General features: G+C 62.6%; 54 protein-coding genes (2 of these 54 cut by a window edge). 17 read left to right on the forward strand and 37 right to left on the reverse strand.

Features of this window, described 5'->3' with window-relative positions; genetic code table 11:
• Both BLR92_RS06395 and BLR92_RS06400 read right to left on the reverse strand, forming a co-directional pair.
• A protein-coding gene (locus BLR92_RS06395; protein ID WP_089726655.1) for a TRAP transporter permease crosses the window boundary here: on the reverse strand, positions 1–732 show its start. Its footprint begins 1,866 nt before the window's first position; only the first 732 of its 2,598 coding nucleotides appear in the window; its start codon is at positions 730–732; its stop codon lies off the left edge, out of view.
• A gap of 124 nt (positions 733–856) precedes the next feature.
• On the reverse strand, positions 857–1,828 hold the full coding sequence (locus BLR92_RS06400; protein WP_089726657.1) for a TAXI family TRAP transporter solute-binding subunit: 972 nt from the start codon (positions 1,826–1,828) through the stop codon (positions 857–859).
• A 491-nt stretch (positions 1,829–2,319) separates the two neighbouring features.
• Between BLR92_RS06400 and BLR92_RS06405 the strand changes: the two genes are divergently transcribed.
• Complete coding sequence (locus BLR92_RS06405; RefSeq protein ID WP_089726659.1) at positions 2,320–3,282, forward strand: DMT family transporter; 963 nt, start codon at positions 2,320–2,322, stop codon at positions 3,280–3,282.
• Between the two features lie 128 nt (positions 3,283–3,410).
• Here the strand turns inward: BLR92_RS06405 and etfB are convergent, their stop codons facing one another.
• From etfB to BLR92_RS06435, 6 genes are all read right to left on the reverse strand, one after another.
• A complete protein-coding gene (gene etfB, locus BLR92_RS06410) occupies positions 3,411–4,217 on the reverse strand; it encodes an electron transfer flavoprotein subunit beta (protein WP_089726660.1) in 807 nt (268 codons plus the stop codon).
• A complete protein-coding gene (etfA, locus tag BLR92_RS06415) occupies positions 4,207–5,490 on the reverse strand; it encodes an electron transfer flavoprotein subunit alpha (protein ID WP_089726662.1) in 1,284 nt (427 codons plus the stop codon). Before etfA ends, etfB begins: the two co-directional genes overlap by 11 nt.
• Entirely contained in the window at positions 5,487–7,451 is a 1,965-nt protein-coding gene (locus BLR92_RS06420) for a (Fe-S)-binding protein (RefSeq protein WP_089726664.1), read from the reverse strand. The genes etfA and BLR92_RS06420 overlap by 4 nt, the downstream gene beginning before the upstream one ends.
• 247 nt (positions 7,452–7,698) lie before the next feature.
• A complete protein-coding gene (gene dgcA, locus BLR92_RS06425) occupies positions 7,699–9,771 on the reverse strand; it encodes a dimethylglycine demethylation protein DgcA (RefSeq protein ID WP_089726666.1) in 2,073 nt (690 codons plus the stop codon).
• Between the two features lie 11 nt (positions 9,772–9,782).
• Complete coding sequence (locus tag BLR92_RS06430; RefSeq protein WP_089726967.1) at positions 9,783–10,316, reverse strand: 4-vinyl reductase; 534 nt, start codon at positions 10,314–10,316, stop codon at positions 9,783–9,785.
• A gap of 47 nt (positions 10,317–10,363) precedes the next feature.
• On the reverse strand, positions 10,364–11,341 hold the full coding sequence (locus tag BLR92_RS06435) for a dipeptidase (protein ID WP_089726668.1): 978 nt from the start codon (positions 11,339–11,341) through the stop codon (positions 10,364–10,366).
• A gap of 208 nt (positions 11,342–11,549) precedes the next feature.
• Here BLR92_RS06435 and BLR92_RS06440 point away from each other — a divergent pair, with 208 nt between their 5' ends.
• The 3 genes from BLR92_RS06440 to BLR92_RS06450 are packed head-to-tail and all read left to right on the forward strand — an operon-like array spanning position 11,550 to position 13,149.
• On the forward strand, positions 11,550–12,077 hold the full coding sequence (locus BLR92_RS06440; RefSeq protein WP_089726670.1) for a helix-turn-helix domain-containing protein: 528 nt from the start codon (positions 11,550–11,552) through the stop codon (positions 12,075–12,077).
• Positions 12,074–12,805 carry an AzlC family ABC transporter permease gene (locus BLR92_RS06445; RefSeq protein ID WP_089726672.1) on the forward strand — a complete coding sequence of 244 codons (732 nt, stop codon included), beginning with the start codon at positions 12,074–12,076 and terminating at the stop codon, positions 12,803–12,805. The genes BLR92_RS06440 and BLR92_RS06445 overlap by 4 nt, the downstream gene beginning before the upstream one ends.
• The gene (locus BLR92_RS06450) at positions 12,802–13,149 is read left to right on the forward strand and encodes an AzlD domain-containing protein (protein ID WP_089726674.1); all 348 of its coding nucleotides are present in this window, start codon (positions 12,802–12,804) and stop codon (positions 13,147–13,149) included. Before BLR92_RS06445 ends, BLR92_RS06450 begins: the two co-directional genes overlap by 4 nt.
• A 62-nt stretch (positions 13,150–13,211) precedes the next feature.
• Here BLR92_RS06450 and araD1 read toward each other — a convergent pair whose 3' ends face one another.
• From araD1 to BLR92_RS06475, 5 genes are all read right to left on the reverse strand, one after another.
• Positions 13,212–14,126, reverse strand: coding sequence for an AraD1 family protein (araD1, locus tag BLR92_RS06455; RefSeq protein WP_340148214.1), 915 nt, complete (start codon positions 14,124–14,126; stop codon positions 13,212–13,214).
• Between the two features lie 115 nt (positions 14,127–14,241).
• Positions 14,242–15,987 (reverse strand): IlvD/Edd family dehydratase, encoded by a 1,746-nt coding sequence (locus BLR92_RS06460; RefSeq protein ID WP_089726676.1) that lies wholly within the window; start codon positions 15,985–15,987, stop codon positions 14,242–14,244.
• A 12-nt stretch (positions 15,988–15,999) separates the two neighbouring features.
• Positions 16,000–17,016, reverse strand: coding sequence for an L-arabinose ABC transporter permease AraH (gene araH / locus BLR92_RS06465; RefSeq protein WP_089726678.1), 1,017 nt, complete (start codon positions 17,014–17,016; stop codon positions 16,000–16,002).
• Between the two features lie 23 nt (positions 17,017–17,039).
• Positions 17,040–18,533 (reverse strand): L-arabinose ABC transporter ATP-binding protein AraG, encoded by a 1,494-nt coding sequence (araG, locus tag BLR92_RS06470; protein WP_089726680.1) that lies wholly within the window; start codon positions 18,531–18,533, stop codon positions 17,040–17,042.
• A 78-nt stretch (positions 18,534–18,611) separates the two neighbouring features.
• Positions 18,612–19,604, reverse strand: a complete 993-nt coding sequence (locus tag BLR92_RS06475) for an arabinose ABC transporter substrate-binding protein (RefSeq protein ID WP_089726682.1) — start codon at positions 19,602–19,604, stop codon at positions 18,612–18,614.
• Between BLR92_RS06475 and BLR92_RS19675 the strand changes: the two genes are divergently transcribed.
• Positions 19,598–19,771, forward strand: coding sequence for a hypothetical protein (locus tag BLR92_RS19675; RefSeq protein ID WP_175488740.1), 174 nt, complete (start codon positions 19,598–19,600; stop codon positions 19,769–19,771). The two genes, BLR92_RS06475 and BLR92_RS19675, sit on opposite strands and share 7 nt — an antisense overlap.
• A gap of 97 nt (positions 19,772–19,868) precedes the next feature.
• Here the strand turns inward: BLR92_RS19675 and BLR92_RS06480 are convergent, their stop codons facing one another.
• Complete coding sequence (locus BLR92_RS06480; RefSeq protein ID WP_089726684.1) at positions 19,869–21,059, reverse strand: aldose epimerase family protein; 1,191 nt, start codon at positions 21,057–21,059, stop codon at positions 19,869–19,871.
• A 160-nt stretch (positions 21,060–21,219) separates the two neighbouring features.
• Between BLR92_RS06480 and BLR92_RS06485 the strand changes: the two genes are divergently transcribed.
• Positions 21,220–22,167, forward strand: a complete 948-nt coding sequence (locus tag BLR92_RS06485; RefSeq protein WP_089726686.1) for a LysR substrate-binding domain-containing protein — start codon at positions 21,220–21,222, stop codon at positions 22,165–22,167.
• A gap of 1 nt (position 22,168) precedes the next feature.
• On the opposite strand, the gene BLR92_RS06490 is transcribed toward BLR92_RS06485, so the two are convergent.
• The 5 genes from BLR92_RS06490 to BLR92_RS06510 form a co-directional block, all read right to left on the reverse strand.
• Positions 22,169–23,098 carry a Gfo/Idh/MocA family protein gene (locus tag BLR92_RS06490; RefSeq protein ID WP_089726688.1) on the reverse strand — a complete coding sequence of 310 codons (930 nt, stop codon included), beginning with the start codon at positions 23,096–23,098 and terminating at the stop codon, positions 22,169–22,171.
• A 110-nt stretch (positions 23,099–23,208) separates the two neighbouring features.
• Positions 23,209–23,913 (reverse strand): monofunctional biosynthetic peptidoglycan transglycosylase, encoded by a 705-nt coding sequence (gene mtgA, locus BLR92_RS06495; RefSeq protein ID WP_089726690.1) that lies wholly within the window; start codon positions 23,911–23,913, stop codon positions 23,209–23,211.
• 102 nt (positions 23,914–24,015) lie between these two features.
• Positions 24,016–25,167, reverse strand: a complete 1,152-nt coding sequence (gene gbdR, locus BLR92_RS06500; RefSeq protein ID WP_089726691.1) for a choline metabolism transcriptional regulator GbdR — start codon at positions 25,165–25,167, stop codon at positions 24,016–24,018.
• Between the two features lie 306 nt (positions 25,168–25,473).
• The gene (fghA, locus tag BLR92_RS06505; protein ID WP_089726693.1) at positions 25,474–26,328 is read right to left on the reverse strand and encodes an S-formylglutathione hydrolase; all 855 of its coding nucleotides are present in this window, start codon (positions 26,326–26,328) and stop codon (positions 25,474–25,476) included.
• 54 nt (positions 26,329–26,382) lie between these two features.
• Positions 26,383–27,492 carry an S-(hydroxymethyl)glutathione dehydrogenase/class III alcohol dehydrogenase gene (locus tag BLR92_RS06510; RefSeq protein WP_089726694.1) on the reverse strand — a complete coding sequence of 370 codons (1,110 nt, stop codon included), beginning with the start codon at positions 27,490–27,492 and terminating at the stop codon, positions 26,383–26,385.
• Between the two features lie 139 nt (positions 27,493–27,631).
• On the opposite strand from BLR92_RS06510, the gene BLR92_RS06515 reads away from it, so the two are divergent.
• Positions 27,632–28,531 (forward strand): LysR family transcriptional regulator, encoded by a 900-nt coding sequence (locus tag BLR92_RS06515; RefSeq protein ID WP_089726696.1) that lies wholly within the window; start codon positions 27,632–27,634, stop codon positions 28,529–28,531.
• Here the strand turns inward: BLR92_RS06515 and BLR92_RS06520 are convergent.
• Together BLR92_RS06520 and BLR92_RS06525 are read right to left on the reverse strand one after the other, a co-directional pair.
• Positions 28,528–29,265 (reverse strand): Crp/Fnr family transcriptional regulator, encoded by a 738-nt coding sequence (locus BLR92_RS06520; RefSeq protein WP_089726969.1) that lies wholly within the window; start codon positions 29,263–29,265, stop codon positions 28,528–28,530. The two genes, BLR92_RS06515 and BLR92_RS06520, sit on opposite strands and share 4 nt — an antisense overlap.
• A 184-nt stretch (positions 29,266–29,449) precedes the next feature.
• The gene (locus BLR92_RS06525) at positions 29,450–30,829 is read right to left on the reverse strand and encodes an L-serine ammonia-lyase (protein ID WP_089726698.1); all 1,380 of its coding nucleotides are present in this window, start codon (positions 30,827–30,829) and stop codon (positions 29,450–29,452) included.
• 159 nt (positions 30,830–30,988) lie between these two features.
• Here BLR92_RS06525 and BLR92_RS06530 point away from each other — a divergent pair, with 159 nt between their 5' ends.
• Together BLR92_RS06530 and BLR92_RS06535 are read left to right on the forward strand one after the other, a co-directional pair.
• Complete coding sequence (locus BLR92_RS06530; RefSeq protein WP_089726699.1) at positions 30,989–31,915, forward strand: LysR substrate-binding domain-containing protein; 927 nt, start codon at positions 30,989–30,991, stop codon at positions 31,913–31,915.
• 97 nt (positions 31,916–32,012) lie between these two features.
• Positions 32,013–32,219 carry a hypothetical protein gene (locus BLR92_RS06535; RefSeq protein ID WP_175488741.1) on the forward strand — a complete coding sequence of 69 codons (207 nt, stop codon included), beginning with the start codon at positions 32,013–32,015 and terminating at the stop codon, positions 32,217–32,219.
• Between the two features lie 41 nt (positions 32,220–32,260).
• Here the strand turns inward: BLR92_RS06535 and BLR92_RS06540 are convergent, their stop codons facing one another.
• The gene (locus BLR92_RS06540; protein WP_089726971.1) at positions 32,261–33,343 is read right to left on the reverse strand and encodes a class I SAM-dependent methyltransferase; all 1,083 of its coding nucleotides are present in this window, start codon (positions 33,341–33,343) and stop codon (positions 32,261–32,263) included.
• Between the two features lie 161 nt (positions 33,344–33,504).
• Between BLR92_RS06540 and BLR92_RS06545 the strand changes: the two genes are divergently transcribed.
• Positions 33,505–34,521 (forward strand): GlxA family transcriptional regulator, encoded by a 1,017-nt coding sequence (locus BLR92_RS06545; protein WP_089726701.1) that lies wholly within the window; start codon positions 33,505–33,507, stop codon positions 34,519–34,521.
• 151 nt (positions 34,522–34,672) lie between these two features.
• Here BLR92_RS06545 and rpoD read toward each other — a convergent pair whose 3' ends face one another.
• From rpoD to rpsU, 3 genes are all read right to left on the reverse strand, one after another.
• On the reverse strand, positions 34,673–36,520 hold the full coding sequence (gene rpoD, locus BLR92_RS06550; RefSeq protein WP_089726703.1) for an RNA polymerase sigma factor RpoD: 1,848 nt from the start codon (positions 36,518–36,520) through the stop codon (positions 34,673–34,675).
• A 235-nt stretch (positions 36,521–36,755) separates the two neighbouring features.
• Complete coding sequence (gene dnaG, locus BLR92_RS06555; protein ID WP_089726705.1) at positions 36,756–38,591, reverse strand: DNA primase; 1,836 nt, start codon at positions 38,589–38,591, stop codon at positions 36,756–36,758.
• A 266-nt stretch (positions 38,592–38,857) separates the two neighbouring features.
• Positions 38,858–39,073, reverse strand: a complete 216-nt coding sequence (gene rpsU, locus BLR92_RS06560) for a 30S ribosomal protein S21 (protein ID WP_089726707.1) — start codon at positions 39,071–39,073, stop codon at positions 38,858–38,860.
• Between the two features lie 279 nt (positions 39,074–39,352).
• On the opposite strand from rpsU, the gene tsaD reads away from it, so the two are divergent.
• On the forward strand, positions 39,353–40,387 hold the full coding sequence (gene tsaD, locus BLR92_RS06565; RefSeq protein WP_089726709.1) for a tRNA (adenosine(37)-N6)-threonylcarbamoyltransferase complex transferase subunit TsaD: 1,035 nt from the start codon (positions 39,353–39,355) through the stop codon (positions 40,385–40,387).
• Here tsaD and plsY read toward each other — a convergent pair.
• Complete coding sequence (plsY, locus tag BLR92_RS06570; protein WP_089726711.1) at positions 40,368–41,021, reverse strand: glycerol-3-phosphate 1-O-acyltransferase PlsY; 654 nt, start codon at positions 41,019–41,021, stop codon at positions 40,368–40,370. The two genes, tsaD and plsY, sit on opposite strands and share 20 nt — an antisense overlap.
• Positions 41,022–41,116: 95 nt before the next feature.
• On the opposite strand from plsY, the gene folB reads away from it, so the two are divergent.
• Together folB and folK are read left to right on the forward strand one after the other, a co-directional pair.
• Positions 41,117–41,470 carry a dihydroneopterin aldolase gene (gene folB / locus BLR92_RS06575; RefSeq protein ID WP_089726712.1) on the forward strand — a complete coding sequence of 118 codons (354 nt, stop codon included), beginning with the start codon at positions 41,117–41,119 and terminating at the stop codon, positions 41,468–41,470.
• Positions 41,470–42,003 (forward strand): 2-amino-4-hydroxy-6-hydroxymethyldihydropteridine diphosphokinase, encoded by a 534-nt coding sequence (gene folK, locus BLR92_RS06580; RefSeq protein WP_089726714.1) that lies wholly within the window; start codon positions 41,470–41,472, stop codon positions 42,001–42,003. Before folB ends, folK begins: the two co-directional genes overlap by 1 nt.
• Before the next feature lie 25 nt (positions 42,004–42,028).
• Here the strand turns inward: folK and BLR92_RS06585 are convergent, their stop codons facing one another.
• The 8 genes from BLR92_RS06585 to BLR92_RS06620 form a co-directional block, all read right to left on the reverse strand.
• The gene (locus BLR92_RS06585; protein ID WP_089726716.1) at positions 42,029–43,165 is read right to left on the reverse strand and encodes a tRNA nucleotidyltransferase/poly(A) polymerase-related protein; all 1,137 of its coding nucleotides are present in this window, start codon (positions 43,163–43,165) and stop codon (positions 42,029–42,031) included.
• 7 nt (positions 43,166–43,172) lie between these two features.
• Positions 43,173–43,502 (reverse strand): thiosulfate sulfurtransferase GlpE, encoded by a 330-nt coding sequence (gene glpE / locus BLR92_RS06590; protein ID WP_089726718.1) that lies wholly within the window; start codon positions 43,500–43,502, stop codon positions 43,173–43,175.
• A 165-nt stretch (positions 43,503–43,667) separates the two neighbouring features.
• Entirely contained in the window at positions 43,668–44,507 is an 840-nt protein-coding gene (locus BLR92_RS06595; RefSeq protein ID WP_089726720.1) for a symmetrical bis(5'-nucleosyl)-tetraphosphatase, read from the reverse strand.
• 28 nt (positions 44,508–44,535) lie between these two features.
• A complete protein-coding gene (apaG, locus tag BLR92_RS06600; protein ID WP_089726722.1) occupies positions 44,536–44,919 on the reverse strand; it encodes a Co2+/Mg2+ efflux protein ApaG in 384 nt (127 codons plus the stop codon).
• Positions 44,916–45,719, reverse strand: a complete 804-nt coding sequence (gene rsmA, locus BLR92_RS06605; RefSeq protein ID WP_089726724.1) for a 16S rRNA (adenine(1518)-N(6)/adenine(1519)-N(6))-dimethyltransferase RsmA — start codon at positions 45,717–45,719, stop codon at positions 44,916–44,918. Before rsmA ends, apaG begins: the two co-directional genes overlap by 4 nt.
• A gap of 37 nt (positions 45,720–45,756) precedes the next feature.
• Positions 45,757–46,776 carry a 4-hydroxythreonine-4-phosphate dehydrogenase PdxA gene (gene pdxA / locus BLR92_RS06610; RefSeq protein ID WP_089726726.1) on the reverse strand — a complete coding sequence of 340 codons (1,020 nt, stop codon included), beginning with the start codon at positions 46,774–46,776 and terminating at the stop codon, positions 45,757–45,759.
• A 2-nt stretch (positions 46,777–46,778) separates the two neighbouring features.
• Positions 46,779–48,086, reverse strand: coding sequence for a peptidylprolyl isomerase (locus tag BLR92_RS06615; protein WP_089726729.1), 1,308 nt, complete (start codon positions 48,084–48,086; stop codon positions 46,779–46,781).
• Between the two features lie 18 nt (positions 48,087–48,104).
• Complete coding sequence (locus BLR92_RS06620) at positions 48,105–50,525, reverse strand: LPS-assembly protein LptD (RefSeq protein ID WP_089726731.1); 2,421 nt, start codon at positions 50,523–50,525, stop codon at positions 48,105–48,107.
• Positions 50,526–50,690: 165 nt separating this feature from the next.
• Between BLR92_RS06620 and BLR92_RS06625 the strand changes: the two genes are divergently transcribed.
• The 4 genes from BLR92_RS06625 (at position 50,691) to speD (ending at position 53,908) form a co-directional block, all read left to right on the forward strand.
• Positions 50,691–51,740 carry an aminoglycoside phosphotransferase family protein gene (locus BLR92_RS06625; protein ID WP_089726733.1) on the forward strand — a complete coding sequence of 350 codons (1,050 nt, stop codon included), beginning with the start codon at positions 50,691–50,693 and terminating at the stop codon, positions 51,738–51,740.
• On the forward strand, positions 51,737–52,408 hold the full coding sequence (murU, locus tag BLR92_RS06630; protein WP_089726735.1) for an N-acetylmuramate alpha-1-phosphate uridylyltransferase MurU: 672 nt from the start codon (positions 51,737–51,739) through the stop codon (positions 52,406–52,408). Before BLR92_RS06625 ends, murU begins: the two co-directional genes overlap by 4 nt.
• A gap of 78 nt (positions 52,409–52,486) precedes the next feature.
• Positions 52,487–52,906 (forward strand): OsmC family protein, encoded by a 420-nt coding sequence (locus tag BLR92_RS06635; RefSeq protein WP_089726737.1) that lies wholly within the window; start codon positions 52,487–52,489, stop codon positions 52,904–52,906.
• Positions 52,907–53,113: 207 nt separating this feature from the next.
• Entirely contained in the window at positions 53,114–53,908 is a 795-nt protein-coding gene (gene speD, locus BLR92_RS06640; protein WP_089726739.1) for an adenosylmethionine decarboxylase, read from the forward strand.
• A 238-nt stretch (positions 53,909–54,146) separates the two neighbouring features.
• Here speD and coq7 read toward each other — a convergent pair whose 3' ends face one another.
• The 3 genes from coq7 to BLR92_RS06655 all read right to left on the reverse strand — a co-directional run.
• A complete protein-coding gene (gene coq7 / locus BLR92_RS06645) occupies positions 54,147–54,788 on the reverse strand; it encodes a 2-polyprenyl-3-methyl-6-methoxy-1,4-benzoquinone monooxygenase (protein ID WP_089726742.1) in 642 nt (213 codons plus the stop codon).
• 170 nt (positions 54,789–54,958) lie between these two features.
• Positions 54,959–55,300, reverse strand: coding sequence for a histidine triad nucleotide-binding protein (locus BLR92_RS06650; RefSeq protein WP_089726744.1), 342 nt, complete (start codon positions 55,298–55,300; stop codon positions 54,959–54,961).
• A 27-nt stretch (positions 55,301–55,327) separates the two neighbouring features.
• Positions 55,328–56,161 carry the 3' portion of a phosphoribulokinase gene (locus BLR92_RS06655; RefSeq protein ID WP_089726746.1) on the reverse strand. The gene runs 39 nt beyond the window's last position, so the window shows 834 of its 873 coding nt (coding positions 40–873); its start codon lies off the right edge, out of view — the gene reads right to left on this strand; its stop codon occupies positions 55,328–55,330.

Consider the following 56,161-nt stretch of genomic DNA (forward strand, 5'->3'; position numbering starts at 1 on the left):
GGCGGGCCCACCCCTGAAGCGTCCCAGCAGGGAGAAAGCCAACTTGATGAAGTAATTGCCGGCGCCGGCCTTGTCGAGCAGGGCCCCAAACAACACGAACAGAAAGACGAAACTGGTCGAAACCCCTAGTGCGATGCCGAACACGCCCTGGGTCGAAACCCACTGGTGGTTGACCATGCCTTCCAGGCTCACCCCACCGTGCGAAAGCAGGCCCGGCATATAAGGCCCAGCCAACGAATAGACGATGAACACGAGAGCCACGATCATCAATGGCGGCCCGAGTGAGCGCCGCGTCGCCTCGAGCAGCAACACCAGGCCGATTATGCCGATGATTACGTCCTGCAGGATCGGATTGCCGGGGCGTTGGGCCAACTGTTCATAGAAGAGGTAAAGATAAAGACCGGCAAAAGCGGCCACTGCGCCCAGCACCCAATCGGCCAGGGGCATACGCTCACGGGGCGAACTCTTGAATGCCGGATAAGCCATGAACGCCAGAAACAACGCGAAGGCCAGGTGGATCGAACGCGCCTCGGTGGCATTGAAAACACCGAAGCCGACCATGAAAGGTAGCGGCGAGGCTATCCATAGTTGAAACAGCGACCATGCCGCCGCAGTGCCCATCAATAACTTGTTGGGAAGTCCGGTCAGCTTGCGCGCGCCCGTATCACTGGCGGCAACCAACTCTTCCAATTCACTGGACCCAGCGGAAGAAGATTTATTGTCTTCAGCCATTGTCTTGTCCTGCCTATGAAATAACGACGAAAGGAGAGCGCAATGCCCTCCTGAACCCAACGATGCGCGGCGCCCCTAGGCAGCCGCGCATCGTTGCACTGCTGGATGAATCAACGCTTGTGCGTTATTCGATCCAGCCACGCTCCTTGTAGTAACGCGCAGCGCCTTCATGCAGGGGCGCGGTCAGGCCCTTGCTGATCATCTCGGCGGGTTCGAGTTCGGCGAATGCCGGATGCAGGCGCTTGAAGCGATCGAAGTTCTCGAATACCGACTTGACGGTCTGGTAGACCACTTCGGCCTCGGTATCAGCGTCGGTGACGAAGGTCGCCGCCACACCGAACGTCTCGACGTCTTCCTCGTTGCCAGCGTACAGACCGCCCGGAATCACCGACTTGGTGTAGTACGGGTATTTCTCGACGAGCTTATCGACTTCGGGCCCGGTCAGCGGGATCAGGTTGGCATCGACGGTGGTCGTCGCTTCCTGAATCGAGCCGTTGGGATGGCCGACCACGTAGACCATGGCATCGATGTTGTTATCGGCCAGTGCCGAGGCCTGTTCGGCGGCAGTCAGCTCGGAAGCCAGCGCATAGACGTCATTGGTCCAGCCCTTGGCTTCCATCAGCACTTCCATGGTGGCGCGCTGACCGGAGCCCGGATTACCGATATTGACCCGCTTGCCCTTGAGATCGTCGAGCCCTTCGATGCCGGAATCGGCACGTGCCAGCAACGTCAGCGGCTCGCCATGCATGGTGAAAACCGAGCGCATCTCGCTGAACGGCTGTTCGAAGTTGCCCTCGCCGTTATAGGCACGATAGCCCACATCGGATTGCACCACGCCCATGTCCAACTCGCCGGACTTGATGCCGTTGATGTTGGCGACCGAGCCACCGGTCGACGGCGCATTACATTTGATATTCGAGTCTTCGAGGCGGTTGACCATGCGGCAAACCGACTGGCCCACCACGTAATAAACCCCCGTCTGCCCCCCGGTTCCGATGGTAATGAATTTTTCCTGCGCCATGGCCGGAGTGGAAAGCAGCGTGGCGCCAAGCAGCGCACCTGACACCATGGTTGCGTAAAGGGAGTGATGTTTCATGCAAGACACCTCTTTAACGTTATTGTCACCAATTATCGCCAACCCGACAGGGCAGCTTTTACTCGGCTTTCACCTTGCCTTGGCAAAGATACTCACAGTCACACAGGGCTGCAAAAGACATTGACAAATTTGCATCAAGGAAATGTAACAGCCTGAAAAACTGGCCGGATGGCGACGCTCGATAACCTGACAAAGGGAGACGAATTCTACAGATTCCATGTTTTTTTAAAACAGAAATTTCTTGTTTTCAGTGAATCCTGAAGGTTGATTTACCACAAAAACCAGTATGTTTTTCAGAAAACAAACACTCTTTGTGCAAATTGGCGACACGACCTCGACCACAAGAAAGTCCTTGTTGGCTCGGTGCAACACTGCCGATCGATAGAATTGGCATCATTATCCGGTCATCGAGGTTTTCTTTCGCCTGCTAATCTGTTGTGTTTGAATCGATGTCCACGCCAGCCGGCTGAAACACATAAGGAAACGCCTTCATGCCTTCTCCTCTGCCTCGGGAGAAATCCCTCCACGACAATAACCGCGCGCTCTGGCTGGCATCCATGCCGGCGGTCTTCGTGCTGTTGTGGAGCACGGGCTTTATCGGTGCCAAGTTCGGCTTGCCCTATGCCGAGCCCTTCACGTTCCTGTTCATCCGCTTCGTGCTGACGCTACTGGTGTTGCTGCCACTGATGTGGCTGCTAAAGGCCAATTGGCCGGGCTCAAGAGCGCTATGCGGGCATGTCGCGATAACCGGCCTGCTGGTGCATGCCACTTATCTGGGAGGAGTGTTCTACTCGATAGAACTTGGCCTGCCGGCCGGACTGGCCTCGCTGCTGGTGGGCCTACAGCCGCTATTGACTGCCGCGCTGGCCTTGCCGCTGCTCGGTGAGCGTCTCTCTTTCTGGCAATGGCTGGGGTTGGCACTGGGATTGGTCGGCATCACCCTGGTGTTGAGCGGCCAGCTCGCGCCCGGCGATGGCAACCTGTTCCAGGGTTTCGGGCTTGGCGCGCTGGCCTGCGTGTTCGCCGCGCTGCTGGGTATCTCGGCCGGCACGCTGTATCAGAAGCGCTACTGCGCCGGCATGCCCTTACTCGGCGGCAGCGTGGTGCAATACCTAGCCGCCAGCGTCGCGCTGGGGATCGGTGCGCTGGCGCTGGAAACCCGCGATGTTGCCTGGACGCTCGCCTTCGCCGCCACCCTAGCCTGGCTGGTGCTGGGGCTGTCGATCGCGGCGATTCTGCTGCTGATGGCGCTGATCCGGCGCGGCGCGGCCTCGAAGGTCGCCAGCCTGTTCTACCTGGTGCCGCCGCTGACCGCGCTGGAGGCCTGGTGGCTATTCGACGAGACGCTCGGCCCCGTCGCCCTGATGGGCATGGCGGTCACGATCGCCGGCGTGGTGCTGGTGGTGCGCGGAGGTGTTGCCAGGCCCTCGGGCGACGAAGGAATCGCTGAATAAATTGCCGAACGGCCTGAAGGGCAAGGCGCACGGAACACAGAAGGCGAGACATAACACGAGGTTAGGCGAGCCTTCGCGTACCGCGCAACGCAGCCATTCGTCCGTGCAGGCATTTATGCAGTGGTTTCCTAACGCAGCACGCCCTCTTCCCTTAACAGCTTGAAGATAGCCTCGGCGCCCTGTTCGGGCGTTGCGTCGTTAAGCACCTGCCCGCCGCCGCCCTCGGCCTTGGCGGCGGCGGCCTTGAAGCGATCGCGCGCCGATGTCGCCTTGACGATCTTCAAGCGCTTCGGCCGCTTGCGCGCCGGCTGCACGCGCCACTCGGCCAGGGCTTCGTCGTCGATACCTGGCCGCTCCTGGCACGTAAGCTCGCCGCGACGCGCGGGCCCAAAGGCGCTCTGGCGCGCGGCCGGGGCGCTGCTCTCAACCGTGGCGATGGCCGGCAGACGCACGCGCAAGCGGCGGCGCTGACCACGCGGTAGTGCCTGTAGCACCGTGGCCACGCCATGCTCGATGCTTTCCACCGCCGCCAAACCCGTGACGATGGGCCAGCCGAGCGACTCGGCGAGCAGATACGGCAGCAGGCCGGAACCCTCGCCGGTCTCGGCGCGCGCGCCGCTCAGTACCAATTGCGGCGCGGCGTCGCGTAGCGCCTCGGCCAGCGCCGGCGCCACATCGGCACCCGATGACTGCTCGATCAGCTCGATCGCCTCGAAGCCCATGCCGAGATACCCGCATAGCGCAGCGTCGCTGTCAGCGTCATGGCATCCGGCATGAATCAGGCTCGCTTGGATGTCATTCAGCGACAGCGCCATTTCCACCGCGCGGGCATCCTGATCGGCGCGCCGCGCACGCGCAGTCAGCGGATGGTGGCCTACCGAGACCAGCACGGCGACATTGGGCCGAGTCGCGCTTTGTGGGGCATTATGCGGCATCGCGATTCTCCCGTTGCTGTTCCCGATAACGTTCGACCTGCGCCACCAGCGCAGCGAGGATTGCCCCGGCATCGCCGATCACAGCGAGATCGGCACGCTTGATCATGTCGCAGCCGCCATCGAGATTGATCGCCACGACCTTGTCGCAGCCTTGAATGCCTTGCAGGTGCTGAATGGCACCGGAAATACCCACCGCCACATAGACCCGCGCCGTGACCCAGGTGCCGGTCGCGCCGACCTGCCGGTCGCGCGCCATGAAGCCATCGTCCACCGCCACCCGCGAGGCACCTTCGGTCGCGCCGAGTACCTGAGCGGCGTGATGGTAGGCGTCCCAATCCTTGACGCCATTACCGGCGGAGAGGATGAACTCGGCCTCGGCCAACGCCACGCCGGCGGGATCTACCGCCACCGCGCCCAGGTCCTCGATACGCCCCAGCACCTCGGGCAACCCTTGTGCCAACGTAACGGGTTGCGCAGCATGGCGCGTCTCGCTGACCGGCTCGGCGCACTCCGCCAACGCCAGCGCCACACGCGGCAGGGTGCGTGAAATGTCGCTGCTGCCCGCTGCGCCACGCGCCATGCAGCGCCAGCCATGCTCGCTCGCGGCGTCCGCCTCGATCTGCCAGACCTGGGTCGCCGGGCGCTCACCCAGACGCACCGCCAGGCGCCGGCCCAGCTCGGCGCCGCCGAGGGTGGAATCCGGCAATAGCCAGTGGCGCGGCGTCAGTTCGCGTTCGACGCTCTGCAAGGCGGCGATGCGCGCCTCGGGCATATAACCGGCGAAGCCCTCGCCCGCCAGGTGCAGCAGGCGGTCGGCGCCGGCCTCGTCGAAATGTGTTTCCTTGTGCTCGCCGAAGATCACGGCCAGCACCGCGCCGGGCCGTTCGGGCTCGGCATCGGCCAGTTGCCGCGCCAGGCCCAGCAGGTCGCGGTCGTGCGACGACAGCCGACCGCTAGGCATGTCGGGCACCACGGCGACCAGGAAGGCCGGTGCTTCGATCTCGACGCGGCGTCGCGTGTCCTCGGGCTGCGCCTGGCGACTACTGGACTGGGCCGCAGCCTGCTGCGCGCCACTACGGTCGATGCGCTTGATGCCGTTGGGACCGATGAAGCCGACGGCATGCGGGTCGCGACGCATTAGCCCGTTGGGGCCCAGCCACTCGCTGGGCGAGGCCCCACCGCCCAGTTCCGCCAGCACTTCGAGATGCTGGGGATGCAGCCGGTTGCGAGCGATCCACTCCTTGCGCGGGTCGCGACGGACGAGTTCGCTCATAGCGCCACCTCCTCGGCATTGCGGCGAGTCTTACCGGCCCCACCCGGCGCTGCGTCCTCGACCAGCGCATCGGCGACCAGCTCGGCGATGTCCTTGATCTCGGCGCGATCTTCCGCCACCACCCCTTCGAGCATCGCGGTGCACTGCGGGCAGCCCACCGCGACCAGCTCGGCGCCGGTCTCGCGCACATCGTTCATGCGCATGTCGGGGATACGCTGCTTGCCGGGAATATCGGTGATCGGCGCGCCGCCACCGCCACCGCAACAGCGCGAGCGGTAGCCCGAGCGAGCCATTTCCTTCACCTCGATACCCAACGCCTTGAGCACCTCGCGCGGCGCCTCGTACTCGCCGTTGTAGCGGCCGAGATAACAGGGGTCGTGATAGGTCACGCTGGTACCCTTCCACGCCTTGAAGCTAAGCCGCCCGGCCTCGATCAAGCGATTGAGGTAGGTGCTGTGGTGGAACACCTCGTAGTTACCACCCAGCTCACCGTATTCGTTCTTGAGGATATGAAAGCTGTGCGGATCGCAGGTGACGATGCGTTCGAAGCGATACTGCGCCAGGGTGGCGATATTACGTTTGGCGAGCGACTGGAAGGTTGCCTCGTCGCCCAGCCGGCGCGCCACATCGCCGCTGTCGCGCTCCTCATTGCCGAGCACGGCGAAGTCGACGTCGGCCGCGCGCAGCACCTTGACCAGCGCACGCAGCGTTCTCTGATTGCGCATGTCGAAGACGCCGTCGCCCAGCCACAACAGCACCTCGGCCTCGCGCTTGTCGGCCATCAGCGGCAGGTTCAAATCCGCCGCCCAATGCATGCGCGAGCCGGGATCGAAGCCGCCGGGGTTGTCGGTGGCGATCAGGTTATCGAGCACCTCGGCGCCCTTGTTGGGCGTGTTGCCGTGTTCGAGGGTTAGGAAGCGGCGCATGTCGACGATGGCGTCGACGTGCTCGATCATCATCGGGCACTCCTCGACGCAGGCGCGGCAGGTGGTGCATGACCACAGCGTCTCGGCATCGACCAGCGCCGTACCCTGCCGGGCGACGATGGGGCCGTGCGGCTCGCCGGCGTGCTCGCCGACCGGTATCCCAGGGTAAGGGCTGCCAGCGTATTTGGCATCGCTGCCGCCGGCCATGCCGACGACCATGTCCTGAATCAGCTTCTTGGGGTTGAGCCGCTGGCCGGCGGCGAAGGCCGGGCACGCCGCCTCGCAGCGCCCGCACTGCACGCAGGCATCGAAGCCGAGCAGTTGGTTCCAGGTGAAATCCTTGGGTGTTTCGACACCCAATGGCGCATCGGGATTATCCAGATTCAATGCTTTCAAGCCGGTGGAGCGGCCCTCGTTGAAACGCTCGGGACGGCGATGGAAGGCCAGGTGCAAGGCGCCGGCGAAGGCGTGCTTCATCGGCCCGCCCCAGGTCATGCCGAAGAACAGCTCGCCCAGGCCCCAGGCCACCACGCCGGCCAGCACCAACGCCAGAATCCAGCTACCCAGGTCTTCAGGCAACACGCCCGCCGTGGGCAGGGTGACCAGGAATACGCCCAGCGAGAAGGCAATCAGGCTCTTGGGCAGGCGCATCCACGGCCCCTTCGACAGGCGCGCCGGCGGGTTGCGGCGCCGCCTGGCGACGAACAGGCTGCCGACGAACATGCAGACCGTCGCAGCGAGCAGCACCCAGGCCAGGATCGCACTTTCCAGGCCGAAGCCATGCACGATGATGGCCAGCGCCGCCGCCAGTACGAAGCCGCCGGCGGTGGCCACATGAGTGTTGGACATCGCCTTGTCGCGCGCCACCACATGGTGCAGGTCGACCAGGTAACGCCGCGGCATCGCCGCCAGCCCCTTGAGGAGCGGTACGGGCGAGGGCCGCCCCTGGCGCCACAGGCGAACGCGCTTCACGGCGCCGATCGCCGCCAACGCCAGCGCGGAAAAGAGAAGTATCGGCAGGAGGGTGTCGAGCATGGTGGCTCTCCTCACAAGGATAAAATGCTACTTGCTAATCGATCGTCCGGGGTGGTGGTTCGCTAAGCGCTTTCATGTCCGCGCCAAGGGGCTACGCAGCAACGCGGTTCTGCCGTCAGGACGACGGCAGAGGCGTGACGGCCAGGGATGGCCGTTTCACGCCGTAACCGCAGGTGCAAGTCCGACCCTTGGGATTTCGCGGATGTGTGGCGCTGGACGAACCTCACCCCGAACTTATTCCGCCAATTCAAAAGTCTTTGCAAAGGCGTATCGCGTCATAGATCGCCGCATGCGTATTGCGTGGTGCAGTGCAGTCGCCCAGGCGGAACAGCAGGAAGCCGTCTCCATCCTCCGCCAGAGCGGGCTGCGGCTGGATCGCATACAGCGCCTCGAGGTCGATCTGGCCCTTGTTGCGCGACTGACCCTTGAGCGTGTAGTACAGCGCTTCATCCGGACGCACGCCGTTCTCGACCACGACCTGGTCGACCACGCGCTCCTCCTGGGCGCCGGTGTACTCGTTCTCGAGCACCGCCACCAGCGCGTCACCCTCGCGGTAGACCTTGTGCAGTGCCAGATCGGAGGTCATGATCACCTCCTTCTCGTAGAGGCTGCGGTAATAGGTCGGGAAGGTGGTGCCGCCGACCGCCGCGCCGGGCTTGATGTCGTCGGTGACGATTTCCACCTTGGCGCCCTTGTCGGCCAGGTAGTCGGCCACCGAGACACCGGAAAATTCGCAGATGGTGTCGTAGACGAGCACGTTCTTGCCCGGCGCCACGGCGCCGCCGAGGATGTCCCAACTGCTGACCACGAGACTCTTGCCCTGCTCTTCGGAGTAGCCCCACTCCGGCACTTGCGACAGGAACGGCTGGCCGCCGGTGGCGAGGATCACGATATCCGGGCGCAAATCCACAAGCGTCGCCTCGTCGGCGCGGGTCCCCAGGCGCTGATCGACACCCAGGCGCGCCAGTTCCAACTGATACCAGCGGGTGATGCCGGCGATCTGGTCGCGCTGTGGCGCCTTCGCCGCCAGGGTGATCTGGCCACCGAGCTGCTCAGCGGCCTCGAACAGGGTGACGTCGTGGCCGCGCTCGGCGGATACTCGCGCCGCTTCCATGCCCGCGGGACCACCGCCGACCACCACCACCTTGCGCTTGGGCCCTTCGCTCTTGTCGATGATGTGCGGCACGCCCATGTACTCGCGCGAGGTCGCGGCGTTCTGGATGCACAGCACATCGAGGCCCTGGTACTGGCGGTCGATACAGTAGTTAGCGCCCACGCACTGCTTGATCTGGTCGACCTGGTCCATCTTGATCTTGGCGATGAAGTGCGGGTCGGCGATATGCGCGCGGGTCATGCCCACCAGGTCGACGTAACCGCCCTCGAGGATGCGTTGCGCCTGGTTGGGATCCTTGATGTTCTGGGCGTGGATCACCGGTACGCTGACCACCTCCTTGATACCCGCCGCCAGGTGCAGAAACGGCTCCGGCGGATAGGCCATGTTGGGAATCACGTTGGCCAGGGTGTTGTGGGTATCGCAGCCCGAACCGATCACACCGAAGAAATCAACCTTGCCGGTGGCATCGTAGTAGGCGGCGATCTGCTTCATGTCGTCGTGGGTCAGGCCATCGGGATGGAACTCATCGCCGGTGATGCGCATACCGACCACGAAGTCGTCGCCGACCTCGGCGCGCACCGCCTTGAGCACTTCCATGCCGAAGCGCATGCGTCCCTCGAAGCTGCCGCCCCACTCATCGGTGCGCTTGTTGACCCGTGGACTCCAGAACTGGTCGATCAGGTGCTGGTGCACGGCGGACAGCTCGACGCCATCCAGCCCACCCTCTTTCGCGCGGCGCGCGGCCTGGGCGAAATCACCGATGATGCGCCAGATCTCCTCTTCCTCGATGGTCTTGCAGGTCGAGCGGTGTACCGGTTCGCGAATGCCCGACGGCGACAGCAGCGTCGACCAGTCGTAACCGTCCCAGCGCGAGCGGCGGCCCATATGGGTGATCTGGATCATGATCTTGCCGCCGTGCTTATGCACGGCATCGGCAAGGTTCTGGAAATGCGGAATGATGCGATCGGTGGACAGGTTCACCGAGCTCCACCAGCCCTGCGGACTGTCGATGGACACCACCGACGAGCCACCGCAGATGCACAGGCCGCAGCCGCCCTTGGCCTTCTCTTCGTAATACTTAACGTAGCGCTCGGTGGTCATGCCGCCATCGGTGGCGTGAACCTCGGCGTGAGCGGTGCTGACCACGCGGTTACGGATGGTCTGCTTGCCGATCTGAATCGGCTGGAACAGCGCTTCGAATGCCATCTCAACAATCCTCAGCTCAACGGCTTAACGATAAACAGGCCATGATCGTGACCTTCTTCGGCGGCGCTCTGGCTCTGCTCGGCGACGGTGCGCAGCTCGCTGCCACGGGCGCTGAGGATCTGGTCCATGGCCCCGGCGAACCAGCCGGTGAACATGTACTCGACCTTGCGATTCACCTTGCCGAGCTGGTAGACGAAGGCGCTATGCTCGAGGCGCACCCGCGCGGTACCGGCCTCGAGATCGATCTCCTCGGTGATGAAGCGGCCCCAGCCGCGCTGCGACAGGCGCGTCATGTAGTGCTCGAACACCGCCACGCCGTTCAGGCCGTGCAGCTCGGCTTCCTTCTCGCACCAGTGCCAGGCGCTCTTGTAGCCGGCGTGATAAAGAATTTCGGCGTACTTCTCCGCGCCCAGCGCTTCTTCTACGGCGACGTGGTTATTAATGAAGAAATGGCGCGGCACGTAGAGCATCGGCAGTGCATCGGTGGTCCACACGCCGGTTTCGCTGTCCACTTCGATGGGCAGTTCAGGGGCCATCTTGGTCACGGTGGTTACCTCTAAAAACGGTTGTTCTTGTAGAAGATCGATTTGGCTCAGGCGCCCCAAACGTCTTTCAATACCCGCACCCAGTTCTCGCCCATGACTTTTCTGACTTGAGTTTCACTAAAGCCACGCTTGAGCAGCGCCTCGGTCAGGTTGGGGAACTCGCCGACGGTGCGGATACCCAGCGGATTGACGATCTTGCCGAAGCTGGTCAAGCGACGCGCGTAGCCCTTGTCGTGGGTCAGCCACTCGAAGAAATCGTGGCCGTGGCCCTGGGTGAAGTCGGTGCCGATGCCGATGGCGTCCTCGCCGACCAGGTTCATCACGTACTCGATGGCCTCGCAGTAATCGTCGATGGTCGAGTCGATGCCCTTCTTGAGGAACGGCGCGAACATGGTCACGCCGACGAAGCCGCCGTGATCGGCGATGAACTTGAGTTCCTCGTCGGACTTGTTGCGCGGGTGCTCCTTGAGCCCGGAAGGCAGGCAATGGGAATAACAGACCGGCTTTTGCGACTCGAGGATGACCTCCTCGGAGGTCTTGGCGCCGACGTGGGAGAGATCGCACATGATGCCGACGCGATTCATCTCGGCGACGATCTCGCGACCGAAGCCGGAGAGGCCGCCGTCGCGCTCGTAGCAGCCGGTGCCGACCAGGTTCTGGGTGTTGTAGCAGAGCTGCACGATGCCCACGCCGAGCTGCTTGAAGACCTCGACGTAGCCGATCTGGTCCTCGAAGGCATGGGCGTTCTGGAAACCGTAGATGATGCCGGTCTTGCCCTCTTCCTTGGCGCGGGTGATGTCCGCCGTGGTGCGCACCGGGCGCACCAGATCGCTGCACTCGGCCATCAGCTTGTTCGAGGCGACGATGTTATTGACCGTGGCCTGGAAACCCTCCCACACCGATACCGTGCAGTTGGCCGCCGTCAGCTTGCCGCGTCGCATGTCCTCGAACAGCTCGCGGTTCCACTTGGCGATGATCAGGCCATCGATGACGATGGCATCGTTATGCAACTCGGCGGGATTCATGATCGGCTCCAGGGTTTGGCGTCATGCGGGCAGAATAGCCCCGGCCCCCTGTCGCCCGGCGCTTGGAAACGACGGTGAAAATTCCAAAAGCGTCATCGCTGTCGCGAATGCGACGTCAGCCACAGCGACGGCGCGCAACGAAAATTGACAAATAGCCGTTCTTTTTATAGAACGTTCTTTATAAAGAACACTCTCGCAGGACCAAGCCATGGACAAACGCTCGCTAAAGACGCTGGGCAATCACCTGCAAGCCCTACGCCAGGCGCGCGGTTGGTCGTTATCGCAACTGGCGGCGCAGGCGGGGATCGCCAAATCGAATCTGTCGCGCCTTGAGCAGGGCGACGGCAATCCCACGCTGGATACCTTGTGGCGTCTGGCGATGCAGCTCGCGGTGCCCTTCGGCACCCTGGTCGCACCGATTACCGCCACCCTCGGCGAGGATGGCGTCACCGTACAACTGATCGATCAGGGCAAGGACCGACCGGCAGTGGATGCCTACTGGATGCGTTGCGAACCCCACACTCATCGCCGGGCGGAACCGCACTCGCCGGGCACCCGGGAGTTTCTCAACGTGGTCAGCGGCACGCTCACGGCCGGCCCCATAGAGGCGATGAGGCCGTTGGCCGCCGGGGATCGCTTCGATTTCCCTGCGGATCGGCCGCACGCCTATCGCACCGAGACCGAGACCGCGACCTTCTTGTTGACCATCGTCTATACCGGGAGCGACGCCGGATGAGCAGCGAATCGATCCGTCATAACTCATCGGCCTGGCTGACCGGCCTGCGCGAAGCGATACCGCTGCTCGGTGGCTACGTACCGGTGGCGATTTCCTTCGGTCTGGTTGCCACCCAAGCCGGATTCTCCACCTGGGAGATTGTCGCAATCTCGACACTGATCTACGCCGGGGCATCGCAATTCCTGTTCGTCGGCATGGCTGCCGGCGGCGCGCCATTGTGGCTGACAGTCGCCATGACGCTACTGATCAACATACGCCATGTGGTCTATGCCCCCAATCTGGCGCCCTGGCTGACCGGCAGCCGCTGGTGGCCCTGGTTGATGCATGGCTTGACCGATCAGGTCTTTGCGCTGGCCCACACGCGATTGCCACGGATACCGGCGGCGCAACGCCTCGGCTGGTTCACCGGCGCCGCCGTGTTGGCTTGGTCGAGCTGGGTGGGTGGCAGCCTGCTCGGAGCCGTTGCCGGCGAGTGGTTGACCCACCGCTGGCCACTACTCGGCGAAGTGATGCCGTTCGCGCTGCCTGCGCTGTTTCTGGCATTGCTGGCGCCCCGTTTCACGTCGTTTCGCTGGTCCCTGGCCCTGGGCGTCAGCATGGTCGCGGCACTGGCGTTGACGCTGAGCGGACTGACTAGCGTCAGTATTCCTCTGGCGGCGGCCTGCGGCGCTCTGTGTTTCTACGCGGTCAGGCACCGCCCGCGGATCGCCGGAGGAATAGGGTCATGAATGCAGGGATGTGGTTGGCGGTGATGAGCGTCGCATTGGGCACCCTGGCCATGCGGGCGCTGCCGCTGGTGTGGATGCGACGCCGGCTACGCCGCTTTGGCGATGAACCTGGGCTCGATGCCATGCCGCCCTGGCTCGGCGTGTTGGGCCCGTTGATGATCGCTGCCCTACTTGGTGTATCGCTGGCGCCGCAACGCCAGGATCTCGTCGGCTGGCTGGCGACGCTGGTCGGTGTCGCCGCCACGCTGATCGTATGGCGGCGCACCCGCGCCCTGGGCTGGCCGGTGGTGGCCGGCGTTATTGCCTTCGGCTTGGTGGTGATCGTGGCGAGGTTGTGGGGGTAAGTGTCGTACACTCGGGTGGCGGCGTTGACCTCATTGCGGGTCACCCCTTGAATGCTAGTCGTCTAGATTTCTCGCACGACGGGAGGCTCCTGCTCCAGCGTAGCCAAGGAATTGCGCAGTGCCGGCCCGAAGCCACCGGCTTCGATCTCGAAGACGTCGCCCTGCTGGGTACGCACATCGTCACTGAAACTCAGGGTCGCGGTACCGAAGAAATGCACGTGGATATCTCCCGGCCGTCGAAACTGCGCATATTTGAAGTGATGGGCTTCAAGGTTGGCGATGCTATGGCACATGTTGACCTCGCCGGATAGAAACGGCTTTTCCCACAACACGGCATCATTACGGCGAATGCGCGATACGCCACGCACGTCATCGAGGAGTGCGCCAAGACACAGCGCGGGACCAAAGGCGCAGGCGCGCAGCTTCGAATGGGCAAGATACAGATAATTCTCGCGCTCGGTGACATGATCGGAAAACTCATTACCCAGCACGAACCCCAGTCGGCATGGCACGCCTCGATCGTCGATCACGTAAATGCCGGCGATCTCGGGTTCCTCGCCGCCATCCAGCGCGTAACTCGGCATGTTCAGCGTAGCCCCCGGCGCGGCGACGATGCCGCCATCGCCCTTGTAGAACCATTCCGGCTGTACGCCGATCACACCGGACGCCGGCTTGCCGCCTTCCAGCCCCTTGCGAAACATCTTCATCGAATCGGTCAGCGTCTCGGCGTCATTGAGCCGACGGTGCATTCTGTCACGCCCTTCGGCGCTGCCCAGATGCGTCAAGCCAGTGCCCGTGACCAGCAAATGCGCGGGATCGGGGTGATCGATAGGCGATAACAGTCGACCTTGCTCGGCCAGCGTCGTGACATTCACCTTATCGGTGCCGGGCCAATCAGCAACCAGTTCATGCAGCGTCACACCACGCTCGATGGCACCGAGCGCCAGCTTGTAGACGCTATCGATCTCCTCGAGGATGCGTCCTTGTTCCGGCCCCCTCTATCGCGATGACTTGGCGCCTGGCGGCATCGTCGATAGTTTGAAAGAGTTGCATGGCAATGCTCCCGATAACCAAATTGAATCACTCTCGCGCTCAATGCGAGTGGGCAGGAACGTCGGCGCCGCGGCGACCGACCAGAAAATCGAAATCGCAGCCTTCATCGGCCTGTAGCACGTGCTGGATATAAAGCTGACGATACCCCCCATCGCTGGCCAGGGTACGCGAGGCGGCGGTGGGATCGTGTTCTGCCAGTCGCGCCGCGAGTTTCGCGTCGCTGATATCCAGGTGCAGTTTGCCAACGTCGCAGTCGAGTTCGATCCAGTCGCCATCGCGCACCGCTGCCAGTGGCCCACCGGCGGCGGCCTCCGGCGCCACGTGCAGCACCACGGTGCCGTAGGCGGTGCCACTCATGCGCGCATCGGAGATCCTGACCATGTCGGTGACGCCCTGCTCGAGCAGCTTGGCGGGCAAGCCCATGTTGCCGACCTCGGCCATGCCGGGGTAACCCTTGGGCCCGCAGTTGCGCATCACCAGCACGCTGTTGGCATCGACATCGAGCTCGGGATCGTTGATGCGCGTCTTGTAATGATCGAAATTGTCGAATACCACCGCACGGCCACGGTGTTTCATCAATTCTGGGCTGGCCGCCGATGGCTTGAGCACCGCGCCACGAGGGGCAAGATTTCCACGTAGCACGGATATGCCGCCGTCATCGCACAAGGGATTGTCGAGCGGACGTATCACCGCATCGTTGTAAAGCGGCGCATCGGCGACATTCTTCCATAGCGTTTTACCGTTGACGGTCAACGCCTCGCGATGCGGCAACCGCTCGGCCTCGCCAAGGCGCCGCAGCACCGCCGGCAGTCCACCCGCGTAATAGAACTCCTCCATCAGGAAGCGCCCGGAAGGCTGCAGATCGACGATGGTTGGCGTGCCACGCCCGATGCGCGTCCAGTCATCGAGTTGCAGATCGACACCGATACGCCCGGCAATGGCCTTGAGATGCACCACGGCATTGGTCGAACCGCCAATCGCGGCATTCACACGTATGGCGTTTTCGAATGCCTCGCGGGTCAGTACCTTCGACAGGATCAAGCCTTCGTGGACCATCTCGACGATGCGATTGCCGGATAGATGCGCCAGCACATAGCGACGCGAATCGACCGCCGGAATCGCCGCGTTGTGCGGTAGCGAGGTGCCCAGCGCCTCGGCCATGCAGGCCATCGTCGACGCGGTACCCATGGTGTTGCAGCTGCCAGCGGAGCGCGACATGCCGGCCTCCGCCGCCATGAAGTCATGCATCGAGATTCGCCCAGCCTTGACCTGTTCGGAGAGCTTCCAGACCACGGTACCCGACCCGATATCCTTGCCCTGATGCTTGCCGTTGAGCATCGGCCCACCGCTGACCACGATGGTCGGCAAATCGCAGCTCGCCGCTCCCATCAGCAGTGCCGGTGTGGTCTTGTCGCAGCCCACCAGCAACACCACCGCATCCACCGGATTGCCGCGCAGCGACTCTTCGACATCCATGCTCGCCAGGTTACGAGTGAACATCGCGGTGGGCCGCAGGTTGGATTCGCCGTTGGAGAACACCGGAAACTCCACCGGGAAGCCACCGGCTTCGATCACGCCCTGCTTGACGTGATCGGCGACCTTGCGGAAATGCGCGTTGCAGGGTGTCAACTCCGACCAGGTATTGCAGATACCGATGACCGGCCTGCCCTGAAATGCGTGGTCGGGAAACCCCTGATTCTTCATCCAACTGCGGTACATGAAGCCATTCTTGTCGGCACTGCCAAACCACTCGGCGGAGCGCAGCGGGCGTTTGTTATCGGACATCGGATATGGCTCCTAGGCGCGCGTGCGACGGGTCTGCTTCCAACGGTCGAACATCACCGCCAGCAGCAGGATCGCGCCGCGCACCAGGTATTGATAGAAAGTCGGCACATTGAGCAGGCCCATGGCGTTCTGCACGCAACCCATGATCAGCACACCGACCAGCACGCCGGTGATCGACGCCACCCCACCCGAGAGTGACACACCGCCCAGCACGCAAGCCGAGATCACCGCCAATTCCAGGCCCAGAGAGGTATTCGGATCGCCCAACCCCATGCGCGATGTGAGCAATACCCCGGCAATACCGGCAATCATGCCCTGCAGGGCGAATACGGTAATCTTGAGGCGGCGCACGTTGACCCCAGCAAGGCTCGCCGCCTCGGCATTACCACCGGTGGCCAGCACGTTGCGCCCAAAGGCGGTGAGATTGAGCAACACACCGAAAATCACGAAGCAGGCGATCATGGTCCACACCGGCAGCGTCAAGCCGAGAAAGGAAGCACTGCCCAGTTGGAAGAAGCCGGGTACGGTGATCATCACCGCATCACCGCCGGAAGTGATATAGGCCAGGCCGCGCACGAATTCCATGGCCGCCAGGGTGGCGATCAGCGAATTGACGCCAAAGCGCGCCACCACGAAACCGTTGAAGGCGCCCACCGCTCCACCGGCGGCGATCCCTGCCAGCACACCTATGGCCACGCTACCCGAGGTCGACGTTATCACCGCCGCGACGACCCCGGCGAAGGCTACGATCGAGGCCACTGAAAGGTCAACCTCACCCAGCGCCAATACCAGCATCATGGTGGTGGCGATGGTACCGATCAGCGTTACCGAGAGCAGCAGGCCGACGATATTGCGACCGGTCAGAAAGTCGGGCACCAATACCGATAGGCCAATGAACAGCAGAATGAACACGGCAATCAGGCCCGAGGTATCGAGCAGGGTGCGTAGCGCCTTGGGTAGTCCCAGGCGTCCATTCGCCGCGCCGAAATCCGGCTCGGATTGAGCCTTGGCGAGTTTGTCGATAGACATGACGTTTCTCTCTGTAAAAGCGTTCAGGCCGGCAATGCCAGGCCCAGCAAACGTTGGGGGGTAGCTTGCTCACGCGCCACGATGTCGACCAGTTCACCGTCACGCATCACGCCAATGCGGTCGCAAATCGAGCTGACCTCGGCCAGGTCGCTGGAGATCACCACCACGCACTTGCCTTGATCGGCCAGGTCGTAGAGCAACGAATAGATGTCGCGGCGCGCGCCGACATCGATGCCACGAGTCGGTTCGTCCATGACGAACACCTCGATCTCCTCGGCCAGCCAGCGCGCCACGATCACCTTCTGCTGATTGCCACCCGAGAGTGTGCCAATCCGCGCACGCGGTCCCGGTGTCTTGATGCTCAGGCGACGGATGTAGTCATTAGCGTTGCGCGCTTCACGTGCGGAATGACGAAACAACTTCCAGCGTGTGAAGAAACGCCTGCAACTGATGTTGAGGTTATCGGCGACACTGGCCACCGCGAATATTCCCTGCGACTTTCGATCTTCCGGACACATGGCGATACCAGCGCGAATCGCTTCGCGAGGACTTTCGAAGCGGCGCGTTTCGCCCTCGAGACGCACGCTGCCCTCTTCAGCCTTTTCCACCCCACAGACCAAGCGCAGCAATTCGCTGCGTCCGGCGCCGACCAGACCGAATAGCCCAAACACCTCGCCACGACGAACCGCGAAGCTGGCTGGCACTTGCACACCAGGCCCCTTGAGCCCCTCGACCTCGAGCAGCGTCGCGCCATGCTCACGTGAGCGATAGCCGTAAACATCCTCGATCTGGCGTCCGACCATCTCGCTGACCAGAATGTCGTGATCGATGTTTTCCAGGCCAGGGTGGGTATGGATGTGTCGACCGTCGCGAAACACGGTGACCGCGTCGCACATCTCGAAGACCTCTTCCATGCGATGGGTGACATACAGCACTACCCGTCCCTCGTCGCGCAGGCGCTTGACGATGCGCTTGAGGTGCCGGATTTCCTGCACCGAAAGGCTGCTGGTGGGTTCATCGAAGGCGATAATGCGCGTGTCGCGCAGCAGCGCGCGGCCGATTTCGATCATCTGCTGCTGACCGATCGACAGATCGCGAACCTTGATAGCAGGATGAATGCCTTCCTCACCCAGGTCGCTGAGTACCTTGATGGCGCGCTCGCGCAGCACGCGACGGTCGATGAAACCGCATCGTTCGGGCAGTTGCCCAAGCAACAGGTTTTCGGCTACCGACAGGTTGGGCGACAGTGTCAGCTCCTGATAAATGATGGCGATACCCTGGCCCAGCGCCTCACGCTCGTTGGCGAATACGTGACGCTCGCCATCGATCCACAATGCCCCGGCAGCCACCTTGTTGACCCCGCTGAGCACCTTGAGCAGCGTCGATTTGCCGGCGCCGTTCTCGCCCATCAGGGCATGCACTTCACCGGCCTTGACGCCAAAGCTGACGTCATCGAGCGCACGCACGCCGGGGAACTCGACGGTGATGCCGTCGAAGCGAAGATAGGGTTCGGACATACGGGAGACTCCCGATTAACGACTGTCGAAGATACGTGCGCCCTTACCCGAGCCGGGCGCACGACTCATGAATCCGACTTAAAGGCCCATTTCTTCACGAAGCTGACGCCAGTTATCGCGAGTCATCAGCTGACCGGTCGTTTCGGTATTGGCTGGTGGCTTCTCGCCCTCGGTAATCCATTGGTATAGATTCGATGCGCTCTGGTGGCCATGCATGGTCGAGCTGACCGCGACGGTGCCATGAAAGCCGGTAGGCTTCTCACGCTGGAACTCGGCGAAGGCCGCACCCGAGCCATTGATACCCACGCCAATCACCTGATCGGCCGACAAGCCGTACTGCTCGCTGGCACGCACACCGCCCAATACACTTTCTTCATTGAGTGCGTAAATCACCCAATGCTTGAACTCACCATGCTTGGAAAGCACCGGCGAGGCCGCCTTGAAGGCACTGCTGGTATCGGTATTCTGCTGCGGCGCATCGAAGATATTGGCCTTCTTGAAGCCGGCCTCGAGCAGCGCGTCGGTGGCGCCATCGGTGCGATCCTTGGCGGTGGGCAGCTCGTAGTTGGTGATACGCAGCGCAGCGACCTCCTCTGGGTTCCAGCCGCGCGCCTGCATTTCCTTGGCGATTGCTCTGCCGGCCTGCTGGCCGATCTTGTAACCGGACATGCCAAGATGCGGCACTTTTTCCATGGGCTCACCATCGGCACCCAGGAAGCGGTCATCGACAGTCACCACTTTCATATCGTACTTTTCGGCGCGACGCATGATCGCCGGCCCCAGACGCACGTCGGGCGGACAAATGACGAAACCCTGCGCGCCTTGCGAATAAAGATTATCGATGGCACTCAGCACCTGCTGACCATCTTCCCCAGCCATCGACACCACCTCGAAGCCCTTTTCCTCACCTAGCTCGGTGGCCGCTCGTTGTTCGTTGATGAACCAGGCTTGCTCAGGCTTCTTGACGATAAAGCCGATCGTGACATCCTCGGCCGCCTGCGCCGCACCGAGCGATGACAAGGCAAGGCCAGCACCTAGCGCCAGACGTGTAAGGGTGGGGATGAATGACATTGGCGATCTCCTTTGTGCCGTGGGGCATCATTGTTGTTCGGTTGCCGCGTGGCGTGCTTACGCGGTTGACACAGGGTTACGTTATGCAGGCAAGCAATAACCAGCAAATACCTATTTATCAAAATGTTGATACTTATTTTAATATCGATATTGAATGGATGCTGTAAACATGGGCCTGCATGAAACCGCTAGCTCGAAATGAATGCGACTAAAGTCGTCTCGTTATCCCGGCATATTGCCAATCGATAAACAGGCGAGGCATCTTCATTGCCCCGTCTCTTCGCGACTCCGCGTGGAAAATGTGTACACCGTTCGCGAGCGATAGGTTTCCCCGGGCTCGAGAATCGTCGATGGGAAGTTCGCCTGATTGGGCGAATCCGGGAAATGCTGGGTCTCCAGTGCAAAACCCGAGCGATGCTTGTAAGATTCGCCACTCTTGCCGACCAGCGTGCCGGCGAGAAAGTTGCCGGAGTAGAATTGCAGCCCTGACTCTGTCGTTGCTACCTCGAGCACACGCCCGCTGTCGGGCTCCCATACCCGAGCGGCAAGCGCCGGATCGTCGCCCGCTGCCGAGTCACGCCTGAGCACGAAGTTATGATCATAGCCTTGGCCGAATTCCAGTTGCCGGTTGCCCCGGTCGATACGTGCGCCGATCGCCGTCGGCTCCCTGAAGTCGAACGGTGTGCCGGCAACCGGGCGAATCTCGCCGGTGGGAATTAACGTCTCGTCGACTGGAGTAAAGGCATCGGCATTGATCATCAAGCGGTGATCGAGAATGCTGCCACTACCTTCGCCCTCGAGATTGAAATACGTGTGCTGAGTCAGGTTGACTGGCGTCGCTTCGCTGGTCGTTGCCCGATAATCGATGGCCAGTTCGTTGGCATCGGTCAGCGTGTAGGTCACTTGCACATCCAGTCTGCCCGGATAGCCCTCCTCCCCGTCGGCACTGACATAGCTCAATACCAGACCGGCCCCTTCGTGGTTATCGAACGGCTTGGCCTGCCACAGCACCCGGTTGAATCCCTTGTCGCCACCATGCAGATGATTGGGGCCGTTGTTGGTCGCAAGCTCATAGGTCTCGCCATTCAACGAGAATTGCCCGCCGGCGATGCGGTTGCCGTAGCGTCCTATCAGCGCGCCGAAATAGGGATTGGACTTGCGGTATGCATCCGAAAGGTAGCCATCCAGCGAGTCGAAACCCAGCACGATATCATCGAACTCGCCCTGCGCATCGAGCGTGCGCAGCGAGACGATGATGCCGCCATAATTGGTAACGCGCATCTCGATGCCATTGGCGTTGGTGATGCGATAGAGGTCGACGTCACGACCATCGGGCAGTTGCCCGAATGTCGAGCGCTCGATGCTCTCGCCCATCTGGGCCTGCGCCACACCCGTTATCAGAACAGCCAGGCCGGCGCCAAACGCCAGCTGAGGGAGAGGAGTGATCCATGACATGAGTGGTGCTCCTGTCTGTCATTCAAGGTGAAAAACCTGTTGCCGTTAACGAAAATCGGGCCTCGAATCACATTAGACACAATGCCAATAACCGACTAATACTCCTTGCTGATAAAAGGCATACCACTTCTATTATCGCTAAACGACAAGGCCTGACAGCATGGGTAGACTCGCCACCGACTGGTTTTTACGCGCACGACTAAAGTTGCGTCATCTGCAATTGTTTCTGGCCTTGGAGGAGCATCGCAACCTGCATCGCGCCGCAGCGAGTCTATCGATGAGTCAGCCGGCTGCCTCCAAGCTGCTCGGCGACCTGGAAACGCAACTCGGCGTGGCGTTGTTCGATCGCCACTCGCGCGGTGTGACACCCAACTGGTACGGCGAGATCATGATTCGCCATGCCCGCAGCATACTTTCGGAATTGCATCACACTGGCGAGGAACTCAACGCCATGCGCCAGGGCAATGCCGGGGTGGTGGCGGTGGGTACGGTGATGGCGCCGGCGGTAACGATCCTCGCCAGCGCCATCGAACACGTGCATCGCGATCTGCCGGGGCTCAAGGTGCGTGTCGATGTCGATGTCAGCAAGGTGTTGATACCGCGATTGATGGAGGGTGAGTTCGACTTCGCCATCACCCGCATTCCGGAGGGGTTTCCGGCGGAGCGCTTCGTGTTCGAGGAGATCGGCGAGGAGGATATCTGTATCGTCTGCCGCGAAGGGCATCCGTTAATCGACGTTATGCCGCTGGAATTGGAAAGGCTGGTGACCTATCCGTGGTCGTTGCAACCTCCCGGCGCGCTACTGCGCCAGCGAGTCGACAATCTGTTTTTACACCACGGCGTGCGGCCGCCACGACAGATCGTCGATACACCGGATATCCTGGTATCGCTGGCATTGGTCGACAAGTCCGACTCGCTGACCGTCACCACCCGCCAGGTCGCCGAGATGCTATGCGCGCCGCAGCGCTTTCGCATCCTGCCGTTCAGCGAACCACTCAGCGTTCAGCCTTACGGCTTGGTCAGCCTGCGCGACCAGCGCCTGTCACCCGGCGCCGGCGCGCTGATGTCCACGCTGCGTGAAATCATCCGCCAGCAGGACAATCCTTGACTTACGTCTCGACGAACGCCTCGACGACTTCACGCCGCCCCAACAGAAAAGCATCCGCCACATGGCGCAGCGGCGCGACGTCGACCTCCGAGCGTGACTCGCCGATCAGCTCGGCGAAGCGCGTGTAGAGACTAGGATATTCCTGCTCCGGCGCCTCGTGCTCGAGCCGGCCGTCGATGAACAACTGGCTGCCGCCCTTGGATAGCGTCAAGCGACCGGCATCGGTGTCGACGTGAATGTCCCAGGTCTGCGGGCCGCTCTGCAGGAAGTCGAACTCGGCCTCGATCGGCGCTCCGGCGGCGTCGCTGAAGGCCAGGTTGGCGGCGATCGGCGCCTGGCGATTCTCGGGCACGAAAAGCGTCGCTTCACGCAGAAAAAAGGCGTTGGGTAGGATCCCGGTGACGATCGACAGCGCATTGATGCCGGGGTCGAACACGCCCATGCCGCCGGGCTCCCACAGCCACTCCTGGCCGGGATGCCAGACACGCACGTCTTCCTTCCATTGAATCTCGACACGCTGAATCTCGCGCGCGGCCAGCCACTCGCGCGCCGGTGCCACACCAGGCGCATGGCGTGAATGCCAGGTGGCGAACAGCGTGCGTCCGGCCACCTCGGCCTGGCGGGTCAGGTCCTCCACCTCGCTGAGCGTGGCGCCCGGCGGCTTCTCCAGTAGCACATGCTTGCCCCTGGCCAGCACCAACCGCGCCTGGGCATGACGTACGGTGGGTGGGGTGCACAGCGCCACCGCGTCGAGTTCGGGCGCGCCGTCGAGCATCGCTTCCAGGCTGGCAAAATCCGCGACACCCTCTAGCGAGGCGTTGCGGCTGGCCACGGCGACGAGTTCGAAATCCGGGTTGTTGCCTAGCGCGGGCAGATGCTGGTCGCGGGCGATCTTGCCCAGGCCGACGAGTCCGATCTTGATGGGAGGCATGCTGTTTCGCCTTGTCGTTGAAGGAGTGCTCAACACCTTAACGGCAAGAGCGATGCGCGACCAATGGCGTTTTCCGCAGGTAGCGATACCCGTTTGGTTATCGCGCTGGCTTACAACCGCCGCAGATAGGACACGCCACCGAGTTGATCCATCTGACGGCGTATCCAGGCACTGCGCTGCTGAATATAGCCCGAGGGACTCGATGCACTCCAACCGCGTGGATTGGGCAGGATGGCGGCCAGCCGGCTGGCCTGGAGCGTGCTGAGATCGTCGGCGGAAACGCCGAAATAATGCTGGGCGGCGGCTTCGAGACCGAATACGCCGTCGTCCCATTCGGCAATATTCAAATACACCTCGAGGATGCGCTCCTTGGGCCACAGCAATTCGATCAGCACGGTAAACCAGGCTTCCAGCCCCTTGCGCAGCCAATTGCGACCGGTCCACAGAAACAGGTTCTTGGCGGTCTGCTGGCTGATCGTACTGGCGCCGCGCAGATCCTCACCGGACTGCCAGGCCGAGATCGCCTTGCGTATCTGTTTGAAGTCGAAACCGACGTGCTCGGGAAATTTCTGATCCTCGGCGGCGATCACCGCGAGCTTGGCGGTGTCGGCCAATTGCTCCCACGGGGTCCAGTCGTGGCGGATGTTCAGCGATTCGCCGGCGATCCATGACTGCACCTTGCGCTCGACCATGACCATCGAGCCGAATACCGGCACCACGCGCAGCAGCATCACCAGCACCAGCGAGGCGGCAACGAAACCGAGTACCGCGATCAGCGCGTAGCGCAGCACCCTGCGCGGCCAGCCGTGGGTCATGTGATGGCGCCTTTATCCAGTTGCGAGGGCGCCCAGTATAACAATGCCGCCCTCCATCGGCTGAAGGGCGGCATCAACGGCATTACAACTCGCGTTGTTAGTCTAACGGCACGGCACACTGGCATAGGTCGGCTCGCCCTGCGCCTGCGCCAGCGCCAGTACCGCGCTGGAAACCGGCTCCTGAGCGGTCGGGGTCAGCGACTGACGCACCAGCAGCGAGCCCGCTTCGGGCTCCGACGCGGCGCTACGCGGGTCGCGCGCACCGATCCCCAGGCGCTCGTCGCGCGGCGGAATGCCGAAATATTCCCGATAACACTTGGAAAAATGCGGCGTGGAGACGAAACCGCAGGCCGAGGCGATCTCAATGATCGACATCGGTGTCTGCTTGAGCAACTGGCGCGCGCGGGTCAGGCGCAACTTGAGATAGTAACGCGACGGCGAGCAGTGCAGGTATTTCTGAAACAATCGCTCCAACTGGCGCCGTGACACGTCGACGTAGTTGGCCAGCTCGTCGAGGCCGATCGGCTCCTCGAGGTTGGCTTCCATCAGCGCGACGATCTCGAGCAGCTTGGGCTGGGTGGTTCCCAGCACGTGCTTGAGCGGCACGCGCTGCTGATCCTGCTCGTTGCGCACGCGATCGTAGATGAACATCTCGGAGATACCCGCCGACAGTTCACGACCATGATCGCGGCCGATCAGGTTGAGCATCATGTCGAGCGGCGCGGTGCCACCCGAGGCGGTGAAGCGATCGCGGTCGATGGAGAATAGCCGGGTGGTCAGCGCCACGCGTGGAAAGGCCTCCTGCATGGCGGCCAGGCACTCCCAGTGGATGCTGGTTTCGTAGCCGTCGAGCAGACCGGCCCGGGCCAGCGCCCAACTACCGGTACACACCGCGCCCAGACGCCGTAGCTGGCGCGACTGCGATTGCAGCCAGCCTACGTGTTCGCGGGTCACGCTGCGGCTGGGGCCGACACCGCCGCACACCACCACCCAATCGAGCGACAACGGAATGGCCGTGGAAGCATCCGGCGTGACCTGCAACCCGTCGCTGGCGCGCACGGCCGCGCCATCCTGGCTCAGGGTATACCAGCGGTAAAGCTCGCGGCCGGCCAGCTGGTTGGCCATGCGCAGCGGCTCTATCGCCGATGCCAGCGAAATCAGCGTGAAGTTTTCAAGCAGTAGAAAGCCGAGGGTCTGGGGCACGACGGTCCGCGTGGCCGTCGGTGTGGCGTTGGCTGTCTGAGAAAATGCCATGCGGATCACCTCCTACACGGTGTTGGGTCTCCCTGCGGACGCTATCAGGGATCGTTGTCGTTGTTATGTTTGCGCCTTGACATGTCGTCAGCACTGTCGTTATCGAACAAGTCTGCTGGCAATGTACGCCCTGTGTCGCGTTTTGACATGTGATTTTTGGCTATCAGGACGCAAAAAAGCATTGCCATTGAGCAATGATGTCGCCCATTGATATCTCGGAGTCGCTTCGGATGCTTGCATGAATCCGATACGACGACGCCCCGCTGAGCGAGGCGTCACGTTGGACCGGCAAGAGGCTGAAAACGATCAGGCGGCCTTGAGATGCTTGGCGTGATAGCGCAGATGGTCTTCGATGAAGGTCGCTATGAAGAAGTAGCTGTGATCGTAACCCGGCTGGCGGCGCAGGGTCAGTGGATGATCGCGCTTGGCGCAGGCGGCTTCCAGAAGTTCGGGCTTGAGCTGTTCATCGAGGAAGTTGTCGGCTTCGCCCTGATCGATGAACAGCGGTTGACGCGATGCCCCCTTGGCGACGAGTTCGCAGGCGTCGTACTGCGTCCACAACCCGTGGTCATCGCCCAGGTAGTGCGAGAAGGCCTTTTCTCCCCACGGCACCACGCTGGGATTGACTACCGGGGCGAAGGCGGACACCGAGGCGAAGCGCCCCGGCTGGCGTAGCGCCAGGACCAGGGCGCCATGCCCGCCCATGGAGTGCCCGCTGATCGCCTCGCGGCCGTTGAGCGGGAAGTGCTGACGCACCACCGAAGGCAACTCGTCGTTGACGTAGTCGTACATGCGGTAGTGGCGCGCCCAGGGCTCCTGCGTGGCGTTGACGTAGAAACCGGCACCGGAGCCAAAATCGTAGCTGTCATGCTCGCCGGGCAGATCCAGCCCACGCGGGCTGGTATCGGGGCAAACGATGGCGATACCCAGTTCCGCCGCCAGGCGCTGGGCGCCGGCCTTCTGCATGAAGTTCTCGTCGGTACAGGTCAACCCCGACAGCCACCACAGCAGCGGCACCCGAGCCTCTTCCGCCTGGGGCGGCAGGTAGAGGGAGAAGGTCATCTCACAATCGAGCGCACGGGCATGATGCTTGTAGCGCTTCAGCCAACCGCCGAAACTTTTGGTGGCACTCACCAGTTCCAATGTTTCGGACATGGTCATGGCGTTCTCCTTACATGTGAACAAGCCGTGCGAATGAGGTCGCATAAGCCAGGCTCAATAGTGCAGAACGGAGCGAATGCTCTTGCCCTCGTGCAGCAATTCGAAGGCCTCGTTGATGCTATCGAACGGCAAGTCGTGAGTCACGAACTCATCGATCTTGAGCTCGCCGTTCATGTAGCGATCGACATAGCCCGGCAACTCGCTGCGGCCCTTGACGCCACCGAACGCCGAGCCCTTCCAGACCCGCCCGGTGACCAGTTGGAACGGCCGCGTGGCGATCTCCTCGCCGGCCCCGGCGACACCGATGATCACCGATTCGCCCCAGCCCTTGTGGCAGCATTCCAGCGCCGAGCGCATGACGTTGACGTTACCGATGCACTCGAAGGAGTAATCGACGCCGCCGTCGGTCATGTCGACGATCACCTGCTGGATCGGGTCGCCGTAATCCTTGGGGTTGACCACATCGGTGGCGCCGAATTGGCGCGCCAACTCGAACTTGTCAGGGTTGATGTCGATGGCGATGATGCGGCTGGCCTTGGCCATCTGCGCGCCCTGAATGGCCGCCAGGCCGATACCGCCGAGGCCGAAGATCGCCACCGTCGAACCCGGCTCGACCTTGGCGGTGTTGAGCACCGCGCCGATGCCGGTGGTCACGCCGCAGCCGAGCAGGCAGATCTTGTCCAGCGGCGCCTCGCGCGAGACCTTGGCCAGCGAGACCTCGGGCAGCACGGTGTATTCGGAGAAGGTCGAGGTGCCCATGTAGTGGTGGAGCATCTTGCCGTCGAGCGAGAAGCGCGAGGTGCCGTCGGGCATCACACCCTTGCCCTGGGTGGCGCGTACCGCGCTGCACAGGTTGGTCTTGCCCGACAGGCAGAACTTGCACTGGCCGCACTCGGCGGTATACAGCGGGATGACATGATCGCCCGGCTGGACACTGGTCACACCCTCACCGACTTCCTCGACCACCCCGGCGCCCTCATGGCCGAGAACCGACGGGAACAAGCCTTCCGGGTCCTTGCCCGACAGCGTGAAGGCGTCGGTATGGCAGACCCCGGTGGCGACGATACGCACCAGTACTTCGCCGGCCCTGGGCCCCTCGACGTCGATCTCGGCGATTTCCAGCGGCTTGCCGGCTTCCCAGGCAATGGCGGCACGCGATTTCATCAGGCGTTCTCCTTGTCGATGGCACGATGACGCCGCCCATCGCGGCACGATGAGCAGCGTACAATGGCTTCCAGTTTAGGCAGTGTTGCGGTAATGATAAACGCGGACTGGCTCACAAGATTATTGCCGAGGAGCAACAATGCAACGCTGGGATCGCATCGAAGCCTTTACCGAAGTGGTCAGACTCGGCACCTTCTCCGCCGCCGCGCGGCATCTCAAGGTCTCCAGCTCGCACGTCAGCCGCCTGGTCGGTCAACTGGAGAATCGGCTCGATACCCAACTGCTCTACCGCACCACGCGCCAGACCCGGCTGACCGATGCAGGAGCGCTGTATTACGAGCATTGTCGGCACCTGTTCGATGGCTTCAGCCAGGCCGAAGCGGCACTCAACGACCTGCAATCGAGTCCCCACGGGGTACTCAAGCTGACCTCGGCGACGACGTTCGGCGAGCGCTACATCGCGCCGCTGGTCAACGATTTCCAATGCCTGCATCCGCAGTTGGAAGTGCGCATGCATTTTACCAATCGCCAAGTGGAAGTCATCGAGGAAGGCTACGACGTGGCCATTCGCTTGGGCGTGCTCAAGGACTCGACGCTGGTAGCGCGCCGCCTGTGCGAGCGGCGTGAATACGTCGTCGGCTCAAAGGCCTATTTCGAACAGGTCTCGCGCCCACACAGCCTGGCCGAGCTGGCCAATCACGCCTGCCTGGTAGGCTCGCGGGATTACTGGCTGTTCAGCGACAAGGGCAGCCGCCGCGAAGTGCGGGTGAGCGGTCGCTGCCAGGCCAATTCGGGGCCGGCGCTGCTCGATGCCGCCCTGAAAGGGCTGGGGCTTGCCCAACTGCCCGACTATTACGTCGAGGAGCACCTCGCCAGTGGCCAATTGGTTTCGGTACTCGACAGCTACCAATACAGCGACACGGCAGTCTGGGTGGTCTACCCGCGCCACCGCCACCTGTCACCCAAGATTCGCCAGTTCGTCGACTTTCTGGTCGAGCGCTTCGCCGCCGAGCGGGGTGGCGATCGCGACGCTGGCTAATCGGCAAACAGCGGGCGTACGTTATCGTGAAGGTAGCGGCTGTCGAACTGCGCCACACGCGCCAAGGCGTCGGAGTCGAGCAGCGTAATCTTGTGGCGTTCGCGCAGCACCATCCCTTTTTCGCGAAACGCGCTGAACGTGCGGCTGACGTGCACCGTGCTCAGGCCCAGCGCATCGGCGATCTGTTCCTGGGATAGCGGTAGGCGAAAATGCCCATCGTCGGTAGCGCCGGTCTGCAAGACACGCAGATACATCTCGTACAGAAAATGCGCCAGCTTCTCATGAGCGCTACGCCGGGCGAGGCTGACCAGCCGCTCGGTAAGCAGTGCCTGCTGACGGCTGGCGATCGCGAACAATACCGTGGTCAGTTTGTTCGATTGGCGAATGACCTCGGCCAGCCGACGATGGGGAAAGTGACAGACCACGCCATCGTCGATCATCATCACCCCCGCCAGGCGCTGGGAGAATGCAAACTCGCGCAGGCCGACGATATCGCCCGGCAGAAACACTTCGAGAACCTGCCGGCTACCATCGCCATGATCGCGGTAGGAGTACGCCCAGCCGCGACTGATCGTGCAGAATTCGTTCGCCTTGTCGTTCTCTTGCCATAATGCCTGCCCCGCCCGCACGCTGGTTGGGCTTTTCTCCAGCTCGTGCAAAAGCGACTTCTCGCCACCCGATAGCTCACAAAAGTGTCCAAAATTACGAATGATACAGCTGTCTTGTGGGTTCATGAGCATGCGTTTCCTGTCGGTTAGCGGCAAGCGCTCCAATCCTACTCTCAATGCAACGACAATGAACTCGGCCGCCGCACGGCATTTACAGGATAGCCTCGCATCAAGCGAGTCATTCGGCACGAAAAAACAAAAAAAGGCGCCCATACAGGCGCCCAAAGGGTTGATCGAAAATCAGGAAAATTCAGCACTCGATGGCATTGACCGCCAGTCCGCCGCGCGAGGTTTCCTTGTACTTATCCTGCATATCGGCCCCGGTGTCGCGCATGGTGCGGATCGCCTTGTCGAGCGAAATGAAGTGCTCGCCGTCGCCACGCAGGGCCATCTGCGCAGCGTTGATCGCCTTCACCGAGGCGATGGCATTGCGTTCGATGCACGGCACCTGCACCAGCCCGCCGACCGGGTCGCAGGTCAGTCCGAGATTGTGCTCTAGGCCGATTTCGGCGGCATTCTCGACCTGGCCGGGCGTGCCGCCCATCAGTTCGGCGAGCCCCGCCGCCGCCATCGCGCAGGCCGAACCGACCTCGCCCTGACAACCGACCTCGGCGCCCGAGATCGAGGCATTCTTCTTGCACAGGATACCCACCGCACCGGCAGCGAGCAGGAAGTCGACCACGTCGCGCTCGCTAGCCTCGGGTTGGAATTTCATGTAGTAGCTCAATACCGCCGGGATGATGCCCGCGGCGCCGTTGGTGGGCGCGGTGACCATGCGTCCGCCGGCGGCGTTCTCCTCGTTGACCGCCAAGGCAAAGACGTTGACCCAGTCCATCGCCGAAAACGTCGAGGCGATCAGGCTGTGGCTGCCCTCCATGGCCACCAGGCGACGATGCAGCTCGGCGGCGCGGCGCTTGACGTTGAGGCCACCGGGCAGCACGCCTTCGTGGGCGAAGCCGTTGTCGATGCAATCGCACATTGCCTGCCAGATCGTCCAAAGCCCGTCGCGAATCTCCTGCTCGTCGCGCCAGGCCTTTTCATTGGCCATCATCAACTCGCTGATGCGCAGGCCGTGCATGCGGCACAGCGCCAACAGTTCGGCGGCGCTGTTGAAATCGTAGGGCAGCGTGGTGGTGTCGGTATCGAGATCGCCGGCCTGGGCCTGCTGCTCGTCGATGACGAAACCGCCACCGACCGAATAATAGGTATTGCGGTACAGCTCATCGCTGTGACCATGGGCGATCAGGCGCATGGCGTTGGGATGATGCGGCAGGTTCTCCTCGAGCAACTGCATGTCGCGCACCCAGATGAACGGAATCGCCAGACGGCCATCGAGCATCAGCGTCTGCGCCTCGAGCAGTTCCTCGATGCAGGGATTGATGATCGCCGGATCGATGCGGCTGGGCTGTTCGCCCATCAGTCCCATGATCACCGCGCGATCGGTGCCATGACCGATACCGGTGGCCGATAGCGAGCCGTAGAGCTGAACCTCGACACGCGCCACGCGCTCGAGCAGGTCGCGGCCACGCAGTTCCTCGATGAAGTCGCTGGCCGCGCGCATCGGTCCCACAGTGTGGGAGCTCGACGGACCGACGCCGATCTTGAACAGGTCGAATACACTGATGGACATGGTACCTTCCTCGCCGCGCATCGTTTGCCCATGCCGGCTCGCAGTAAATCAATATCGCTAAAGCGGTCGAAAAACGACTCGAGTTTGACACTAGAGTGGACCGCGGTTATACGAGAGACAACCGAGAATATCTCGCCTTCACTTTAGAATAGCTAAATCATGAGCCGTCCCCTCAACGCCCAGACCCATGCCTGGCTGAAGGTTTTCGCCGTCAGCGCCCGCCACTTGTCGTTCACCCGCGCCGCCGAGGAGCTGCACGTCACCACCGGCGCGGTCAGCCAGCAGATCAAGCAGCTCGAGCAGCGCCTGGGTTTCAAGTTGTTTCGCCGCTTGCCACGCCGCCTTGAACTGACCGACGAGGGGCAACGGCTGGCCAGCGTGGTCGACGATGCCTATCAGGCGGTGGGGCTTGAAGTCAGACGACTACGCTCGGGGGTGATGAGCGGTATCCTGCGATTGCGCTCGGTGCCATCGTTTCTGGCCAAGTGGCTGATGCCACGCCTGCCCCGGCTCCAGGCTCGCTTCCCGGATATCGAAATGCACGTCGCCGCCGAAGACAGCAATATCTCGCTGCGCGACGGCGACTTCGACCTGGCCATCGATCTCAACGACGGCCATTACCCCGGCCTGCAAATCACCCCGCTAATGGACGAAGTGATCTTTCCGGTTTGCGCACCTGGGCTGATGCGTGGCAGGCCTGCGCTGCATCGTCCCGAGGATCTGGCCTATTACCCGCTGTTGCATGACATCACCGCCTGGCGAGGCAGCCACGACTACGCCGAATGGGAGCATTATCTGAGTGCCATCGAGGCGCTGCATGTCAACGTGCGACGTGGCTATACCTTCAATCGCAATCAACTGACCATGGAGGCGGCCATCGACGGCATGGGCGTCGCCATCGCTCGGCGCACGCTGATCACCAATGAACTCAAGACCGGCAAGCTGATCGCCCCTTTCACGCAGCGCGTGGCGACCGGCAAGCGCTACGGCATCGTCTACCCCCAAGGCGCGCTGGACGATCGCCGCGTTTTGGCCATACATGACTGGATCGTCGAGGAAGCCGCACGCAGCACGCCGGTCGAATAAAGGCTCTAAAGCATGCTGCACCTCATAACATTCTGGTAACGCTCTACCAATCCGGTTCACGGAAAAAATCAAGAATGACGACAACTTCTTCTTCAGCTTGTTCGCCGCCGGTTTTCTCGACACGTATATATTCTCGCGCCCTTACGGTCGCAGCGAGTTCTGGGAAGCGATTCTCGCCGAAAGCTATGTGCGGGTATTCAAGGATGTCGCCGAGGAAGTCACCGCGTTGTTTGGCTACACCTTGCTGCTGTTCGCGGTGATCGAATTGCTGCTGCTGGCCCGCCGCATACCGTGTCAGCGCTGACGCAGTATGCGGCGAACACTGTAGTGGAAGGGGGCGACGCCTCAGCGCCGCACTTCGAAGATCAGGTTGAAGGGCGTCTCGGCGGCTCGGCGGAAATGCGTGAAACCCGCCTTGCGGAATACCTCGGCCAGACGCACCTGCCCTGCCTGCGCACCGAGGACGAGCGTGCCGCCCTCGGAAATCGCGTGCGCGCAACAGATCGAAGTCGATGCGGCGTAATAGAGCTGCGCCACGGGCGAGAGGTTGTCCTCGAGACGGTCGTTAGCGAACGGCTCGACCAGCATCACCGTCCCGCCCGGGGCAAGGGTCTCAGCCGCATGTCTCGCTGCAGCCACCGGATCGCCCAGATCGTGCAGTGTATCGAAGAAGCAGATGAGGCCGTAGCGCCGATCGGGATAGCCGTCAGCCCGGGCAAGCGAAAAATCGGTCTGGGCCTCCAACCCTGCGGCGGATGCGCTTTGCCGCGCCTCGTCGATCGATGCGGCATGGGTGTCGAAGCCGTGGAATCGCGATTTCGGAAAGGCTTCGGCCATGAGCAGGGTCGAGTGGCCGTGCCCGCAGCCCACGTCAGCCACGTCGATACCCGCTTCGAGCTGCGCCACCACGCCGTCCAGCGCCGGTAACCACTGCGACACGAGGCTCGCGCGGTAACCATTCCGGTAGAATGCGGCCACACCGCAGGCGAGCCGCCCGTCATGTTCGCCCCAAGCCACGCCCCGGCCAGTGCGGAAAGCATTGAGGGCCTTCTCTTCATCGAACCACATCGACGCCGGTACGTTCCAGGCGTGCGGAATGTAGAAGGGGCTTTCCTCGTCGGCGAGCACCATCGCCTGCTCCGGCAGGAGTTCGTACGTGTCGCTCGAGGCATGATAGGAGATATACCCGCCAGCTGCCTGAGCGTTCAGCCACTCCCGCACGTAGCGTTCGGCGCATTCCGCGCGCGCGGCGACTTCCTTCGCACTCAGCGGGCCGGCACCGGCCAATGCCCTGTAGAGGCCAAGCTTGCAACCCAGGCTGACCATCACACCGGTATAGCCAGCCCCCAGGTCACCGATAGCTCGCATGGCGAAGGCTTCGAGCTTCTCCTGATCGATCACCGGTGTTTCCACTAGTGCTTCCATCATCACTTCTCCTTTCTGACGCTCGCAGGATTTGCTGAGCTGACAGCGATGGTAGACGCGCGCCAGGATGCGCGTCAGAGCCATAATCACCCATGATCGGTTCATTCATGCCACACTGGATACAACACCACTGGGGTACCCGATCAATCGCGATGGTCAGACAAATGAACCACACCGGCCCCAAACCCATGCAAGTCAGCCTCGTCGCCCTACCCGACGCGGTCATTTCTACGCTGGCCGGCATCTACGACGTGGTAAATGGGGTCACGCTGATGGGTCTTGCCCCCGGCGCGACGCCTCCGTTTCGGATCGAAATCGTCGGGGAAAAGAGGGGAGCGTTGCCGCTCGCAAGCGGCGTGCCCATCGATGTGCAGCGCGCCATCGAAGACATCGAGAATTGCGACATCGTGATCGTGCCGTCAGTGCTGTTGAAGCCGTCTGGTTGGGAAAAGGGACGCTATCCGCGCCTGGTGGACTGGCTGCAGCACATGCACGAGGGAGGAGCCAGATTGTGTTCAGCCTGCTCCGGCATCTTTCTCCTGGCCGAGACGGGACTTTTCGATGGCAGGGAAGCCACGGTGCATTTCGGCTATGCCAGCGCCTTCACCGCTCTGTATCCGGCCGTGGAGATTCATCCCGATCGTGTGCTCGTAATCGCGGGTCTGCACGAGGATCTAGTCAGCTCGGGCGCATCGGCAACCTGGCACGACATGGTGCTGTACCTCATTGCGCACCATGCCGGTGCCACGATGGCGCAGGAGGTGGCGCGCTTGTTCGCGCTTCAATGGCATCAGGACGGACTTGCACCCTACATCGTTTTCGAAGGTAGGAGCGACCACGGCGACAGCGAAATCCAGAGCGCACAGACATGGCTGAGCAGCCACTTTTCGACCGCCAATCCGGTGGATGGAATGATCAATCGATCGAAACTTGCCGAACGCACGTTCAAGCGGCGCTTCGCTGCGGCGACAAGCCTGACGCCGACCGCCTACGTGCAGCGCCTGCGGGTTGAAGACGCCAAGCGCCGGCTGGAACGCACCGATACGTCTATCGACGAGATTAGCTGGCGTGTCGGCTACGAGGATGCCGCTTTCTTCCGACGCCTGTTCAAACGCACCACGGGGATGACACCAGGAGCCTATCGCAGACGGTTCCAGATTCCACTGTTTGCCCGGCCTTGAATATGAAAACGCCCGCGAGTTAATAAACTCGCGGGCGTCGTTGTCGGCCTGGACGTTTTAAACCGGACTACTCATCTGTTGATACGAGCCCGAAGCTACTCGCCTGTTAATGCGAGTCCGAAACTACTCGCTTGTTAATGCGAGTCCGAAACTACTCGTCAAGAAACGAACGTAGCGGCTCCGAGCGCGACGGGTGGCGCAACTTGCGCAGCGCCTTGGCCTCGATCTGGCGAATTCGCTCGCGGGTCACATCGAACTGCTTGCCGACTTCTTCCAGCGTGTGATCGGTATTCATGTCGATGCCGAAGCGCATGCGCAGCACCTTGGCCTCGCGCGCCGTCAGCCCACCCAGCACGTTACGGGTCGCCTCGATCAGCCCTTCGCCGGTCGCCGAGTCGATCGGCAACAACATCGAGCCGTCCTCGATGAAGTCGCCCAGGTGCGAATCGTCGTCGTCCCCGATCGGCGTCTCCATGGAGATCGGTTCCTTGGCAATCTTGAGTACCTTGCGGACCTTGTCCTCGGGCATCTCAAGGCGTTCGCCGAGCTCTTCCGGGGTCGGTTCGCGGCCCATCTCCTGAAGCATCTGGCGCGATACGCGGTTGAGCTTGTTGATCGTCTCGATCATATGCACCGGGATACGGATGGTGCGCGCCTGATCGGCGATCGAGCGGGTAATCGCCTGACGAATCCACCAGGTGGCATAAGTCGAGAACTTGTAACCCCGGCGGTACTCGAACTTGTCGACCGCCTTCATCAGGCCGATGTTGCCTTCCTGTATCAGATCGAGGAATTGCAGACCACGGTTGGTGTACTTCTTGGCAATCGAGATCACCAGGCGCAGGTTGGCCTCGACCATTTCCTTCTTGGCCCGGCGCGCCTTGGCTTCACCGATCGACAGCCGACGATTGACTTCCTTGATCTCGCCCACCGGCAACTGGATCAGCGCTTCCTCGAAGGCGATCTTGCGCTGCGCACGCGCGATATCGGTGCGAAACGGCTCGAGCTTGTCGGTGTATTTGGCGTTATTGGCAAGGAACACATCCAGCCACTGCGGGTTGGATTCGTTACTCGGGAAGGCCTTGATGAAGGTCTTGCGCGGCACCTTGCCCTTCTTGACGAAGACCTGAAGGATGGTCTTCTCCTGAATGCGTATCTGCTCGACGCTGATGCGCACCTGGCCGACCAGGCGCTCGAAGTGCTTGGGCACCAGCTTGATCGGTGAGAACAACTCGGCCAGGCGCGCCTTCTCTGTCTTGGCTTCGACAGAAGCCACGCCATGCTTGTCGATGGCCGCCTTGGCGACGGCATTCTGCTCGCGAATCTGCTCGAAACGCGCACGCGCTTCTTCAGGATCGGGGCCGCTGGTGGTCTCTTCCTCTTCCGCGGCATCGTCATCGTCTTCGCCGTCGCTCTCGGCGTCTTCGCTGACGGGTTCCTCCTCGGGCACATCCGCCTCGGCGACGCCGGGAATGCCTTCATCCGGATCGATGAATCCCGAGAACAGATCGGACAGCCGCCCGGGCAGCTCCTCGTCCTGAGTCGCATCATAGGCGTCAAGAATCGATTCCACCGCACCGGGCAGATAAGCCAGCGCCGACATGACCTCGCGGGTGCCTTCCTCGATCCGCTTGGCAATGGCGATCTCGCCTTCGCGAGTCAGCAGCTCCACGGTACCCATCTCGCGCATGTACATGCGCACCGGGTCGGTGGTCCGGCCGACATCGCTCTCCACCGCCGCCAATGCCGCCACCGCTTCCTCGGCGGCGGACTCATCGGTGGAGTGATCCGACATCATCAGCGTGTCTTCATCAGGGGCTTGTTCAACGACACTGATACCCATATCGTTGATCATGCCGATGATGTCTTCCACTTGATCCGGGTCGGCGATATCCTCGGGAAGGTGGTCGTTGACCTCGGCATAGGTCAGGTAGCCCTGCTCCTTGCCGCGCGCGATCAACTCCTTCAGACGTGACTGCTGCTGCGCATTTCCAGCCATAGAAACCCTATATCGACGAAGAAGAATGAAGCACCTGAACGAAAAAGGCGTTGAAAACTCATAAGCCTGCAATTATAGCGGCTAAGGCCACTAACCCGCCAGTCGTCTATTTGCGCCGCCATTCAGGTGTGTTAATTTGTTGGGTTACGCTCGCTATCGTCACCCTTAAATGGTGATGGTAGGCGACAATTCAACCCCGCGCCCCATCGCCCTGCCCGACTCAGCCACCCCTTACTCATTTACGCTCGACGATCTTGAATAGATCCATGAGGCGCTGGCGTTCGTCGCTCGATAGTTTCTCGCCACCCTGTTGCTTGGCCAGCAGACGCTCGATCTGCGTTTCCGGTTCGATGCTGGATGCCTGCTTGCGGAACTTCTCCACCAGGCCATCGAGTTCCACCCCTCGGTCCCCGCGGGGTATCAGCAACTCACGGCGCGCCAGTGCTTGCAGGCGTTGCCCTTCGGCGGTGCCGTGAAAATGCGCCAGCAACACCTGCGAACTGCGATAGCGACCGGCACGTAGCAGACGGATTACCTCACGACATAAGGCCCCATCACTCTCATTATCGGCACACCAGTCCAATTCTTCAGGCAATCGCTCCACCAACCGCGGTTCATGCACCAACAGCTGCAGCGTGCGCGCCATCAACCCGAGCGCCCCACCGCGCGGCTTACCACTCCAGGTCGATGATCGCTCGGCCTGGTTTTCGCCCCCATTTTCGCCAGCGGGACCCGAGTCGCGCGACAACGCGTCACCTGCCGGCTCCGGCGCCTTCAAAAGCGCCTGGAAGCGTGCCATTTCGACACCGGTTCGCGTCGACAGTTCGCGCAGCAGCAACGACTTGAGTACGCCTTCCGGTAAGCGTTCCAGCGCTCTGAGCACGCTCGTCGCGAAGCGTTCGCGATCTTCGATGCGTTGCAGGTCGCGCCCTTCGGCCGCCTGCTCGAACAGAAATTCCGACAGCGGGCTGGCGCAAGTAATGCGATCGCCGAAGGCCTCGCTACCCTCGCGTCGCACCAGGCTATCCGGATCCTCGCCCTCGGGCAGGAACAGAAAGCGTGCCTGACGGCCATCGATCATCAACGGCAATACCGTCTCCAGTGCTCGCCGCGCCGCCTTGCGCCCAGCGTTATCGCCATCGAAGCAGAACACCACCTCGCCGACCAGACGGAATAGCCGGTTGAGATGATCCTCACTGGTCGAGGTGCCCAGCGTGGCCACGACGTTGCGAATGCCGAACTGGGCCAGCGCCACCACGTCCATGTAGCCTTCGACGATCACCAGCCGCTCGAGTTGGCGGTTGGCCTGGCGCGCCTCATACAGCCCGTAGAGTTCGCGCCCCTTGTGGAAGACCGGCGTCTCCGGCGAGTTGAGGTACTTGGGTTTGGCGTCGCCCAGTACCCGGCCACCGAAAGCGATGGTGCGCCCCTTCCAGTCGCGGATCGGAAACATCACCCGATCGCGAAAGCGATCGTAACTGCGCCCGCTATCCTCGCGCTGCACCAACAGCCCGTATTCCACCTGTACCGCATCGCCGATGCCATGACCGGCGAGATGACGCTTGAGCGCCTCCCACTCGCCGGGGGCGTAGCCGATGCCGAAATCGCGCAACACCTCGGGAGAAAGGCCACGACGCTGCAGATACTCGCGCGCGCTCTTGCCCTCGGCCATCGGCAGGCGCTCGCGGAAGAAGCTCGCCGCCAGTTCGAGCAGATTGACGCCCTGCTGACGCTTTTTCTCGCGCGCCTGGGCACGAGGATCGTCGGCGCCTTCACGCGGCACGTCCATGCCCTGGCGAGCGGCCAATTGCTCCACCGCCTCGGGAAAGCGTAGGTTGTCGTACTCCATCAGAAAGCGTAACGCGTTACCGTGCGCGCCACAGCCGAAGCAATGATAGAACTGCTTGTCGTGGCTAACGGTAAACGACGGCGACTTCTCCTGATGGAACGGACACAGCCCCGAGTAGTTTTGACCGGCTTTCTTCAATTGCACCCGTTCGCCGACCACCTCGACCACGTCGACACGGGCGAGCAGATCGTCGATGAAGCGCTGGGGAATCTGACCGGCCATCGGTTAGGCTCTCGAACGAAGCGCACTAGGCTCTGCCTGAAAACTGTCTGCGCTCAACCATACGGCGTTAAAAATTGGCTCAAAGTAGTCATTTACTTTAGTAAACTCCGTCTTTTCGCCGCTTTTTGCCTTGCCTGATCGTCGCTCGCCGACTTTTCGGACAGAGCCTGGCTAGGGAAGACACCTGAGCGGACGCAAAAACAAACGGCCACCGGATGGCGGCCGCTTGGCGTCCCTCTGAGGCAGTTACCTGCCTCCAGTACGGATCAATACAGCCGTTCGAAACGCTTGTGCTCGCGCTGGAGCTTCTTGGCATGACGCTTGACGGCCGCAGCAGCCTTGCGCTTGCGTACCGCAGTCGGTTTCTCGTAGTTCTCGCGACGACGAACTTCGGATAGAACGCCGGCTTTTTCGCAGGAACGTTTGAAGCGACGCAGTGCGACGTCGAACGGCTCGTTATCGCGTACTTTGACAGAAGGCATTAAGCACTCACCTACCTTGGAATCATGAGTTCGGTTTGAACGCGCATCCATCGCTCGCTTGTAGACCGCCAACACGTCATGCCTTTGGGCCGAATGGAAACCAAGCACGGAAGCGATGAAGAAGGGCGAGACAGGCAACCGGATGCGCGACCCAGTCTTACAGCGTTCGATATTCTAGTCGCAGGCGTCGTTGTTTGCAAATTCGCTTGCCGGACCGTGCCGATGCCGGCGCAAAGCGCGTAGAATAACCGCTTTGCCGATCGACGAGCCAAGACAACCATGCGCGTACTGGGGATCGAGACCTCCTGCGACGAAACCGGCGTCGCCCTTTACGACACCGATCGCGGCCTGCTGGCCGACGTTCTGTATAGCCAGATCGCCATGCATGGCGAATACGGCGGCGTGGTGCCGGAACTTGCCTCGCGCGATCATACCCGCAAGCTGCTGCCGCTGATTCAGGAAGCCCTCGACGCCGCCAGGCTGGCCCGCGATGAGCTCGACGGCATCGCCTATACCGCCGGCCCCGGGCTGGTCGGCGCACTGATGGTCGGCGCCAGCACCGCGCACGGCCTGGCCCGAGCGCTGAACATCCCGGTGCTTGGCGTACATCATATGGAAGGGCACCTGCTGGCGCCGATGCTCGAAGACGAGCCGCCGGCCTTCCCGTTCGTCGCCCTGCTGGTTTCCGGCGGTCACACGCAACTGGTCGAGGTCGGCGGCCTGGGCCGCTATCGGCTGCTCGGCGAATCGGTCGACGACGCCGCCGGCGAAGCCTTCGACAAGGCCGCCAAGATGCTCGGGCTGGCCTATCCCGGTGGCCCACAGGTGGCGCGTCTGGCCGAACGCGGCGATCCACGGCGCTTTCGCTTCCCCCGCCCGATGACCGACCGACCGGGCCTCGATTTCAGCTTTTCGGGCCTCAAGACGCACACCCTGACCGCCGCCAACAAGCTACGCGACGAGGCGGGCGAACTCATTGACCAGGACCGCGCCGATATCGCCCGCGCCTTCGAGGAGGCGGTGGTCGATACCCTGGTGATCAAATGCCGCCGCGCACTCGACCAGACCGGCCTGAAGCGGCTGGTGGTCGCGGGTGGCGTCAGCGCCAATGCCCGCCTGCGTGAACGGCTGGGCGTCGAAGTCGCCAAGCGTGGCGCGCGCGCCTACTATCCGCGCGGGCGTTTCTGCACCGACAATGGCGCCATGATCGCGTATGTTGGTGCTCAAAGGCTACTGGCCGGCGAACGCGACGACACGACCATGCGCGCGGTGCCGCGCTGGCCGCTCGACCGACTCACTCCTCCGGCGTCCTGATCCCGCCGGGTGGCTTGTGCCGTTCATCGTCATGCCTCTCATCGAGCCTTGGCTCGACGCCTCGACCCAGGCGCTGGATGTTCCACACATGGCGTACCAGTACCAGCACGGCGAAGGCGATGATCACCCACACGTAATCTCGCGCCAGCCACACGCTGGCCAGCGGCGCCAGCGCGGCACTCGCCAGCGAGGCCACCGCCGCGGTGTGTACCCGCCAGGCCAGCACCACCCAGCAGGCGGCGCAGACCAGGGCCACCAGCGGCGTCAACACCAATAGCACGCCAAATGCGCTGGCCACCGACTTGCCACCTCGGAAGCGATGCCATAGCGGGTAGCTGTGACCCAGCAATACGCCGAACCCTACCAGGCCCTGGGCCCAGGTCGGCAGGTCACAGCTCTTGGCCAGCCACAGCGCCGGCACGCCCTTGGCGGCATCGAACGCCAGCGTCGCCGCTGCCAGGCGCTTGCCGTGCAGGCGTAGCACGTTGGAGAAACCGGGGTTGTGCGAGCCGTCCAGGCGTGGATCGCCGACACCGGCCAACCGGCATAGCCACAGCGCCCCCAGGCAGGCGCCACAGAGATAGCCCAGCCCCATCAGGGCGGTGGTAAGAAAGACGATGTCGAAGAGCGGCATGGCCTGGTCCGTCAGCGATTGAATCGTGACAACAGCTCGGGATTCTGCCAGTTTTGCGCGCTACAATCGAAATTTTGCCGGCGGAGGAAGTGAGCGTGGATCGTGTACTGATCGAAGGCCTGAGCGTGGAGACCGTCATCGGCGTCTACGATTGGGAGCGCAGCATTCGCCAGCGCCTGGTGCTCGACCTTGAAATGGCCAGCGATATTCGCCCCGCGGCGGCGGGTGACGACCTGGACAAGACATTGAATTACGCGGCCATCAGCGAGCGCATCGGCGAGTTCGCCGAGGCCAGCGATTTCGGCCTGGTGGAAACCTTCGCCGAGCGTCTCGCCGCCCTGCTGCGCGAGGAATTCGCGATCCCCTGGCTGCGCATGACGCTACGCAAACCCGGCGCGGTGGCCAATGCCACCGCGGTCGGCGTGTGTATCGAACGAGGGCAGCGTTGATGGTGCAGGTGGTCGTCAGCATCGGCAGCAATATCGAGCGCGAGCGACACGTTCTCGCCTGCCTCGATGCATTGCACGCGGAGTTCACGCAATTGCGAGTCTCGCGGGTCTTCGAGAGCGAGCCGGTTGGTTTCGAGGACGGTCGCAACTTCTATAATCTGGTCGCCGCCTTTGAAAGCCCGACGACCGAAGCCCTGGCAGCGGTTGGCGAATTGCGCGACTGGTGCAAGCGCCTCGAATTCGCCAACGGCCGGCGCGCCGACAGCGCCAAGTTCAGCCCGCGCACCCTGGATATCGATTTGCTGACGGTAGGCGACTTGAGCGGCACCATCGACGGCGTGACATTACCCCGCGAGGAGATCACCGCCAACGCCTTCGTCCTCAAGCCGTTGGCCGAGCTATTGCCCGATACCCGCCACCCGGTCAGCCAAATGCGTTACGCCGAGCTATGGGCGAATTTTGACCTCGGCGATCAGCGATTGTGGCCGGTGGATTTTCATTGGCGGGGCCGGCTTATCTCGCGCGCGGCCTGAGCCATTTGGCTTCCTGGCTTCCGGATCAGCCGTCGAGGGCGGTCTCGATTTCGAATTGCCGACGCCTTGCCAACTCCTCGCCCAGCGCAGCGCCCTGAAAACCTTCATCGACCAATTGCCGTGGCAACACCTGGGCAGCCAGACGCCAGCACAGCGACAGGTCGGTGGCCAACGCTTCGTTTTCCAGGCTGACCAGTGCCAGCAGCGGCGCGATGCGCTCACCGCGCCGCCAGGCATCGACATCGTTAAGCCAGCGCAGGATTCGCGCGGCGCCCAAGGGGCCTTTCTCGGCATCTTTCCATAAGTCACGAGTGAGTGCTGCCTGACGCGCCAGGTCGCGCCAGGCATTGGGCACGCGCAGGCGATCCTGCAAGGTCTGCCGCGAGGCTTCGTCGAGATGCTCGCAGAGTCGCGCCCAGCGCCAACGAGCCAGGGCGCCGTTGTCTTCCGGTGGTTTGCCCAGCCTCGCCAACGCCAGATTCAGCGTCTCTTCACCGCTGCCAAGCTCGGGCATCAGCACCCCCAGGGCGCCGCTCCCGGATAGCGCCTGAAAGTAGGCTGCCGGGTAGGCCTCGCCCAATGCCTTTTCGGTTTCCTGCCAGACACGCTCGGCGACCAGATGGGCGATCTCGCCGCTGGTGGTCAACTGGCGCATCAGCGCGCGGGTCTCGTCAGCGATGGCGAAGCCCAGCCCCTGGTAGCGTGCCAGGAAGCGCGCGGTGCGCAGCACCCGCAGCGGGTCTTCGACGAAGGCCGGCGAGACATGGCGTAGCAGGCGCGCATCGAGATCGCGCTCGCCGTGGAAGGGATCGACCAGCTCACCGTCTGGCGTTTCGGCCATGGCGTTGATGGTCAGGTCGCGGCGCGCCAGGTCCTCTTCCAGCGTCACCTCGGGGCTGGCATGCACCGCGAACCCGGTATAGCCGCGCCCCTGCTTGCGCTCGGTGCGCGCCAGCGCATATTCCTCGTGGGTTTCGGGATGCAGGAAGACCGGGAAGTCGCGGCCCACCGGCTTGAAGCCGCGCGCGCGCATTGCATCGGGCGTGGCGCCGACCACCACCCAATCCTGATCGACCACCGGCCAGCCGAGGCGTGCGTCGCGCACCGCGCCGCCGACGCGATAGACGTCGAGCCCGGCGATGTAACGATCCCTTTCACTCATCGGGCGCTCACTGTGCGACGCGATGCGGATGGCGTATTTGCCAGTCGCTGAAACCGCCGTCCAGACTATACACCTGCGTGAAACCCTGCCCGGCCAACCAGTCCGCGGCCTGCTGGCTGGAGTGGCCGTGGTAGCACACCACCACCAGGGCGCGCTCGCGTGGTGCCTCGTCGAACAGATCGCCGACCGTGGCGTTATCGAGATGGCGACTGCCGGGAATGTGACCCTGGGCGTAACTCACCGGGTCGCGGATATCCACCAGGGTCAGCGGCTGGCCATCGTCCAGCCAGGTCTCAAGGGTGGCGTGATCGAGATGTTCGAAAGCGGCTTGGCTCATGCAACCTCCAGCGAGTTCGTTATTAAGCTTTGTCTCAAAAGTCGACGAGCGAAGTCCAGACAAGACAAAAATCGGTGAAAGAGCGGAGTTTACGCGTTGTAAATGAGCATCTTGAACCTATTTTTAACGCAGTATGGGCAAGCGCAGACACTTTTCAGATATAGCTTAAGAAGGACCGTGGCGGGTCTGGCAGGGCTCGCCGATGCGCTCGCCACTGGTCAGATCGAGCGCGGTCAGGCTACCGCCCCATACGCAACCGGTATCCAGTGCCTCGGCGCGCACCACGGCTCCCGGCGTTTGTCCGCCCAGCGCCGCCCAGTGACCGAACAACATGCGCGGATCGTCATCGCGAGGATAGGTGAACCACGGCGCGAAGCCAGCGGGCGTGGCATCTAGCCCTGCCTTGGCGGCGAAATCCAGCGTGCCATCGGCGGCGATGAAACGCATGCGCGTGAAGATATTGACGATGGCACGCAGCCGGTCGGCGCCTTCGAGATCGTCCCGCCAGCGGCGTGGCGCATCGCCGTACATGTGCTCGAGAAAGCCACCCGCCCGGTTCCCGCGCAGTGTCGATTCGACCTCGCCGGCCAGTTCGCGAGCGCGCGCCACCGACCACCAGGGCGGCAACCCGGCATGGGTCATCACAGTGAGTCGATCGGGATCGTCGAGGCCGTCATCGATCCACAATGGCTGGGACTGCAACCAGTCGAGCAAGGCATCGCAATCCGGCGCATCGAGGATCGCCTGCAGGGTATCCGAGCGCTTATGGCTCATGCCGCCACGCGCGATCGCCAAAAGGTGCAGATCATGGTTGCCCAGCACCACGCTGACGGCCTCGCCCAGCGCATGCACCTCGCGCAGGCAGGCCAGCGAATCGGGGCCGCGGTTGATGAGATCGCCGGCGAGCCACAGCCGATCGCGGCGCGCATCGAAGTCGAGTCGTTCGAGCAGCGCCACGAACTCGGCGTGACAGCCTTGCAGATCGCCAATGGCATACGTCGTCATGGGCTTCCTATTACGGTCAATAGCACGGTCAATGCACCTGATTGGGCCCGGCCAGGCGGAACGGCGCGATAGCCACGTCGAACGGTCGCTGGGCGGCGGTATCGACACAGGTATAGGTGCCCTCCATCACCCCCACCGGGCAGTCGAGCACCGCGCGACTGGTATAACGAAAGACCTGTCCCGGCGCGATCAATGGCTGCTTGCCGACCACGCCCTTGCCGCGCACTTCCTGTACCTTGCCGCTGCCTTGGGTGATCTTCCAATAACGGGCCAGTAACTGTACCGAGCAGGGCGAATGGTTATGCACGGTAATGGTATAGCTGAACACGAAGCGTTGCTCGGCGGGCGACGATTCATCGGCGCGGTAAGCCGGCTCGACATCGACGCGGACGGCCTCGGCGAGTTCGTTCATGCGTTCTCCCTGGCCAGATGATTGGCGATAGCGACCAGCTCGGCGACGCTCAGCGTTTGCGGTCGCCGCGCCGGATCGATACCCAACGCCTGTAGCGCCTCGCCAGCGATCCGACCCTTGAGGTTGTTACGCAGCGTCTTGCGGCGCTGGCTGAAGGCCTCGCGCACGAGATCGGCGAACAGGCCCTCGTCGTCGGCCGAGTGCGGCAGCTCGGCGTGCGGCACCAGCCGGACGATCGCCGAATCCACCTTGGGCCGTGGCGTGAAGGCTTCGGGCGGCACGATGAACAGCGAATCCACCCGGCAATGATACTGCGCCATGACCGACAACCGGCCCCAGTCCGTGCCACCCGGAGACGCCGCCAGGCGCTCGACGACTTCCTTTTGCAGCATGAAATGCATATCGGCCACGGCATCGCGCGTGGCGAGCAAGTGGAAGATCAACGGCGTGGAGATATTATACGGCAGGTTGCCCACCACCCGCAGCGCCGGCCCATCGCCCTTGAGCGCGGCGAAGTCGAACTTCAGCGCGTCGCCCTCGTGGATCGCGAAGTTCGGATAGTTGAAGAACTGCACGCGCAACCCGGGGATCAGGTCACGGTCGAGCTCGATCACCTCCAGCGCGCCGGCGGCTTCGATCAGCGGCTCGGTCAGCGCGCCCTGTCCGGGGCCGATCTCGATTAGCCGCTCGCCGGGGCGCGGCGCAATACTGCGCACGATGCGCGAGATGATGCCGGGATCGCGCAGAAAGTTCTGTCCGAAACGCTTGCGGGCTCGATGGACCGGGGAGCGGGATGACATGCGATGAGTGTGTCCTTGGGATAGCGGTTCTGAAACGTCAATGGCCGACGGCGCGAGCCATCTCGGCGGCCACCTCGAGGGCGACGCCCAGGCTGCCGATATCGGCGCGGCCGGTGCCGGCCAGGTCCAGCGCCGTGCCATGGTCCACCGAGGTGCGCACGATGGGCAGCCCGAGCGTGATGTTAGCGGCGCGTCCGAAGCCAGCGTACTTGAGCACCGGCAGGCCCTGGTCATGATACATCGCCAGCACGGCATCGATGCCATCGAGATGACGCGGCGTGAATAGCGTATCGGCAGGCAACGGACCATCGAGCCGCAACCCCTCGCAGCGCAGTCGCTCCAAGGTCGGGATGATCACCTCGAGTTCCTCGCGGCCCAGGTGGCCGTTCTCGCCGGCGTGCGGGTTGAGTCCGCAGACCGCGATACGCGGCGCGGCAACCGCGAAATAGCGCTTCAGGTCACCGTCGAGAATCCTTAGCACTCGCGTCAGCCCCGCGTCGGTGATGGCATCCGCCACCTCGCGCAGCGGCAGGTGCACGCTGGCCAGCGCCACGCGCAGCGCTTGATCGCCGCTTGGCGTGGCGAGCCGCGTGGCCAGCATCATCACCACGTCTTCGACGCCACAGGCGTCGCGCAGGTATTCGGTGTGCCCGGTGAAATCCGGGTGGCCGCCTTCGATGATCACGCCCTTGTGCAGCGGCGCGGTAACCATCGCCTGGGCGCGCCCGTCGCGACACGCGGCGATCGCCACGTCCAGCGTTTCCAGGACATAGCCGGCATTGGCGGCGTCGAGCATGCCAGCCGTGGCCGGCGCGCGCAGGGTCACCGGCCAGACCGGCAACACGCCGGGGCGCTGGGCGGGAACCTCGTCGCGCCTGGCCAGCACCGGCAGTTCGATATCCAACCCCAGCCGCCGAGCGCGCTGGGCCAGCAAGTCGGGATCGCCGATCGCCACGACCCGACCGGCTAGCGGCACCCGCGATGCGACCAGCATCAATGCCAGCTCCGGCCCGATGCCGGCCGGCTCGCCGGTGGTCAGGGCGAGTACCGGCGCCATCGTCAGCCTTCCGGGTTCAGGCGGTTATCGACGTAAGCCTCGGCACGAATCTGCTGCAACCAGGCTTCCAGCTCGTCATTGACCTTGCGCTGGAACAGCGTCTGACGGACCCGGTTGCGCTGTGCTTCGTCGGTCACGTCCTGCTGGCGGCGCTCGAGCACCTCGATCAGGTGATAGCCGAAGCGCGAGCGCACCGGCTGGGACACCTGCCCCACCGCGAGCTGGTTCATCGCTTCCTCGAACGCCGGTACCATCTGGCCGGGGCGTACCCAGCCCAGCATACCGCCGTTAAGCGCGCTACCGCGATCGTCACTGACCTGCTGGGCCACGCTGGCGAAGTCCTCGCCGGAAGCGATCCGTTGACGCACCTGCTCGGCGAGTGCCCGGGCTTCCTGGGCATCGCGATTGGGATTGGTCCCGATCAGAATATGTCGTACGCGCTGCTCTTCGATCACCGCCTGCTGGTCGCCGCCCTCGCGGTCGATCAGCTTGACCAGGTGGAAGCCACCGGGGCCGCGAATCGGTTCGCTGACCTCGCCCACGCCGAGCGACGGCACGACATCGGCGAACACGCGGGGGATCTCCGCGCCGCGCCGCCAGCCCAGGTCGCCGCCTTCCAGCGCATTGCCGCTATCGGATTCCGCCGCCGCCAGCGCCGCGAAATCGGCGCCATCCTGCAGCCGCGCATAAAGCTCCTCGGCGCGTTGCCCTGCCGCGCTCACCTGATCGGGCGATGGCGATTGCGGCAGCGCAACGAGAATATGCGCCAGCCGATAGCGCGCGTTGCTGATGGCGCCCTGCTGCTGGAGATAACGCTCGACCTCGCGATCGGAAATGTTGACCTCGCTGGCCACGCGGCGCTGCTGCAACTCGCGCATCAGCATCTCACGACGCACCTGACCGCGCACGATCGCCAGCGACAGGCCATCGGCTTCCAACGCATCGGCGAACTGTTCCAGCGTCATGCCATTGGCTTGGGCGATGCCTCGCACCGCGCTGTTCAACTCGGTATCGTCCACCGACAAATTGGCCTGCTCGGCCATCTGCAACTGGATCTGCTCGATGACCATGCGCTCCAGTACCTGGCTACGCAGCACATCGATGGAAGGTATCGCAATGCCTCGGTTGGCCAGCTGACTACGTGCCTGGACCACCCGATTCTCCAGCTCGCTGGCCATGATGGCGTCGTCATTGACCACTGCAACGATACGGTCCAACGGTTGATCGGCGAGCGCCTGCGCACAGAAACCCAGCGTGGTAAAAGCCAGCACCAGCGCCAGACTCAGCGAAGCAAACGGACGTCTGCGCATGAAAACCTCACTCACTGTTTAGAATTGGGTCGGTTGATAGCCGGGTACGGCCTGCTCGAAGAAGGCATCGGCGCCTTGGCCGACACCGCCCAGACCTTTGAACACGAAACGCAGGAAAATTCCACGATCAGTGTAATCGTCCTCGATGGTGTTGGCGGTGTCATTGTCCTCGATCCACTCGCGCCAGGCGACCTGCACGGCGACGCAGCAGTCGTTCCACTGGATGCCGGCGAGCTGTTCCAGCGCGCGGTCGTTGGTGTTGTCGTAGGCGAACTTGCCGATCAGATCCCAGCTCGCGCCGATCTTGTAGGCGAACGAGGCCAGGTAATCCTCGCGGTCATAGCTCAGTTGATCCTCTTCGTCGCCGGTAGGGTCGAAACCTTCGAGTTGCCAACGGTAACCCAGGTTGAGCACATGACCGGCGGGGTGGCGATAGCGCAGATAGGTCGCGGTACTCTCGGTACGCTCGCGATGGGCATCGTAGAACCAGGCATAGCGCGTACTCCACCGCTCGGTGATCTGCCAGTCGAGCTGGGTGACGATCGGCGATTGATCGCGGGTGGCGTCGTACCAACCGATGGGGTTGCTTTCGCGATCGGGAATATCCAGGTTGCCCTCCATTCCGATCGCGCGTTCGTCGAAGTAAGTGCTCTGCCCGACAGCCAGCGACAGCCGCTGGCGGCCGCTGTCGTCCTCGAGGAAACGCGTCGCCACGCCATAGGACAACTTGTTGACGTCACCGATCCGGTCAGAACCCGAGAACCGATACGGCGACCACAACTGGCCATACGAAAAGGCCCGCTCGTCGCTATCGAAATCGGGGAACTCGCTCTGGTCACGCTCCGGCACGTAGGCGTAGTACAGCCGTGGCTCGAGCGTCTGGCGCCAGGCGTCGCCGAACAGCTCGACATCGCGTTCGAAAATCAGGCCGCTGTCCAGCGAACTCACCGGTACGGTACGCGTCAGGCTCTCGTCGCGGTCGGTCTCGCGCTGCCCGTAATCGAGCTGGTAGGCGGTTTGCAGCAGTTCGAAACGCGGCTCGAAGAAGCCCCAACTGGTTTCGCCCCGCCAGCCGACGGCCGGTGACAGATGAACCCGCGTGCCGTTGGCCGACTCGCTCAGCGGCACCTCGGTTTCGTCGACATCGCGCCAGAAGCGCGTGGCGTTGGAGCGCCACTGCTGATAGAAGCCGTTGTCCTGCGACCAGCGTGCGTTGGCGGTCAGGCTGGGCAGGCGGTAGAACGGCTTGTCGTTATCGGTCAGCGGGAACTCGAGACTCTGGTAGCCCTGGGCGCGGGCGTCGAGCTGCCAGGTCGTGCCGCTATAGCTGAGCTGCGCCAGGCGCGGCAGGTAATCGGTATCGGCCTCGGCGAAATTACGTCCGAAATCGTCGAAGTAGCGACCGTCGCTGGCTGCCCCGTAGCGCAGGTTGTAGCGCAGGCGCGGCGTGAAATAGCCGCGATGCCTATAGTCGACATACCAGCGATCCTCGCCGTCGAAGGCGTCATCCGGATCGTTGGGGTTGTCGCTATCGCCGCCGCCCTTGTCATCGTCGATGTAGGCCCCTTCGATCTGGCCGACATCCTCGGGAAACAGGTAACGAAACTGACCGCCCATCAGCAGCCCATGATCGGTGATCCAGCGCGGCGTGATGGTCGCGTCGTAATTGGGCGCGAGGTTGAGATAGTACGGCTGGGCGTAATCGAAGGCGCCATTGGAGAAGCCAAGCACCGGCCACAGGAAGCCGCTCTGGCGGCGGTCGTCGATGGGAAAGCGCAGCCATGGCCAATAGAACACCGGCACGTCGGCGACCTTGAGGCGGGCATGGGTCGCGGTTCCGTAACCCTCGGCCCGGTTGATCGTCACCTCGTTGCCAACCAGTTTCCAGGCATCGCTGCCCGGCGCGCAGGTCGTGAAACTGGCTTCATTCAGGCGGTAACGACCGTCTTTCAGACGGGCCAAGCGCATGGCGTCGCCGCGCAGGCGCGACTCATGCAATACGTAATGTGCGGTGCCAACCTGGGCGGCGTCGCTATCCAGCGCCATCTGCGCGGATTCGCCACGCACCAGCAGGCCCTGATCGCGCAGCGCCAGTGGCCCTTCGGAGAAGGCGGTGTCGCGCGCGGCGTTGACGCGCACTTTAGGTGACACCAGTTGCGTGGTGCCGCGACGCAACACCACCTCGCCGCGCAGCAGCGTTTCGCCCTGGTCGCCGTACTCGGCGCTGTCCGATATCGACAGCACTTCCTCGGGGGTTTCGCCAGCGGCCAGCCGATATTCCGGCATCACATAACGCCCCGGACACAGGGCGTTGGGCGGGGCGTCCTCGCCCCAGGGCTGCCAATCGAGTTGCGCCGCCGGTAGCGACGGTGGCGGCGCGGCCTGAGCGCAGGTCGTGGTCAGGCCGGCGAGGGCAGTCCAAAACAGTCGCTTGCCCATGGGTCCTCGGTGTCCTTGGCGGTTGGAATCGGTATTATACAGTCCCCGCGATGCGCGTCCTCCCCTGCAACACAGGCGAGGCCGGTCGCTGAGGATGCGCTGGGAGCGCCCTCAGCATGCGGTGACGAACCGTGCCAGTCAACCAGCGACAAGCAAGGAGCCCGCATGACCGACACTCGAACGACGGCGCGTGTCGAAGCCCTGCGCCAATGGATCGCCCCACAGCATGGCTTGCCCCCGAGCCAGGCGCGGCTCGAACTGGCCGCCGGCGATGCCAGTTTTCGCCGCTATTTTCGTTTGTGGCTGGCCGATGGTCGGACCCGCATCATCATGGATGCGCCGCCTGACAAGGAAAACAGCCAGCCGTTCGTAGCCATCGCCGACGACTGGCGCCGCGCCGGGCTACCGGTGCCGGCGCTATATGCCATGGATCTGGACCTGGGCTTTATCGAGCTCGAGGATCTGGGCGACGCCGCGCTGCATCTGTGCTTCGAGGCCGGCGACTGCGAGGCAGCCGCCACCCAAGGCTGTTACGAGCGCGCCCTGACCCTGCTCGACGCATTGCAGAACCGCGCGCCATGTGAGTCGCTACCGCCTTATGACGACGCGCTGCTGGGTCGCGAGTTGGACCTGTTCCCGCAGTGGTGTCTTGAAAAATTATTGGCCATCGCTCCACCGCCCTGCTGGCAAGCCAGCCGTGCACGCTTGATCGAGATCGCGCTCGACCAGCCCCGAGTGGCAGTGCATCGCGATTTCGACGCCATGAACCTGATGCGCCGTGACGACGAACTATGGCTGATCGATTTTCAGGACGCCGTATGCGGACCGCTCAGCTACGACCTGATATCCCTGCTCCGCGGGCGTTATTGCCGCTTCTCGCGGGCGCGCTACACGGCCTGGGTCGATGCCTTTCGGCAACGCGCCATCGCCGATGGCAGGCTGCCGACCGTCACCGACGCCGAGGCATTTCTGTTTATGAGCGACGCCATGGCCGCCCAGCGCGCGATCAAGGTATTGGGTATTTTCTGCCGGCTGACATTGCGCGATGGTAAGCAGGGCTATCTGGAACGCATGCCGCATTTTCTCGCCCATCTGCGCGACAGCCTGGAAGCATGGCCGGAATTCGCCGAGCTGTTAGGCTGGCTCGACGCGGTTTTCTCTCCCGCGCTCGACGCCGAACTGATACGTCGCGGCATTCGTGGAGTGTCGCCATGAAAGCGATGATTCTCGCCGCCGGGCTGGGCGAACGCATGCGTCCGCTGACCGATCGCTGCCCCAAACCACTGCTCGAGGTCGGCGGCAAGCCGCTGATCGTGCACCACCTGGAGCGTCTGCGCGCGCTGGGCATTCGCGATATCGTCGTCAACGTCAGCTACCGCGCCGAGCAGATCGTCGAGGCGCTGGGCGACGGCAGCCGCCATGGCGTGCGCATTCAGTGGAGCCACGAAGCAACACCGCTGGAAACCGGCGGCGGCATTCGCCAGGCCCTGCCACTGCTCGGAGAAGCGCCGTTCCTGCTGGTCAATGGCGACGTCTGGTGCGAACTCGATGCGCGCTGGCTCGCGCCTCTGGAGGGCGATCTGGCGCGGCTGGTGCTGGTCGACAACCCCGCGCATCATCCGGGCGGCGATTTTCGTCTCGATACCGCCGGCCGTGTGCAGGCAGGCTGCCAGCCGACGCTGACCTTCGCCGGCATCAGCCTGCTCGACCCGGCGCTGGTCGCCGATCGCCCCCTCGGCGCCTTCAAATTGGCACCGTTGTTGTTCGAGGCGATCAACGCCGGGCGTGTCGCCGGCCACCATCATCAGGGCCATTGGGTCGATGTCGGCACGCCGGCACGGCTGCGCGAACTGGATGCCTGGCTGCGCGCCGGGCCAACCTGAGCACGGCCTTATTCGACGCCGTTGCGCAGATGCTATGCTGCACAATCAAAACTCATACGAGAGAAGGAAAGCGAGCCGATGAAAGCCAGCGTCAAGTGGACCGATGGTCGCCAGTTCGTCGCCGAGACCGGCAGCGGCCACAGCGTGGTGATCGATGGGCCACCCGATCACGGTGGCCGCAACACCGGGCCGCGTCCGATGGAAATGCTGCTGATGGGTCTCGGCGCCTGCACGTCCTTCGACGTACTGGATATCCTCGAGAAATCCCGCGCGCCGGTCAGCGACTGCGTGGCAAACATCGACGCCGAACGCGCCGATAGCGTGCCTAGCGTGTTCACCAAGATTCACGTGCACTTCACCGTCACCGGCAAAGGGCTCAAGGAAAATCAGGTCAAGCGCGCCGTCGAGCTGTCGGCAGAAAAATATTGCAGCGCCTCGATCATGCTCGCCAACGGCGGCGTCGAGGTGTCACATTCCTATGAAATCGTCGATGCGTAAAGCGCAGAATTTTTTTGTGCCGGGCAAGTGCGTCGCCCGGCATGGATGTGCATAATACGCACCTTTCCAAGGCCAAGTGCCAAGCTCCGGTCAGCCCATATCCGGCCGGAACGTCGCGAGCGCAGCAGCTTTACGCGGTTCGTCCACCCGGGTACCGGCGCCTGTTCGCCGGATAGCCACCACCTGCCAGATTAGGGAGGCTCGGAAATGACCGACAATCTCCGACTCCACGGGTTCAACAACCTGACCAGCTCGCTGAGCTTCAACATCTACGATATCTGCTACGCCAAGACGGAAGAACAGCGTGAGGCGTACATCGACTATATCGATGAATTGTACAATGCCGAGCGGCTGACCCAGATTCTCAGGGATGTCACTAATATCATCGGCGCCCACGTGCTCAACATCGCACGTCAGGATTACGAACCGCATGGCGCCAGCGTGACAATCCTGATCGCCGAGCACGAGCTGGAAGATGCCGACCCGGAACATACCGAACCCGGTCCCGGCCCGCTTCCCCAGACCGTGCTCGGCCATCTCGACAAGAGCCACGTTACCGTGCACACCTACCCGGAGTCGCACCCGGACAACGGCATCAGCACCTTTCGTCTGGATATCGACGTCTCGACCTGTGGCATGATCAGCCCACTAAAGGCACTGAATTACCTGATTCACAGCTTCGATTCCGACATCGTCACTACCGATTATCGGGTGCGCGGCTTCACCCGCGACGTCGACGGCCGCAAGCTGTTCATCGATCACCAGATCGATTCGATTCAGGACTACCTGGCCGAGGACACCAAGAACGCCTACCAGATGATGGACGTCAACGTTTATCAGGAGAACATGTTCCACACCAAGATGCTGCTCAAGGATTTCGATCTCGACAATTACCTGTTCGGCACCTCGCGCCGTGACCTGACCTTCGAGGAAGCACGCGATATCGAGAACCGACTGCGCAACGAGATGCTCGAGATCTTCTATTCGCGGAATATGGACTGACGCGGCTAGCTAGAAGCTAGAAGCTAGAAGCTAGAAGCTAGAAGCTAGAAGCTAGAAGCTAGAATGATCCTAGCTCCCTGTTTTTCTTCAAGGCGCGTAGCGCCGATCTTCCAGCTTCCAGCCGCGTAGCGGCGCTCTTCTAGCTTGCGGTTAGGCGCGTAGCGCCGATCTTCCAGCTTCCAGCCGCGTAGCGGCGCTCTTCCAGCTTGCGTCAGCCGCGAAGCGGCGCCCTTCCGACTTATAGCTTATAGACGCTCTTGGTCATCACCTTCGACATCAACTTCATGCCGAACTTGACCGGAAACGGAAACCGACTGCCGCCTGCCTCCAGCGCCCAGCGTTCATGATGGGCTTCGTCTTCGCGCATCTGCTCGAGCACCGCTCGCGAGCGCCGATCGCCGATCGGCAACTTATCCAGATGCGCATCGAGGTGCTTGCCGACCTGCTCTTCGGTCGCGGCGACGAAACCCAGGCTGACGCGTTCGCCAATCGCGCCAGCCGCGGCACCGAGCCCGAATGAGGCGGTATAGAACAGCGGATTGAGGTAACTGGTGCGGCCGTTGAGCTCCTCGATGCGCGCATCGCACCAGGCCAGATGGTCGATTTCCTCCTGCGCGGCCTGCTCCATCTGCTCGCGCGTGTCGGCCAGCTTGGCGGTCAACCCCTGCCCCTGGTACAGCGCCTGGGCGCAGACTTCGCCAGTATGGTTGATGCGCATCAAACCTTCGGCGTGCTGGCGCTCCAGGTCGTCCATTTCACCATCGCGCACGTCAGCGGCGGGCGAAGGCCGAGATGGCTGCGCGGCATGCGGCACCAAGGTGCGCAGCACGGTATCGAACTGCTGGATCAGGTGATCGGTGCGCGTTAGCTTACGAAGCATGTTATCCCCCTGACTAAAAACTGATCTTTACACCATCCCGCCGCCCATCGACGCACATGAAAGAGCCGCGCCCGGCATCACTACCGGGAACGGCCCTGGAATGCACCGGATGCGTCGCACGCTTGAAGGGGTCGCGACTCACATCGTGTGATTGCGTCGCTGGGCGCCAGCTAGCCAGCCGGCCATGTAAAGCGGCGGCCGCCCATCAGGTGCATGTGTATATGATAGACCGTCTGGCCAGCGCCTTCATTGCAATTCATCACCACGCGATAACCATCCTCGGCAAAACCCGCCTCGCGCGCCACCCTGGCGGCAACCAGGGGTAAGCGACCCACGACCTCGAGATCGTCTTCCCGAATGTCGTTGAGTGTCGCGATATGCTTCTTGGGGATGATCAGCACATGGGTCGGCGCTTGCGGGTTGATGTCATTGAAGGCCAGCACATGCTCGTCCTCGTAGACGACATCCGGTTCGATCTCGCGGTTGACCATCTTGCAGAACAGGCAATCCATGACTCGCTCCTTTGGAATAGTCGATATCTAACGAAAACGCCGTTGACTCAACAGATGGCGCACCACCGGCGCAAGAATCAGCTCCATCGCCAACGACAGACGCGAGCCCGGCACGACCAGGGTGTGCGGTCGGCTCATGAAGGCGTCCTGGATCATCGCCAGCAGATAAGGAAAATCCACCGTCGAGGGATCGCGAAAGCGGATCACCACGAAGGACTCGGCGTCGGTGGGAATGTCCTGCACCTCGAAGGGGTTGGAGGTATCCACCGTCGGCACGCGCTGGAAGTTGATATGGGTGCGCGAGAATTGCGGCTGGATGTAGCGTACGTAGTCGTGCATGCGGCCGAGGATGGTGTCGATCACCGCTTCCTGGGAGTAGCCGCGTAGCTTGGTATCGCGATCGATCTTCTGAATCCATTCCAGGTTCATGGTCGGCGCCACACCGACCAGCAGGTCGACATGCCGGGCAATATCGTAATCGCCGGTGACCAGGCCGCCGTGAAGCCCCTCGTAGAATAGCAAATCGGTGCCCTGGGGCAGCGCCTGCCAATCGGTGAAGGTGCCAATCTGGCAACCGGCTTCGATCATGCGTTTGTCTTCGGCATGAATGTAATGGCGGTAGGTACCGCTGCCGCTGTCGCCGTACTCCTGGAACAGCGCCTCGAGGCGATCGAGCAGGTTGGCCTCGACGGCGAAATGCGACAACTCATCCTTGCGATCGGGCTCCTCGCGGAAGATGCGCGTCAGTTCTTCCTTGGTGTAACGGTGGAAGGCGTCGCCATCGACGAAGGCGGCATGCACGTCCTCGCGTGAGAACATGCGTTCGAAGGTCCGTCGCACCGTGGTGGTCCCGGCACCCGA

Source organism: Modicisalibacter muralis (assembly GCF_900102945.1).
Lineage (GTDB): Bacteria > Pseudomonadota > Gammaproteobacteria > Pseudomonadales > Halomonadaceae > Modicisalibacter > Modicisalibacter muralis.

What these genes read in the sequence shown, in the direction of transcription:
- BLR92_RS06400 (WP_089726657.1), bottom strand. Translation starts at nt 1,828, where the DNA reads ATGAAACATCACTCCCTTTACGCAACCATGGTGTCAGGTGCGCTGCTT.
- BLR92_RS06405 (WP_089726659.1), top strand. Translation starts at nt 2,320, where the DNA reads ATGCCTTCTCCTCTGCCTCGGGAGAAATCCCTCCACGACAATAACCGC.
- etfB (WP_089726660.1), bottom strand. Translation starts at nt 4,217, where the DNA reads ATGCCGCATAATGCCCCACAAAGCGCGACTCGGCCCAATGTCGCCGTG.
- etfA (WP_089726662.1), bottom strand. Translation starts at nt 5,490, where the DNA reads ATGAGCGAACTCGTCCGTCGCGACCCGCGCAAGGAGTGGATCGCTCGC.
- BLR92_RS06420 (WP_089726664.1), bottom strand. Translation starts at nt 7,451, where the DNA reads ATGCTCGACACCCTCCTGCCGATACTTCTCTTTTCCGCGCTGGCGTTG.
- dgcA (WP_089726666.1), bottom strand. Translation starts at nt 9,771, where the DNA reads ATGGCATTCGAAGCGCTGTTCCAGCCGATTCAGATCGGCAAGCAGACC.
- BLR92_RS06435 (WP_089726668.1), bottom strand. Translation starts at nt 11,341, where the DNA reads ATGAATCCCGCCGAGTTGCATAACGATGCCATCGTCATCGATGGCCTG.
- BLR92_RS06440 (WP_089726670.1), top strand. Translation starts at nt 11,550, where the DNA reads ATGGACAAACGCTCGCTAAAGACGCTGGGCAATCACCTGCAAGCCCTA.
- BLR92_RS06445 (WP_089726672.1), top strand. Translation starts at nt 12,074, where the DNA reads ATGAGCAGCGAATCGATCCGTCATAACTCATCGGCCTGGCTGACCGGC.
- BLR92_RS06450 (WP_089726674.1), top strand. Translation starts at nt 12,802, where the DNA reads ATGAATGCAGGGATGTGGTTGGCGGTGATGAGCGTCGCATTGGGCACC.
- BLR92_RS06460 (WP_089726676.1), bottom strand. Translation starts at nt 15,987, where the DNA reads ATGTCCGATAACAAACGCCCGCTGCGCTCCGCCGAGTGGTTTGGCAGT.
- araH (WP_089726678.1), bottom strand. Translation starts at nt 17,016, where the DNA reads ATGTCTATCGACAAACTCGCCAAGGCTCAATCCGAGCCGGATTTCGGC.
- araG (WP_089726680.1), bottom strand. Translation starts at nt 18,533, where the DNA reads ATGTCCGAACCCTATCTTCGCTTCGACGGCATCACCGTCGAGTTCCCC.
- BLR92_RS19675 (WP_175488740.1), top strand. Translation starts at nt 19,598, where the DNA reads ATGACATTGGCGATCTCCTTTGTGCCGTGGGGCATCATTGTTGTTCGG.
- BLR92_RS06475 (WP_089726682.1), bottom strand. Translation starts at nt 19,604, where the DNA reads ATGTCATTCATCCCCACCCTTACACGTCTGGCGCTAGGTGCTGGCCTT.
- BLR92_RS06480 (WP_089726684.1), bottom strand. Translation starts at nt 21,059, where the DNA reads ATGTCATGGATCACTCCTCTCCCTCAGCTGGCGTTTGGCGCCGGCCTG.
- BLR92_RS06485 (WP_089726686.1), top strand. Translation starts at nt 21,220, where the DNA reads ATGGGTAGACTCGCCACCGACTGGTTTTTACGCGCACGACTAAAGTTG.
- BLR92_RS06490 (WP_089726688.1), bottom strand. Translation starts at nt 23,098, where the DNA reads ATGCCTCCCATCAAGATCGGACTCGTCGGCCTGGGCAAGATCGCCCGC.
- mtgA (WP_089726690.1), bottom strand. Translation starts at nt 23,913, where the DNA reads ATGACCCACGGCTGGCCGCGCAGGGTGCTGCGCTACGCGCTGATCGCG.
- gbdR (WP_089726691.1), bottom strand. Translation starts at nt 25,167, where the DNA reads ATGGCATTTTCTCAGACAGCCAACGCCACACCGACGGCCACGCGGACC.
- fghA (WP_089726693.1), bottom strand. Translation starts at nt 26,328, where the DNA reads ATGACCATGTCCGAAACATTGGAACTGGTGAGTGCCACCAAAAGTTTC.
- BLR92_RS06510 (WP_089726694.1), bottom strand. Translation starts at nt 27,492, where the DNA reads ATGAAATCGCGTGCCGCCATTGCCTGGGAAGCCGGCAAGCCGCTGGAA.
- BLR92_RS06515 (WP_089726696.1), top strand. Translation starts at nt 27,632, where the DNA reads ATGCAACGCTGGGATCGCATCGAAGCCTTTACCGAAGTGGTCAGACTC.
- BLR92_RS06520 (WP_089726969.1), bottom strand. Translation starts at nt 29,265, where the DNA reads ATGAACCCACAAGACAGCTGTATCATTCGTAATTTTGGACACTTTTGT.
- BLR92_RS06525 (WP_089726698.1), bottom strand. Translation starts at nt 30,829, where the DNA reads ATGTCCATCAGTGTATTCGACCTGTTCAAGATCGGCGTCGGTCCGTCG.
- BLR92_RS06530 (WP_089726699.1), top strand. Translation starts at nt 30,989, where the DNA reads ATGAGCCGTCCCCTCAACGCCCAGACCCATGCCTGGCTGAAGGTTTTC.
- BLR92_RS06540 (WP_089726971.1), bottom strand. Translation starts at nt 33,343, where the DNA reads ATGATGGAAGCACTAGTGGAAACACCGGTGATCGATCAGGAGAAGCTC.
- BLR92_RS06545 (WP_089726701.1), top strand. Translation starts at nt 33,505, where the DNA reads ATGAACCACACCGGCCCCAAACCCATGCAAGTCAGCCTCGTCGCCCTA.
- rpoD (WP_089726703.1), bottom strand. Translation starts at nt 36,520, where the DNA reads ATGGCTGGAAATGCGCAGCAGCAGTCACGTCTGAAGGAGTTGATCGCG.
- dnaG (WP_089726705.1), bottom strand. Translation starts at nt 38,591, where the DNA reads ATGGCCGGTCAGATTCCCCAGCGCTTCATCGACGATCTGCTCGCCCGT.
- rpsU (WP_089726707.1), bottom strand. Translation starts at nt 39,073, where the DNA reads ATGCCTTCTGTCAAAGTACGCGATAACGAGCCGTTCGACGTCGCACTG.
- tsaD (WP_089726709.1), top strand. Translation starts at nt 39,353, where the DNA reads ATGCGCGTACTGGGGATCGAGACCTCCTGCGACGAAACCGGCGTCGCC.
- plsY (WP_089726711.1), bottom strand. Translation starts at nt 41,021, where the DNA reads ATGCCGCTCTTCGACATCGTCTTTCTTACCACCGCCCTGATGGGGCTG.
- folK (WP_089726714.1), top strand. Translation starts at nt 41,470, where the DNA reads ATGGTGCAGGTGGTCGTCAGCATCGGCAGCAATATCGAGCGCGAGCGA.
- BLR92_RS06585 (WP_089726716.1), bottom strand. Translation starts at nt 43,165, where the DNA reads ATGAGTGAAAGGGATCGTTACATCGCCGGGCTCGACGTCTATCGCGTC.
- glpE (WP_089726718.1), bottom strand. Translation starts at nt 43,502, where the DNA reads ATGAGCCAAGCCGCTTTCGAACATCTCGATCACGCCACCCTTGAGACC.
- BLR92_RS06595 (WP_089726720.1), bottom strand. Translation starts at nt 44,507, where the DNA reads ATGACGACGTATGCCATTGGCGATCTGCAAGGCTGTCACGCCGAGTTC.
- apaG (WP_089726722.1), bottom strand. Translation starts at nt 44,919, where the DNA reads ATGAACGAACTCGCCGAGGCCGTCCGCGTCGATGTCGAGCCGGCTTAC.
- rsmA (WP_089726724.1), bottom strand. Translation starts at nt 45,719, where the DNA reads ATGTCATCCCGCTCCCCGGTCCATCGAGCCCGCAAGCGTTTCGGACAG.
- pdxA (WP_089726726.1), bottom strand. Translation starts at nt 46,776, where the DNA reads ATGGCGCCGGTACTCGCCCTGACCACCGGCGAGCCGGCCGGCATCGGG.
- BLR92_RS06615 (WP_089726729.1), bottom strand. Translation starts at nt 48,086, where the DNA reads ATGCGCAGACGTCCGTTTGCTTCGCTGAGTCTGGCGCTGGTGCTGGCT.
- BLR92_RS06620 (WP_089726731.1), bottom strand. Translation starts at nt 50,525, where the DNA reads ATGGGCAAGCGACTGTTTTGGACTGCCCTCGCCGGCCTGACCACGACC.
- BLR92_RS06625 (WP_089726733.1), top strand. Translation starts at nt 50,691, where the DNA reads ATGACCGACACTCGAACGACGGCGCGTGTCGAAGCCCTGCGCCAATGG.
- murU (WP_089726735.1), top strand. Translation starts at nt 51,737, where the DNA reads ATGAAAGCGATGATTCTCGCCGCCGGGCTGGGCGAACGCATGCGTCCG.
- BLR92_RS06635 (WP_089726737.1), top strand. Translation starts at nt 52,487, where the DNA reads ATGAAAGCCAGCGTCAAGTGGACCGATGGTCGCCAGTTCGTCGCCGAG.
- speD (WP_089726739.1), top strand. Translation starts at nt 53,114, where the DNA reads ATGACCGACAATCTCCGACTCCACGGGTTCAACAACCTGACCAGCTCG.
- coq7 (WP_089726742.1), bottom strand. Translation starts at nt 54,788, where the DNA reads ATGCTTCGTAAGCTAACGCGCACCGATCACCTGATCCAGCAGTTCGAT.
- BLR92_RS06650 (WP_089726744.1), bottom strand. Translation starts at nt 55,300, where the DNA reads ATGGATTGCCTGTTCTGCAAGATGGTCAACCGCGAGATCGAACCGGAT.